The organism is Butyrivibrio sp. NC2002 (genome assembly GCF_000702265.1).
Lineage (GTDB): Bacteria > Bacillota > Clostridia > Lachnospirales > Lachnospiraceae > Butyrivibrio.
Map to the genome: position 1 here is coordinate 461099 of NZ_JNKZ01000004.1, position 57671 is coordinate 518769.

47 protein-coding genes and 2 pseudogenes (2 of these 49 running past the window's edge) are annotated in these 57671 nt (G+C 40.7%); 11 read left to right on the forward strand and 38 right to left on the reverse strand.

Annotated features, from left to right (window positions below; genetic code table 11):
* The 6 genes and pseudogenes from T543_RS02165 to T543_RS16640 form a co-directional block, all read right to left on the reverse strand.
* Positions 1–702: the 5' portion of a capsular polysaccharide synthesis protein gene (locus T543_RS02165; protein ID WP_035765235.1), read on the reverse strand. Its footprint begins 249 nt before the window's first position; the window shows 702 of its 951 coding nt (coding positions 1–702); it begins with the start codon at positions 700–702; its stop codon lies off the left edge, out of view.
* 132 nt (positions 703–834) lie between these two features.
* The gene (locus tag T543_RS14980; RefSeq protein ID WP_051638470.1) at positions 835–1281 is read right to left on the reverse strand and encodes an acyltransferase; all 447 of its coding nucleotides are present in this window, start codon (positions 1279–1281) and stop codon (positions 835–837) included.
* Positions 1282–1307: 26 nt separating this feature from the next.
* Positions 1308–1955, reverse strand: coding sequence for an IspD/TarI family cytidylyltransferase (locus tag T543_RS02175; protein ID WP_304412755.1), 648 nt, complete (start codon positions 1953–1955; stop codon positions 1308–1310).
* An 83-nt stretch (positions 1956–2038) separates the two neighbouring features.
* Positions 2039–2863: a LicD family protein gene (locus tag T543_RS02180; protein ID WP_035765237.1), complete on the reverse strand. Its 825-nt coding sequence runs from the start codon at positions 2861–2863 to the stop codon at positions 2039–2041.
* A gap of 47 nt (positions 2864–2910) precedes the next feature.
* A pseudogene (cps2T, locus tag T543_RS16635) lies at positions 2911–4406 on the reverse strand (beta 1-4 rhamnosyltransferase Cps2T).
* Between the two features lie 674 nt (positions 4407–5080).
* Positions 5081–5299 carry a DUF1972 domain-containing protein gene (locus tag T543_RS16640; RefSeq protein WP_035765240.1) on the reverse strand — a complete coding sequence of 73 codons (219 nt, stop codon included), beginning with the start codon at positions 5297–5299 and terminating at the stop codon, positions 5081–5083.
* Between the two features lie 325 nt (positions 5300–5624).
* On the opposite strand from T543_RS16640, the gene T543_RS02195 reads away from it, so the two are divergent.
* A complete protein-coding gene (locus T543_RS02195; RefSeq protein WP_035765243.1) occupies positions 5625–7136 on the forward strand; it encodes an O-antigen ligase family protein in 1512 nt (503 codons plus the stop codon).
* A gap of 119 nt (positions 7137–7255) precedes the next feature.
* Here T543_RS02195 and cps2T (T543_RS16435) read toward each other — a convergent pair whose 3' ends face one another.
* The 14 genes and pseudogenes from cps2T (T543_RS16435) to T543_RS02265 all read right to left on the reverse strand — a co-directional run bounded on the left by cps2T (T543_RS16435) (position 7256) and on the right by T543_RS02265 (position 24887).
* Positions 7256–9652: a beta 1-4 rhamnosyltransferase Cps2T gene (cps2T, locus tag T543_RS16435; protein ID WP_330369925.1), complete on the reverse strand. Its 2397-nt coding sequence runs from the start codon at positions 9650–9652 to the stop codon at positions 7256–7258.
* A gap of 60 nt (positions 9653–9712) precedes the next feature.
* Complete coding sequence (locus T543_RS02205; RefSeq protein ID WP_035765245.1) at positions 9713–11053, reverse strand: ABC transporter ATP-binding protein; 1341 nt, start codon at positions 11051–11053, stop codon at positions 9713–9715.
* The gene (locus T543_RS02210) at positions 11053–11829 is read right to left on the reverse strand and encodes an ABC transporter permease (protein WP_035765247.1); all 777 of its coding nucleotides are present in this window, start codon (positions 11827–11829) and stop codon (positions 11053–11055) included. The genes T543_RS02205 and T543_RS02210 overlap by 1 nt, the downstream gene beginning before the upstream one ends.
* 30 nt (positions 11830–11859) lie before the next feature.
* Positions 11860–14232 carry a glycosyltransferase gene (locus T543_RS02215; protein ID WP_051638471.1) on the reverse strand — a complete coding sequence of 791 codons (2373 nt, stop codon included), beginning with the start codon at positions 14230–14232 and terminating at the stop codon, positions 11860–11862.
* Between the two features lie 139 nt (positions 14233–14371).
* Positions 14372–15604 carry a glycosyltransferase gene (locus tag T543_RS02220; RefSeq protein ID WP_035765249.1) on the reverse strand — a complete coding sequence of 411 codons (1233 nt, stop codon included), beginning with the start codon at positions 15602–15604 and terminating at the stop codon, positions 14372–14374.
* Between the two features lie 6 nt (positions 15605–15610).
* Positions 15611–16729, reverse strand: coding sequence for a glycosyltransferase family 4 protein (locus tag T543_RS02225; protein WP_035765250.1), 1119 nt, complete (start codon positions 16727–16729; stop codon positions 15611–15613).
* A gap of 87 nt (positions 16730–16816) precedes the next feature.
* Complete coding sequence (locus tag T543_RS14985; protein WP_051638472.1) at positions 16817–17803, reverse strand: glycosyltransferase; 987 nt, start codon at positions 17801–17803, stop codon at positions 16817–16819.
* Positions 17800–18570 carry a glycosyltransferase gene (locus tag T543_RS02235; RefSeq protein ID WP_051638473.1) on the reverse strand — a complete coding sequence of 257 codons (771 nt, stop codon included), beginning with the start codon at positions 18568–18570 and terminating at the stop codon, positions 17800–17802. The genes T543_RS14985 and T543_RS02235 overlap by 4 nt, the downstream gene beginning before the upstream one ends.
* A gap of 76 nt (positions 18571–18646) precedes the next feature.
* On the reverse strand, positions 18647–19270 hold the full coding sequence (locus tag T543_RS16550) for a flavin reductase (RefSeq protein ID WP_081829914.1): 624 nt from the start codon (positions 19268–19270) through the stop codon (positions 18647–18649).
* 96 nt (positions 19271–19366) lie between these two features.
* Positions 19367–20302, reverse strand: a pseudogene (locus T543_RS16555) (Rieske 2Fe-2S domain-containing protein); the annotation flags it as partial.
* 195 nt (positions 20303–20497) lie between these two features.
* Positions 20498–22375, reverse strand: coding sequence for an AAA family ATPase (locus T543_RS02250; RefSeq protein ID WP_330369926.1), 1878 nt, complete (start codon positions 22373–22375; stop codon positions 20498–20500).
* 140 nt (positions 22376–22515) lie between these two features.
* On the reverse strand, positions 22516–23721 hold the full coding sequence (locus T543_RS02255; RefSeq protein ID WP_035765252.1) for a UDP-N-acetylglucosamine 4,6-dehydratase: 1206 nt from the start codon (positions 23719–23721) through the stop codon (positions 22516–22518).
* Between the two features lie 66 nt (positions 23722–23787).
* Complete coding sequence (locus T543_RS02260; RefSeq protein ID WP_035765253.1) at positions 23788–24162, reverse strand: DUF2304 domain-containing protein; 375 nt, start codon at positions 24160–24162, stop codon at positions 23788–23790.
* 2 nt (positions 24163–24164) lie between these two features.
* Complete coding sequence (locus tag T543_RS02265; RefSeq protein ID WP_035765254.1) at positions 24165–24887, reverse strand: glycosyltransferase family 2 protein; 723 nt, start codon at positions 24885–24887, stop codon at positions 24165–24167.
* A 327-nt stretch (positions 24888–25214) separates the two neighbouring features.
* On the opposite strand from T543_RS02265, the gene T543_RS02270 reads away from it, so the two are divergent.
* From T543_RS02270 to T543_RS02295, 6 genes are all read left to right on the forward strand, one after another.
* The gene (locus T543_RS02270) at positions 25215–26417 is read left to right on the forward strand and encodes an SPFH domain-containing protein (protein WP_035765256.1); all 1203 of its coding nucleotides are present in this window, start codon (positions 25215–25217) and stop codon (positions 26415–26417) included.
* A 116-nt stretch (positions 26418–26533) separates the two neighbouring features.
* Entirely contained in the window at positions 26534–27565 is a 1032-nt protein-coding gene (locus tag T543_RS02275; protein WP_051638474.1) for a TFIIB-type zinc ribbon-containing protein, read from the forward strand.
* A gap of 65 nt (positions 27566–27630) precedes the next feature.
* Entirely contained in the window at positions 27631–28470 is an 840-nt protein-coding gene (locus tag T543_RS02280) for a TPM domain-containing protein (protein WP_197023913.1), read from the forward strand.
* Entirely contained in the window at positions 28470–30245 is a 1776-nt protein-coding gene (locus T543_RS02285; protein WP_035765262.1) for a GGDEF domain-containing protein, read from the forward strand. Before T543_RS02280 ends, T543_RS02285 begins: the two co-directional genes overlap by 1 nt.
* On the forward strand, positions 30242–31933 hold the full coding sequence (locus tag T543_RS02290) for a GGDEF domain-containing protein (RefSeq protein ID WP_035765265.1): 1692 nt from the start codon (positions 30242–30244) through the stop codon (positions 31931–31933). Before T543_RS02285 ends, T543_RS02290 begins: the two co-directional genes overlap by 4 nt.
* 264 nt (positions 31934–32197) lie before the next feature.
* Positions 32198–32824 carry a leucine-rich repeat protein gene (locus T543_RS02295; RefSeq protein ID WP_035765268.1) on the forward strand — a complete coding sequence of 209 codons (627 nt, stop codon included), beginning with the start codon at positions 32198–32200 and terminating at the stop codon, positions 32822–32824.
* A 130-nt stretch (positions 32825–32954) separates the two neighbouring features.
* On the opposite strand, the gene T543_RS02300 is transcribed toward T543_RS02295, so the two are convergent.
* The 9 genes from T543_RS02300 to tig form a co-directional block, all read right to left on the reverse strand.
* Complete coding sequence (locus T543_RS02300; RefSeq protein WP_081829894.1) at positions 32955–33653, reverse strand: flavin reductase family protein; 699 nt, start codon at positions 33651–33653, stop codon at positions 32955–32957.
* A gap of 203 nt (positions 33654–33856) precedes the next feature.
* The gene (locus T543_RS02305) at positions 33857–34579 is read right to left on the reverse strand and encodes an HAD family hydrolase (protein ID WP_242839444.1); all 723 of its coding nucleotides are present in this window, start codon (positions 34577–34579) and stop codon (positions 33857–33859) included.
* Between the two features lie 452 nt (positions 34580–35031).
* The gene (locus T543_RS02310) at positions 35032–35826 is read right to left on the reverse strand and encodes a class I SAM-dependent methyltransferase (RefSeq protein ID WP_035765271.1); all 795 of its coding nucleotides are present in this window, start codon (positions 35824–35826) and stop codon (positions 35032–35034) included.
* A 3-nt stretch (positions 35827–35829) separates the two neighbouring features.
* Positions 35830–36288, reverse strand: a complete 459-nt coding sequence (locus T543_RS02315; protein WP_035765274.1) for a hypothetical protein — start codon at positions 36286–36288, stop codon at positions 35830–35832.
* A gap of 514 nt (positions 36289–36802) precedes the next feature.
* Positions 36803–38530, reverse strand: a complete 1728-nt coding sequence (guaA, locus tag T543_RS02320) for a glutamine-hydrolyzing GMP synthase (protein WP_035765277.1) — start codon at positions 38528–38530, stop codon at positions 36803–36805.
* A gap of 79 nt (positions 38531–38609) precedes the next feature.
* A complete protein-coding gene (locus T543_RS02325) occupies positions 38610–40064 on the reverse strand; it encodes a deoxyguanosinetriphosphate triphosphohydrolase (protein ID WP_035765280.1) in 1455 nt (484 codons plus the stop codon).
* A gap of 89 nt (positions 40065–40153) precedes the next feature.
* Positions 40154–41533, reverse strand: coding sequence for a C40 family peptidase (locus tag T543_RS02330; protein WP_035765283.1), 1380 nt, complete (start codon positions 41531–41533; stop codon positions 40154–40156).
* A 190-nt stretch (positions 41534–41723) separates the two neighbouring features.
* Entirely contained in the window at positions 41724–43115 is a 1392-nt protein-coding gene (gene asnS / locus T543_RS02335; RefSeq protein WP_035765285.1) for an asparagine--tRNA ligase, read from the reverse strand.
* 24 nt (positions 43116–43139) lie between these two features.
* On the reverse strand, positions 43140–44444 hold the full coding sequence (gene tig, locus T543_RS02340) for a trigger factor (RefSeq protein ID WP_035765287.1): 1305 nt from the start codon (positions 44442–44444) through the stop codon (positions 43140–43142).
* Between the two features lie 192 nt (positions 44445–44636).
* Between tig and T543_RS02345 the strand changes: the two genes are divergently transcribed.
* On the forward strand, positions 44637–45110 hold the full coding sequence (locus T543_RS02345) for a hypothetical protein (protein WP_035765290.1): 474 nt from the start codon (positions 44637–44639) through the stop codon (positions 45108–45110).
* Positions 45111–45209: 99 nt separating this feature from the next.
* On the opposite strand, the gene T543_RS02350 is transcribed toward T543_RS02345, so the two are convergent.
* Positions 45210–45833, reverse strand: a complete 624-nt coding sequence (locus T543_RS02350; RefSeq protein WP_035765292.1) for a hypothetical protein — start codon at positions 45831–45833, stop codon at positions 45210–45212.
* Positions 45834–46142: 309 nt separating this feature from the next.
* On the opposite strand from T543_RS02350, the gene ispE reads away from it, so the two are divergent.
* Complete coding sequence (gene ispE, locus T543_RS02355; protein ID WP_035765294.1) at positions 46143–47003, forward strand: 4-(cytidine 5'-diphospho)-2-C-methyl-D-erythritol kinase; 861 nt, start codon at positions 46143–46145, stop codon at positions 47001–47003.
* An 11-nt stretch (positions 47004–47014) separates the two neighbouring features.
* Positions 47015–47425 carry a YwiB family protein gene (locus tag T543_RS02360; protein WP_035765296.1) on the forward strand — a complete coding sequence of 137 codons (411 nt, stop codon included), beginning with the start codon at positions 47015–47017 and terminating at the stop codon, positions 47423–47425.
* Between the two features lie 15 nt (positions 47426–47440).
* On the opposite strand, the gene T543_RS02365 is transcribed toward T543_RS02360, so the two are convergent.
* Genes T543_RS02365 through T543_RS02375 form a run of 3 tightly spaced genes read right to left on the reverse strand, consistent with a single transcriptional unit; the run spans position 47441 to position 50603 of the window.
* On the reverse strand, positions 47441–48343 hold the full coding sequence (locus T543_RS02365) for a dihydroorotate dehydrogenase (protein ID WP_035765297.1): 903 nt from the start codon (positions 48341–48343) through the stop codon (positions 47441–47443).
* Positions 48344–48360: 17 nt separating this feature from the next.
* Complete coding sequence (locus tag T543_RS02370) at positions 48361–49146, reverse strand: dihydroorotate dehydrogenase electron transfer subunit (RefSeq protein ID WP_035765298.1); 786 nt, start codon at positions 49144–49146, stop codon at positions 48361–48363.
* 53 nt (positions 49147–49199) lie between these two features.
* Entirely contained in the window at positions 49200–50603 is a 1404-nt protein-coding gene (locus T543_RS02375; protein ID WP_242839445.1) for a dihydroorotase, read from the reverse strand.
* 84 nt (positions 50604–50687) lie between these two features.
* On the opposite strand from T543_RS02375, the gene T543_RS02380 reads away from it, so the two are divergent.
* Complete coding sequence (locus T543_RS02380; RefSeq protein WP_035765300.1) at positions 50688–51419, forward strand: lysophospholipid acyltransferase family protein; 732 nt, start codon at positions 50688–50690, stop codon at positions 51417–51419.
* A gap of 17 nt (positions 51420–51436) precedes the next feature.
* Here the strand turns inward: T543_RS02380 and T543_RS02385 are convergent, their stop codons facing one another.
* From T543_RS02385 to T543_RS02405, 5 genes are all read right to left on the reverse strand, one after another.
* The gene (locus T543_RS02385) at positions 51437–52639 is read right to left on the reverse strand and encodes a D-alanine--D-alanine ligase family protein (protein WP_035765302.1); all 1203 of its coding nucleotides are present in this window, start codon (positions 52637–52639) and stop codon (positions 51437–51439) included.
* A 78-nt stretch (positions 52640–52717) separates the two neighbouring features.
* On the reverse strand, positions 52718–54286 hold the full coding sequence (locus T543_RS02390) for a Mur ligase family protein (protein WP_035765304.1): 1569 nt from the start codon (positions 54284–54286) through the stop codon (positions 52718–52720).
* 13 nt (positions 54287–54299) lie between these two features.
* Positions 54300–55088, reverse strand: a complete 789-nt coding sequence (locus T543_RS02395) for an alpha/beta fold hydrolase (RefSeq protein ID WP_035765305.1) — start codon at positions 55086–55088, stop codon at positions 54300–54302.
* Between the two features lie 4 nt (positions 55089–55092).
* A complete protein-coding gene (locus tag T543_RS02400) occupies positions 55093–56652 on the reverse strand; it encodes a glycoside hydrolase family 9 protein (RefSeq protein WP_081829895.1) in 1560 nt (519 codons plus the stop codon).
* A gap of 6 nt (positions 56653–56658) precedes the next feature.
* Positions 56659–57671, reverse strand: the 3' portion of a protein-coding gene (locus T543_RS02405; RefSeq protein WP_035765310.1) for a hydratase. It continues 1285 nt past the right edge of the window; only the last 1013 of its 2298 coding nucleotides appear in the window; its start codon lies off the right edge, out of view; it ends in the stop codon at positions 56659–56661.

Here is a 57671-nt window from a genome sequence, read left to right on the forward strand (position 1 = left end):
CATGATGCGTTCTTTTTTCCAATAGTCGTAACACAAAGCTCTTGTTGCCATAAGTACCTTGTTATTTGTTTTTGCACTCATTAGCCATGAAGAGATATATGTTGCCTTACCATCTCTTCCGGGTTTGAGGCTTTGATAGAAAAACAAATCTGACTCAAAAAAGTAATCTGGTATATTATTTCTTTCCTCACTGCAAAAAACCGTAGCATCTAACCACATCCCTCCATAACGAATCAGCAATTCCAATCTAAGCAAATCAGTAAGATGAGTGTATGTGATTATTCCGGATTCCCATTTTTCTATAATATATTTCGGAAACTGCACATACTGTTCCATATTCTCAGATGTTATGAGTATAACGTTCATATCAGAAAGATTTTTTTTAACAGACTCATAACATTTTTTTACAAGTTCAGGGGCATTCTCCATTCCCTGAAACCAGCAGACCCAAACTTTATTAGAGCTCTCATGCGGAAGATCTGGATTATATTCATCTTCAAATTTATCTAATACATGACGGTACTTCTTGTATAAATTCTGTTTAGTCTTTAATTGAGTGGATAAGCGCAGAATTTCCAATGCTGTTCGACTTTTTCCCAGTAATAAAAACTCCCCTATCGCAGTTCCTAATACTCCCGCTTGCATGTATTGTTTTATTAGCTTCATTCCACCTTGCTTGCGGAAGGTTTCTTTAAGCCCCATTTACATTTCTCCTCTTCTTAAGTTCCATCTCCATATATACGACCTAATCTAATTTTCTAATCATTCTCGCTGGAACACCTGCATAAAGACAGTCCGGTTCTGTACTATGAGTTACAACTGCCCCAGCCGCTATTACCCCCCATGACCGATTTTTACTCCTTTTAATATAGTCACATTGGAGGCAATCCATACCCCATCTTCTACTATAATGCTTTCAGCAATTCCAGCACCTGCTCTTTGATACGTAAAGCCTATTTCATGTGAATTTGTAATAAACTTTGTCCCCATACTAACAGCAACATTATTCCCAATGGTAATGTGAGAATTTCCATACCGTCCCGTATAAAAACCAACATAATGATTTATCAAACATCCATTTCCAATATGAACTCCAGACGGATGCTCAAAGAAAACGTGTTTCTTAAGCCTTATCTTTCTATCCGTTGTAATTCCAGCCCAATAACATAGCAGCCCCCGAATCCTCTCGGGCGGATATAGTCCCTTAAAAAACGCCATGAAAAAATTCATCTTTATTATGCCCTTTCTGCGATTAGCTTTATCTTTTCGAATATGCTTCATTTTCACATATTCTCATATTAAACTTCTTACTTCAACCAGTTATCTTTATCTGATTTTAGATATGCCTTAAACATTTCAAAATCATCCTTGGTAGTTAGTTTTATATTTTTATCCGATCCGACAGCAAAGTATAAGCGCTCTCCTAGTTCGACCATAATAGTGTTAGTATATGAAGATCCATATATACCAATTTCTTTTTCAAATGCCTTATGATATGCCCAATCAAGTTTTCCAAATTTATACGCCTGCGGAGTCGATACTCGCATGAGGGTTTCTCTCGGTATATACTTGGTTGTACTAATATCATCATCAACTACGAATATCTGCTCATTATAAGGTAACGACGTTACCGCATTACCATATTTCTGTGCTTTGAGGATAACATCTGGAAGTACTGTTTCATCAACTAATGGTCTAATGCCATCATGGATTATAATTACATCTTCGCCAGAAACTTGTCCCTCTAAATTATAGACGCCATTTCTAATTGACTCTTGACCTATTTCTCCCCCGGATACAACCCATTTCAACTTGTCTATCCCGAATTGTTTTGAATATGCCCAAACAACATCATGCCATCCTTCAATACATACCACCTCTATCGCATCTATCTGTGGATGTTTTTGAAATCCCTCTAATATATATAAAAAAATAGTTTTATCATATACGTTAATAAACTACTTCGGAATATCCTGTCCCATTCTATGTCCGGAACCACCTGCGATAATAATTGCTGTTGTCATAATCTACTAGTCTCCTAAAAAATCCTACTCTTCAGAATTGTTACATTATGCGCCACTCTGTCTTTTTCAGGTGGAAGTTTCATATAATCGCCATATAAAGATTTTTGAATAGCATCGCTATTCTCCGGAATATTTACCTGTTGTCCTTCAAATATTCCTTTGACAGCCGTTCCAAACCATGCGCGTTTAACTACTTCCCTTTCTCTGTATCTACCTAACATATTGCCACACCACTCGCAGCTATCAAAATCAGATTTTCTAAGGATCTTCTCTAGTTTATCAATAGTTTTATTCGTATCTATCAACTTACCCACTGGTATTATTTTGCATAACGTCAATACAATACGTTCCGACAAAGGTCTGCTTCTGTTTGCATCTACCTGAGTGCTAATATTAGCAATTTGAACCATATATCTATGAACCATGATATTCTTTATTCTTAGCCACCTTGCAATTTTACTATTCGGTAAACCATCTAGTGGAAAAACATCGATCCATATATGTGCTTTACGTGGTTTTTCAGCTAAATGTATTTCTATTTCTGATTCGAGATCCACAAACTGACTCATCGCAAAATGCCAATCAGGATCTGTATAACGATTACATATCCCGAATCCTTCCGGCATATCAACCTTAAGCAACTCATGAAACTTGTCAAAATCTTTACGCGGCATTCCTACATCTATATCATCGTCCCACGGAATAAACCCCTTATGCCTTAGCACGCCTATTAATGCGCCGCCAGTAAAGTAATACCGCAAGTTATATTTTTCACAGTATTTTATAAAAGTATTTAGGGTAAACAGAGTTAGTTCTTGAACCTTCTTGTTATCATTCATCTTCATATCCTTGTTTTATTTGTTGTATATTTAAGCAATAATATGTTTTATACACTCATAATTTCATTTTCATATCTATTACAGATATACCCCCAGCTATATTCATCTACGATTCTCTGTTTAGCTTTCCTTCCCATATCTTCTCGTTGTTCCGATGACATAGCATCGCATTTGTCAATTGAGTCAGCTAAACTTCCTTCATCTTTGCTCCAATAAATTGCTGCATCTTCAGCTACTTCTCTATTGAACCCTACATCTAGCAGGAGATTTATCTTTGTACTTCCAAGTGACTCAAGAAGTGATGGATTCGTTCCACCAACCTCATGCCCATGGAAATAGCCATATGCATTTTCTCTAATCTTCTTCAGTAGTTCTACATTATATACTGTTCCAACAAACTTAATTCTCTTATCTTTTCGGTATTGATACTTCTGTTGCAGTTCAGCAGCATACTTCGGATTTTCAGTCATTATGATTACAAAATCTTTATCCGTTTTGCTGTTCATAAACTCCCTGATCATAATGTCAAAATTGTTCTCTGGAACAAATCTCCAAACACTGATATAATATTGACCATCACGAAGGTTGTGATTGTTAAGCCATCCGTTATATTCCGGATTGTCATCGCTTAACTTGCTTGGTGTTATATATGAGCCATAAGCAATAAATGTTGTTTTGGGATGATAATATGAATACTCATCCTGTATATAGCTTTCTGTATACTTGCTGTCACATACTACCAAATCGGCATTCTTAACCGCATATTTCTCACTGAATTTCCAATATCTTCGAACGCTTGTTTGCCATTTCGTCTGGCGTGCTCCCACCCATCTGGATTCTGCCATATTTTTCCGCCATAATTATGCACCCTCTTGACATACTTCTTTTCAAAAGGTCCCACTCTTGAAGCCAAAATATAAACGACTGGTTCTTCTATATGATTCCTCTCTATATGATCACAGCACCATCTAAGCGCTTTCAAGTCATAATAAATTGCCTTGGCTGATCCAATTTTCTCCGGGATATTTATTAGGAAACACTGTGCATTGCAGTAGGTAAATTCATCCTCATTTATTCTTTTCGCTCCAGGAAGGCTGTCTATGTTCATGCATCCCTGCCCGTTTGCTTTGCAGGCAACATGATATTTGATATTCTTGTTATCCTTATGGTGTTGCAATAAATTCATTACAAAGGACTCATATCCACCATACTGACCGATTGATTTTGATCCAACTATGTAGACGTGTCTGACCTTATTGCTTTTATTCTCACTTGCTCTATCATTGAAAACCTTCGCATTATTAACTACCTCAATGCTTTTCTTCTGGCAGTATTCGTGATAACAGATTCTTCCTATTCCACAGAATACAACGCAGGATATAAAGAAAAGGCCTACTACGATTCTTGATATCGCATCTGCCCTATGCAGGAGAAAGAAAACGGCAGTATATAAAGCTGACAGAATTATCTGCTGTATTTCAGTCTGCTCTAAAATTTCCCTCTTGGACATTCTGTCGATCCGAATCTCTGATCTTGCCAGCATGAGTACAACGTAAGCAATTAGTACTGCGATAAAAAACGGTATATACGTTGTGACTACCAAATTACTTCCAAGTGATGCCACCAGAATTCGGAACCTTATTACCAGTGCCAGAGCAAACGACAATACGATTGATACAACATCTATAGTCAGCAATACACTTTTTTGCTTCTAAAACTGCTAGTCTTTACTGATCAATCATTGTTAACAAAAATAACCCTCGCTAAACTTACAAATTAATTTGGTTGGATTGATTCATGAAGATAGTTCGGAGTCATTATTTTTCATCAATTTTTATATGTTTCTATTCGCTTCCTTTCTTGCAAAAGTACCCGTTTATTTCTCTTAAAAATCAATATGTGTGTCATTCAAACAGTGACATTCAAACAACCGTTTACCTGTAAGGGATCAGAACTAGACAAGCCATGTCACTCCTGCAGTGACATGTTTCATGTAAAACGTGAAATTCCAACGCAAAAAAACTGTGTGTACACCATAATGCTCCCGGCATAGCACAGAACCTTTTAAGAAAACCGGAGTATGATTTTTTGATTCGATACTCTGTGTTTGAGTTGGGGTAGAAAACAGAGTTCTCAGAAAGCCTTGATTTTACTGGCTTTTCTCCGGTTGTCCCAATTATTTCACATGCCCCATCAGGATTCTGCCATACTTGTCCGCTAAAAATTATGAATCCTTTTTACAAACTTCCTTTCAAAAAGATCAACTCTTGAAGCCAGTATATATACGATTGGCTCTTCTATATGATTTCTTTCAATATGCTCGCAACATAGCCTTAGTGCTCTTAACTCATAGTAAATCGCCTGCGCCGCGCCCAGATTCTCCGGGATATTGATTAGAAAAGCATTGTGCATTACAGTATGTAAATTCATTCTCATTTATTCTTTTTGCTCCATGGAGACTATCTATGTTCATGCATCCCTGGCCATTTGCTTTGCAGGCAACATGATACTTTATATTCTTATTGTCCTTATGATGTTGCAAGCGGAATTTAAAGATTAGGACATATTATACACCATAGAAAAAAGATTTAAAAGAAAAGCTATTTCGGCATTAAATAATATATTAAATAACGTTTATGTTTTCTCTTACATAGAGATTTTCCCATTAAAAATATATATGATATAATCTGTATATTGCATATACTACAAAAGTATAATACATCCGTTATTTCATCAATTATCATTTTTAAGGAGTGTTAAATTGAATTTATCAACCCACAACTTTAATAATATATGGAAGGATTACCTTACTTGGGGATTTGCTTTTTCAATTCTTCTTTCATTAGTAGACTATTCGCACGATTTTTATTCACAAATCATATTATTCGCAGTTTTTTTCATTATCACTGGCTTTACCACCAACATGGTCATACTTGGCGATTTCTTAAGAAAATACTATCTGCTATCTGTAGCGGCTTTTCTCTGGTTCATATTCTTCTTTTTACATCCGACAGAGCCCTTATCATACAGGATGCCTATTATTTCTTTCTTCATCATATTTGCCGGTTACAGATTGAGCATAGAAAGTACAGAAAGCGTTAGTGAGGCTTTTCGTAAACTCATTGTACTTATTGTTGCAAGTATAATAATAGCAATTTTTTGGCACAGAAACGGCGTCAATGGAATTACTAATTATTTTCCTACTGCTCAAAATTACTTTCAGTCATATTACAGCCGCTTAACCGGTGTCTATATGCAACCCATGCCGGCTGCTACAGTCATTCTATTTTTTACAATCATCTCTGTGTACCTAATTAATGATAAACTTCTGAAGTTTCTATCTTTATTGGTCGGATTTTATGCACTTTGGCTCACTTCAACAAGAAGCGCCATTCTGATATGCATAATAGGATTAGTTTTATATGTAATAAGAGAAAAACTTAATAACAAAACAAATAAAGCTATAGGTCTTTCTTCATCTGATAAACTAGTAGCAGTGGGCTTTTTTTTCTGTATTGCAGTAATTCTCTTTTTTATGAGAAATGCCATCATAAGCACATTATCCGGTACTATACAAAGGTTTGCTAATTTCAACACCACTACTGATATAGGAAATCAATACCGCAAGATAGCATGGGAAGAAACTATAACCGGTTTTTTACAAGCCCCTATCGTTAACAAGTTTCTGGGACACGGCGTACTCGGTGCATACTACAGACGTCCGGTGTTTGATTCAAGAATTGCGATTCTTAACGGCAATCCTTCTACTCCAGTTGAAAATACATTTTTATCAATTCTATTTGATTTTGGTCTTATAGGATTCTTGCTATATGTAGTAGCTGGCATATTTGCCATAATCTGTTTTATAAAATGCTCAGATTACATTAAGCGTGGCTACTCCCTAGCTCTGCTTGCAATCATGGCTGAGAGCTTCACTTATGACATGGAATACTGGAATAACGTATCATTTCTCCTATTCTTTATGATAGGCATTGTCCTTGGTATAAGAGAAGAATCCAAACCTATAAGTAAAGAAAAAAGTAAACAAATTCAAATCTCTGCTACTATAGGATTGTTGTTATGCTGGATTCCTAAAATGTGCGGCTTTAATATCACCTGCTCACCCGATGAATCAATTAAGCGATTGGAAGGCAAAGGAATTGCTGCCTCATATCTTTCATCTGTTATAAAAAATATAGTTATAGCACATGCAGATAAAGTAGAAACTTCGGATCCCAATCTTATTGCCAAACTGTCAGCTCGTGTTATCTAAAAAACTGCTTGATAATTGGATATTATTCAATTATCAAGCAGTTTTTATTCAAATATTATTCTGATTGTTTTATCACATATTCTTCAATGACAACAAAATACCGATTCATTTAGGCTAACTTACTGAAAATCACTTTGAACAAATACATGCTCATATCTATCTGCAATAAACTGCCAACTGTAAGCTTCTCTAATCCTATCCTTTGCCCTGTTTCCAAGTCTGTCAATTTCCTCAGGGGTTAGATTTTCAGCTTTCTCAATAAGAGCTGCCAAATTGCCATAATCCTTACTCCAATATAAAGCTCCGTCTTCTCCACATTCACGGTTGAATCCTACATCAAGGAGAAGATTTAGCTTTGTACTTCCAAGAGCCTCTAATAAGCTTGGATTAGTGCCTCCTACAGAATGACCATGGAAGTATCCATATGCATTCTCTCTAATCTTTTTAAGAAGTGCCTGATCATATACTGTTCCGACAAACTTTACTCTCCTGTCTCTTGTGAAGTGCAGTTTATCCTCCAGTTCATCCCAGAACTCCTTATTCACGTTAGTAATTATTATAAGGTTTTTCTTACTGTTACTCTTCATGAACTCGCGAATCATGGTTTCGAAGTTATTTTCCGGAACAAATCTTCCAACGATAAGCCATCCTATTTCGTTGATTCCATGCTCTTGTAAGAAGTTCTGATATCTACTGTCTGCATCTGACATATTGCTACTGTCTACTTCTGCGCCATATGCTATATATGTGGTATTAGGATTATACATATCATAGGTTGCATTTATATAAGTTTCGATATTTTTGCTATCGCATATAACAAGGTCAGCATGTTTTATCATTAGTTTTTCTGATAGCTTCCAATACTTTCTGACATATTTATTCCAAACAGAGCGCCTCCACTCATTCCCATCGGGGTTGACGTAATATAATCCGCCCATGTCATGAATCATACTTGAAATCAGTCCTATAAAAGGTCCTATACGACAAGTAAGCACATACAATATAGGCTTTTCTGTCTTATGTTTCCTAAAGTATCTGATACAGTACATTGCCGCCAGAAGGTCATACACTATAGCCTGAGCTGCACCTATTTGTGGAACATTCACTTTGAAGCAGTGAGCATTATGATAAGTAAACTCGCTATCACTTATCGGAACAGCACCTTTTAGTTTGGTCTCATCCATGGCTCCTTGTCCATTTGCCTTGCACGCTATAAGGTATTTTATATTAGCATTATTTACATGATACTCAGTAAGTTTGTCAACGAAAGTCTCATACCCACCATAGTTCCCAAGGCCTTTTGCACCTATTATTCCTACTACAACTTCGCCTGTCCTACTATTATCAAGCTCTATTCTGTCTTCTTTCCTGGCGAGTTCTTTATTTTTGAGGCACTGTGCCAATATAAGCCCATATACAATCCAATTAACAGGATCATCAAACCTGCCAGCTGTTACCTGATACAGTGTCACATACAGAAATAACGCCAGCGACAATATTCCACCGTAGAGAAGAACATACCCCAATAACACCCCTACTATAATAACTACAAGGGCTACTCCTAAGAATCCACCCTCAGACATTATATATAAAAATGAATTCTTAAATTCTGTTGTAAGCCCTATAGTAGCTGATATTTCCGTTCCTACAAGCTGTCCTATTCCTACGCCGTGCCAGTTGGTTAAATGCATAGCATTAGTGAATACAGTAAGCGGATGTTGAAATACATACGTAAGACCTACATCTGTTCCCTGCGCTACAGAAGCAAATCTGAATCCATATGCAGGTGACAAGATAATAATGGACAACATAACCACTATCATCATAGCTCCGGTTAGTATCCACTTATTCTTGGATGCAGGATCTTTTACTATCTTATCTCTGTTTTTTGCAACATGCGCCATTAGCATGACAGCAATGGCAAAAACCAGGCAGATCATTCCGCCCATACCATAAGATAGTAGCATGTTTATCAGGATTACCACTCCCGCCAGAATAAGCTGCCAGGATATCTTATACACCAGAATCTGATATATGCCTATTATCAACAGTAATCCGGATATAAACGACAGATATGCAGGTTCAGGACAAAGAAGCTCTAATCTGTGAAGTTTTGTTCCTGTCACATATTCATCAAGCTTCCATAAGATGGAATCCTGCATGATAAATGCACAAACTGTAGCAATTCCCTGCACTATCGCTGCACCATATACTACATTGCGGAGTTCATACTCCTGATAATTATTTACTACCCAAACGGTCAGCGTTATATTGAGCAGTGCCTTGATAAGAAATATCGAAGTAGCATAAATATCATTTGTCTGAGTAATTAGCTGCACTAATACAACATAGCCGGTCATTATAAAAAACATCTGTATTATGTTCTTTATTTGGGGCTTTCTTCTTATCAGATACCATACAAAAATTACTGCCGAAAACAAATGTAATAGTTCCGGCAGTCCAATCGATTCTGTAATAGTATTTAAAACTAACAATACACCTAAAATGTATTCCATCTATATTTTTCTCCAAGCTCTACAAATACATTTCATTACTTGCATTTATTACTCTCTAATTTATCTAACTTCCCACTCATGCTCCATGGGCATCATTCCATGGTCTTTTCCGGTATCTTCATCAACATACATAACTATGAGGTTATGTATGCAGTCTATCTCTGTTTCGAATTCATCCTGAATCCAAAAATCAAGGAAATACGCACCTTTAAGGAGTGCGAGGCTGTCAATTGTCATTACAACTTCGCCTGATTCCTTGCCACTTATGGTACTTCCGGTGCATTCTCTCATTTCACTGCCATAACAATATACCCAGTCACTTCTGGTTATACCCATAGTGAAATTGAGATTCTTGGATGTATCAAATGCCTTGAATTTGATCTTTATTACCACCTTATCTCCGGTACTAAAGTGTGTTGATGGCTTTCCATCTGCGTTCAGCATTACAACATCTGTAAATATCGCTTCTCCACTTCCTGATCTTCTGGCATCAGGGCCGCATTGAGCACAGATTTCCTCGCAGCTAAGGCGCTTAAGCTGTTTTTCTCTAAGAGCTTTTTTCTCCTCCTCAGAGATATCTCCGCTCTCAAGAGCTGCTTTTTCTTTATCTGCCCGTCTCTTAGCCTCTACTTCTATTCTCTCGAGACGCTTTTTCTCCATATCATCGAGATAATCATCGCAGATTTTTCTTGCTTCTCCATCATCTCTGATATGACCATCTTCGATCCAGATAACTCTGTCGCAAATTTGCTTAACCTGTCCAAGAGAATGAGATACCAAAACTATCGTCATACCATTTGCTTTAAGGCTCTTAAGTTTATTAAAGCACTTAGTCTGGAATGCCTGATCACCTACTGCCAGGATCTCATCTACCAGGAGAATATCTGCATCTACGTTTATTGCTACCGCAAAGGCAAGGCGCATATACATACCTGAAGAATATGTTCTTACAGGGCTGTCGATGTATGCTTCAAGCTCTGAGAATGCGATAATATCATCAAGTCTTCTGTCTACTTCTTTTCTCTTTATACCAAATATGGAAGCGTTGATATATATATTCTCCCTACCTGTAAGGTCAGGGTGAAATCCTGCTCCAAGCTCGATAAGACTCGACACTCTGCCCTGTTCAGCTATAGTTCCTCCGTTAGGTCTAAGGATCCTTGTGAGCATCTTAAGGGTTGTACTTTTGCCACATCCATTTCTTCCGATAAGTGCTACCGCTTCACCTTTTTTTACATCAAAGCTTATTCCCTTAAGGACTTCTTTTTTCTCATATTTATTACGGGTTATGTTTACTATGCGTTCACGGAGCATAGTTCCTTTATCTTCATATACTTTAAAGTATTTATGCACATCTCTTACTTCAATGGCATTTTCCGGATTATTCACATTTACATTCATCACATTTCCTCCGCAAAATCGCCTTCAAGATGAGCAAATACGAGCTCTCCGATAACAAGAACCAATATTGCACTAACCCATGTAATTATCGTGTACATGGAATCGGGCAATGTCTTGTAATACAAAACTGCATGATAGCTTTGAATTATGCTAGTCATAGGATTGCACAAAAGAATAGTTTTTATCACAGGACTAAGTCCATCCATGCTGTACATAATAGGTGTTCCCCATATCCAAGCCATCATAAGAATACCTACAATGTATTCCATATCTCTAACATAGACCGTAATTGCAGAAAAGAACAAAGTAAATCCTGTACACAGCAAAAACTCTGCTATCATTATTATCGGTAAAAACCATATCGCAGCAGGACTTACTCCTACTCCGCCAATAATGATAAAAAGAAATACTATTATGAAAGCAAGTAACATATTTATAAACTTAGCAAGAACTGCTGATATAGGCAGTACTTCTCTAGGGAAGTATATCTTGGTAGCAAGATTACTGTTACTTGTAATACATGCAGCACCCTGTCCCACAGCCTCGCTAAAGAAGGTCCAGGGCACGATTCCTGCGGTTAGGTATATATAATAGTTTTCAATTGAGCTAGGGAAGATTACCCCGAATACAAATGTATATATAGCTATCTGGAAGAGCGGATATAAAAGTGCCCATAGCATTCCAAGGGCAGACTTCTGGTATCTTCCGCGAAGCTCTCGCTTGACCATGCTATATATCATATCTTTGTATTGTATTATTTCTTTAATTCTATCCATCAAGTATCTCTTTCTATACTTTATAACAATTTATAACGTAATATCTTTAAGTAAGATATCCTGCGCAGACTTAACAGAGAAGTATTTCCTTATGAATTCTTTTCCGTTATCTGACATTTCTTTTAGCTTTTCTGTATCTTTATATAATGAGCAAACAGCATTTGCAAGTCCCTCAGCAGTTTCTTCTACAATCATAGTATTTTCTTCTGTAGACATGCCTTCAGCACCTATAGGTGTTGTGATCATAGGTATCTGATAATAAGCTGCTTCTACTATTTTGCCCTTTACACCTGCTCCGTATCTAAGCGGAACAACTGCCAGACGGCATTCCTTGTACATCTCTTCAAGTCTTTCATCCGATACAAATCCCTCTAAGATGATATTAGCTGATTGCATCTTTTTAATTTTTTCAGGGGGATTTCCACCTACTATATGCCATACCATGTCAGGGTACTTCGCTAGTATTCCAGGATATATCTCCTCGTTAAACCATTCAACCGCGTCGACATTTGGCGGATGTCCAAAGCCTCCCACAAACAATATGTCCTTACGTTTATCGAAATCTTTTGGAATGTCATCTCTTTCATCTTCATAGATATAAAGAGGAATATTCCTGATAGCTCTTTTGGGAAATATCTCCTGCAGGTATTTTTGCTCATAGCTTCCAACAACATGAACAACGTCAACGTTTTCAATAATCTTGAACTCTATTTCCTTCCATTTTTTGGAAGACTTAAGCAGTTTAGCATCTTTTGTTATCTCATACTCACGATATTCTCTTAGATGATGTAAGTCGTGAGCAAAGTATATCACTTTACCTTTGCAGTATTTCCTTATAAGGTCGAGATACTTTATTGTTATATGTGGTCTCTGAGTATATATATAATCAAAGTAATCTCCGTTTTCAGCAAGCCATGTTTCAAAATGAGACTGCATATAGCTGCCATACAGCACTTCTATTCCGTGGCTTTGAAGATCACTTTTATATGGCTCTTCCTCAGCAAAGTTATCACCGACAAATGTAACCTGCATTCCCATCTTTACAAACTGCAGGAGATACATATAGGTACATCTTCCGCCTGCATCCTTGTCAAATCGGGGAATGTAATGGTCGATCACAAGGATATGCTTTTTCCCCTTGCTTCTGTCTCTAGCCATAAATACATTCTGAGCATTCTCAAAGTGGTTTGTTTCCAGTTCGTCCTTCCACTTCTCGTAGAACTTCTTTGCATTCTCAACCTGGTATGCTTTTAGTCCTACGCTTGTGTCTGTTCCATTTGATTTTCCTTCAAAATGAACCACTTCAGACTTCGGTATATATATAACCTTATAACCATGGCGTCTTACTTCAAAAGCAAGATCAGTATCCTCATAGTATGCAGGAGCATATCTTTCGTCAAAACCGCCTATTTCACTCCACAATGAATGTCTTATCATTATGGCAGCACCAGATATATAGTCTGCTTCTTTAACATAGTTAAACTGAGGCGCGTGAGGATTTTGGCCATTGCCAAAATTCCAGGCACTTCCATCAGACCATAAGATTCCGCCTGCTTCCTGAAGCTTTCCATCAGGATATATGAGCTTAGATCCTGTCATTCCTATAGATGGATCATTCTCCATTGCATCCACCATAGGTTTTAGCCAGTTATCAAGCACCTGTGTGTCGTTATTAAGGAATAATATGTATTTGCCCTTAGCCTGCTTTGCTGCATTGTTGCAGTTTCTAAGGAACCTGAGGTTCTCTTTATTTCTTACAACCTTTACTCCGGGTAATACCTTTTCAATATCTACTGTGAAATCAGTTGAAACATCATCTGCAATAATGATCTCATACTTCACATCTCCGGTATTCCAGACAATACTCTTTATGCAGTTGTAGGTATAAGCAAACTGATTATAAACCGGAACAATTATTGATACATCCGGATCATTCCACGTAGGGACAGATATTATTTCATACTTGTTTATATCTGAGAATTCCTTTGTATCAAATAATGATGGCAATGCAACAGGCGCATCCATTCCGGCAAGCCTTAGCTTATACGCATTCATTTCACGCTTTACCTGCCCAAATCCGCCCTTTTTAAATGCATTCATCAAAAATTTGAAATTCGTAGGATTAATAGCTTTCAGAATTGTAAAACACTTACGAACACCTTGAACCACCATATATAACGGAGTTCCAACTGCCCTTATTGTTTTCCAGCTGATAGAATTAGTTACAGCTTCGTAGTCACTCTTATAGTGTGAAAGAGTATTTATTTCAGCTTCTGCCTGTCTGAGCTTTTCTTCCAGATGCTTTTGTTGCTCAGTCTTTGTTTCTATAGTCGTCTGCTGATCTTCTATAATCTTTTTTAAATCATCGCCTTGAGATGATATATCTTTTTCGTTATTATTCATCTTTATTCCTTGGTACTGAATCTTCTATCTTGAATAGTTATTAGAAGCTATTATATCAAAATAGATGTTTTGTAACAGCTAACATATGCACGTATGCACAAACACCTACATATTATAATTCATAACTGCAAGACATCAACTACCATATTGAAATTATATCAAGCAGTTCCCCAAGTTTCATGTCAAGATTATAGTTCTGTGCTATATAGTTCTTTGCTGCGTTTCCGATTTGGATTGTCTCTTGCATGTTATTAAGAAGATTCTTTGCCTCGTTAATATAATCCTCAGGTCTTTCACAGTGAATATATTCAAGACGGTTCCTAGCATAAATGCCTTCAATGCCAATATCATTAGTAAGAACAGTAACTCCGGCTGACATTGCTTCCAGAACCTTAACCTTTATTCCTGCTCCGAGTTTTAAGGGAGCTACCATGCACATGGCATCTGCAAGATAGGGTCTTATATCATCTACAAATCCGGTTATATTAATCGGCTTCTTACTTCCCTGAAAATCATTATTGAATTTATCTGCTGCCGCTATAAGACGCTGATGGGGATTGGCTCCGACAACATTTAGTGTGCATCCTGCCTTGGCAAAATCAGGCATTGCATTTTCTATGAAATCGATAACGCTTTCATAGTTTTCCGGTCTGCTCATTGCACCATAAAACAGCAAGTATCCGGGCTTCGGATTTCTTTGTACATCCGAGTAGTCTTCAAAATATAAAGTACTGGTATAAACTTTTTTGTGTTTTATGCCCTCATTTAATAGCAGGTCTGTATCTTTTTTATTAAGTGTAACCGTCAAGTCACTATCACTTATAACCCTAAGCTCATCCTTCTTAAGATGTTCGTAGCGATATTTTGTGAGCCATGTAGGATTTGCCTCATATTTTCTCTTATATCCAAGATATGTGACGTCTTCTTCTATTATGATGATTTTTGCCTTGGGGAAATATCTTCTCATCTCAGGAAGAAGAAGTCCCATGGCGGTCCAGTGAAGGATAACTATATCAGGATCTCCATTTTGTTCCTTGTATTTCTTAACTCTCCTTGTAATCTGCATGTGTTCGTATAAGAGGAGAAGGTTATAATACTTCGTCCATGGATTAAGGAGCGTAAAGCCGCCGACAACTCTTCTTACCAGCGAGTCGAGTTTGGAATGGTCGCGGTAATAGATATCTGTCTTTATGCCGCTTTTTTCAATGTCATCATATTTGCGCTCAGATTCGTAGGAGAGTCCGATGAAAGTAATGTCAAACTTTCCGGAATTATTTATGTAGTTTATGTAGTAGTACATGTTCTTGCCGCCGGCATGTCTTACCTTTTCATAGGGTTTATGCGGCGCAAGCCAGAGTATAGTTTTCTTCATTTGAATTTATTCTTCTATTACCTTTTGCAGATAGTGAAGGTATCTTTTTGCTATTTCTTCCTTCTTATAGATATTGAAAGCTTCCTTGTCTGGAGCCTTGGGAGCATCCTTTTTCATTGCGCTGATCCAGGCATCGGGATTCATGTAGTCTTCAACATACTCTGCCATACCCAGTGTAACTTCCGGTATACTGGCAGCTGTTGTTGTGATCACTCTTTGTCCCAGTATCATTGCTTCTACAGGAGGAATACCAAATCCCTCAAAGAAGCTGGGGAACAGGAATGCTTTTGCATTTTTAATAAGTGTGTTTTTTTCCGCATCACTTACAAAGCCTGTGTGGATAATGTTATCTTTAAGGTCCATCTCATCTACGATTTTTTGTACTTCATCTGAAGCATTCCCTGAAATTCCGCTGACAAGGAGCTTCTGAGGAAGGTCTCCTTCGCTCTTTATTTTAGCCATCACTTTTACAAGTGTCTTGAAATTCTTGTGCGGGATGTTTTGAGATAAGGTGTAGTAGTACTGACCTGCACTTATCCCGTATTTGCCTGCTATTTCTTCGAATGAAACTGTCTCATCCGGGTTAACTGTCACGGGATTGGGGATAACTGTTATCCTGTTTTCCTTAAAATGATAGTTCTTTACTATATCCCTCTTCACGAAATCAGATATTGCCACAATATCTCTTGAAAATACTGCATCTGCAAACCATGTTACGTATGAGTAAAAATTCTCGTGAAACGGGTGATACTGCGGATAATGATAGGCCTGAATATCATGGATGACGTTGATGTAGTGAATTCCTCCGTTAAAGAAAGGTCTTACATATACGGGTACAAAGCAGGTGCTTATACCATTTTTTCTAAGCAGAGCATTTTGATGAAAATACTGCCAGATTATCCTTCCTCCGATATTGGCTGAAACAGTATCAGCTATCAGGAAACTAAATCTTTTATCTTCTAAATATTTTCTGAAAGTTACTTCATTGTCTTTGGATACAAGAAGGACAAAATTAAAATCATCGGGAAGCTGACATAAACCGTCAAGAAGGTTCCTTATATATACTTCCGTTCCTCCCACTTTTCCGGGTCTTAGCCACAGGAGGTCTATTGCTGTCTTTTTCATAAATCGGTCCTTGTTTATTTCCTTTTTGCTTTTTCTTTTAAGGATTTATTGATTGTTAATTCCTTTTTGGAAAAATGGAAAGTCTTTTCATTTCTTGCCTAATAGGAAATTGATTCTGAGCGCAAGCTCTCCGCCTATACTGGGGCGAAGTCTCTTAGCATAAAAAAGGCGCCTGAAATAATTGCCTCGTGAGCTGTCTCCTGCAAGCATTCGGAGGTCATTATACTGCCCATCTGTCATATATTCCTTATTAAACTCTGTCAGATAAAGGATTCTCTTGCAAAGGGAATGAAACCATGTGCCGAATATCTCATTTTGTATCCAGCTCTTGATAAGAGATGTCCTGCCGCCACCTGTAATGGTCACGGTGTCCTCATGTCTTCTGTATTTTGCAAGGAGCCTTGAGTCATATACAATATTTCCTCTGAAAAATGCTGTCCAGATTGTCCATTGATCATGGGGAATAGTTCTCGAAAAATCATCCCCGCCAAGAAGAGCATCTCGCATGGGGTTATTTATCACCATCGAAAAACCCTCTGCAATATTGTAGAAAACTATATTGTTGTATTTTAATTCTCCAAAGCTGCTGAGCCTGTGCTCGCCTATGGCATTGCCGTCTTTGTCGCATATTGTGCTGTCATGAATATATAAGAGCGGTATGTTACCATTTTCACCGATTTTCTGCCGTTTCTTCTCACCCTCTATATCTATGCCTTTTTTATTAGTCATATTGCTTTCAAAATCTGTGAGTTTATCAACAGCATATTCTATTTTTCTCTCATCCCATATATCGTCCTGATCGCTAAATGCGTAGTAATCAGCAGGTGGGCACTTTGCTAAAATATCCCAGAAGCAGCCGGGGTATCCGAGGTGTTTCTCAGAATCTAGAAAATGTACTTTCTCAGGAAATCTATCTGTATACTCATGTATTATGCTAAGTGTATTATCGTTTGATCCGTCATCTCTGATGAAGAGGCTGATGTTCTCATAGGTCTGATCTATTATCGAGTCAATCTGCTCACGTAAGTACTTTTCGCCATTGTATGTACACATGAGTATGTTTACTTTTTTCATTTATGTTTCGCCTTTACAAACTGGATTAGGAGTTTTATCGTCCTCTTCATGCTGATAATCCAGGGGAATCTGTAGCCGTTTTCTCTGAGGGCTCTGTTTGCCTCCATTAGTGACTGCCAGTAGCTTGCTGCGGTGGCATTGCTTGTGCCGCCGTAGGACATGTCGACTATTGATTCCGGAAGGTATGCGATGTTATCCTCGTTGTCCTTGCAGATTCTTACCATGAATTCGTAGTCTGCGGCTATGCGGTAGTCGGTTTTATACAGACCGTACTTTTCATATATGCTGTGCTTTAGGTATAGTGTCGGATGTCCCGGCATCCAGCCGTTTCTTATGTGGCCTTTGCCCATTTTCCAAATGCGGACGGGTCTTCCGTTTTCAGAATATACGAGATCAGCATGAGCGCCGACGCATGATTCTCCTGCGTTTTGAATTGTGTCTACGATATGGCTTACTGCATCGGTCCTTGCAAGTTTATCGCTGCAAAATACTACGATGTCTCCTGTTGCCATGGCATATCCCTGATTCATGGCATCATAGATTCCGGTGTCTTTTTTCGATTCTGTATTTACGGAGAACTTGCTGGATTCCTTGTAGTTTCTAATGATTTCAAGGGTGTTGTCAGTTGAGCCTCCGTCCTTGATGTTGACCTCGATATTAGGATAGTCCTGAGATTCTATGGCATCAAGGATCTCCCCTAGTGTGCCTCCGCAGTTGTATGTAGTTAGTATGAATGAAACCGTTGGTTTCGCGTCTTTGTTAGTCATTGTTGTATATTATAGCATAGGAACTATCGCCTTCAATAACCAAATCACTGAATCGTAGTTCCTTTTACAAATACTTTTATCTCACAACCTTCTCAAAATCAGCCTTAGGGTGCTTGCATATAGGACATATAAAGTCATCGGGAAGTTCCTCGCCTACCCATTCGTATCCGCAGATTTTACAGCGCCATATTGTCTCGCCCTTTGGCGTCCTACCAACTGCTTCCGGCTTTGGCTTAATGTTATCCTGATAAAAACTGTAGGTTGCTGATGCGGCAGCATCCAGAACTTCCATCGCTGTAGGTATTCCTATAAAAAGTGTATGGGAACCCAGGTCAACTGTCTGCCTTATGTCTATAGAAAAATAGGCATTTGTTCCCCGGGTAATGTATGGTATTCCGTTTTCTGCATGCTTGCAGTCTGTAAAGTCCTTGAATTTGTCCACATCTCTGCCTGACTGAAATCCAAAGTGCTTAAACAGTTCAAAATCTGCTGCCTCACTTATAACCGATATGTTACATTTCTTTGTCTGCATCACCATATCATGTGTGTAATTTGCCTTATTTACCGCAAAAGAAATCTGATTTGGCTCTGATGCCACCTGAATGGCAGTGTTAGTGATACAGCCATTTTCTTTTTCACCATTTTTAGCTGTAAGAACAAATAATCCATATGACAGTTTGTACATAGCCTTGTTATCCATAGTGTTCCCTCCTGTGTTTGTGACAGATACCATCTCCGGTTCTTTTGGTTTCTTTGATTTGGTACCATCTTTAAGCTGAAGTGCATTTCTTTTGTTTCTGTATTCAATAATTGGAAGATCCGCTGCAACAAGGTTTTCTCCAATCTTCAAATCTGACCTCTTGGGAAGCTGCGTTTCAACTATTCGTTTATCCTGGCGCTCCACTATCTTATTTGCCCTGCTGCCGAGCCATGCTATAAGACTGTCAACGGGCTTAAAGCCGGTAATCTTGTTATAAAACCTCAAGGCGATTATGGAATTCTCATCATCAACGGGGATAAAAAATGCAAGAATCATAATCTTATCCGTAACATGATTCAGCCACATATTAGGGAATTTAAATGTCAGGTTTGTACTCTTTATGATACTTTCGTCAGAGCCCTTTGGAAGCTGTCCCTCGTCCACCTCATTATTGGCACTTGTCTGCAATGTATTTTCATCAAGCCAGATAACCTTGGGACCATTACAAAGAGTTTTATTCCCCCTGCCTATCGTATTATGATGAACAAAAGCAAGATGTGACACATCAAGCTGGTTCTCTATCACTCTGGAATACTGGACACTCCAGCAATCTTCTGTATGATCATAAACATAGGATTTATCTGTTATCACATCAAAATAATCCGGTTCGCAGTCCGGCTCACCGTCGCCATACCAGGCAAAAATTATTCCGCCAATTTCTCTGGTAGGATAGTGTTTTAATTTTAACCTTGAAAAATCCTGATGAGAAGCTTTTCCCTCAGACGGAATATAGACAGCCTTTCCGGAAGTATCATACTCAATTCCGTGAAACGGGCACTTTATGTTATCATCCTGAATCCATCCTTTGCACAAAGATGCCCCGCGGTGTGCGCACAGACTGGAAACCAGACTTACTTCACCGTCTTTTTTCCTGAAAAAAATCAGATTTTCACCAAAACGCCTTGCAGCAAGGAGCTTGCCGGGTTTTAGATAATGAGACGACAAAACCGCATACCACATATTTTTAATCATAAAAAATCCCCACTTTGAAAAATAAGGTACACAGCAAATGCCGCATACCTTATACCCACGCCTTTAGTTGAATTATAACATATATGTCATAAATAAATTGTTATAATTTCGTGAACTCCCGTTTGTTTTCATCTCCGTACCTCCATCTTTTGGCTGTTATAAGATACTTTTCCATACACAACCACGTTCATTATCTCACCCAATCAGCACATGTTTTCCTTCAAATGCAAATCCATAGTGATAGATATTTTCCTTTTTGACGCCTCTTGCTAGAAGATCCGCATCATAATTATTATCTTCTATCTGCTGTAGCGCATTTTTGACTGTTGCCTCCAGATCTTTTTCGTCGTCAGGATCATGAACCTTGAACTCGAGGATATATGCAGGATTGTTTTTATCGCAGGGTTCCAGGCATATATCATATCTACCAAATCCACTCTCGCGATTAGAAAAGACATGGTATTTATCCTTAAGTTCTACAATTAGTCCTAAAACAAAGCCGTGGTAGAACCTTTCTGGTTCATTTCGATGGGAAGGCTTATTTCCGGTATCAAAGAAGGAAAATGTACTAAGCGCAACCTCATTCATGAATCGGTTCATATATTTAACGTCATTAGCAAACAATGCCTTTATGAAATCGTTGTATCTGACATTATCATCTTCAAACCAACGTTTTATCATATCTTCAAAGGTATGCTTTACCTCCAGATTGGTCAGTGATACCTTATATTTTTTTCGCACACCCATCTCATCTACCGTGCTGTCGACTTTAAGATATCCCGCAGCCAAAAGAAGGCTTATTATTCCGGATTCATTCTTATCTATAAGATTAAAAACTATCTCATCATCTATGAGGGCTTCTATGGATTCACCATTAAGCAACCTCTCCATATTCTTCTTTACATCCGCACTGCCTTCCCTTATAAGCTTTTCAACAAGGGAATTCTCACTGGTGTTTGCCCAATAATTATTTAATACTCCGCTATCCAAAAACTGTGTAATTGACCACGGATTGTACATATCAGATGACTTTCCTATTTTAAAGCCGTCATACCATCTTTTTACATCATCCTTTTTTTGTGACAACTCATATTTATCAAGAGCCTTTGACACTTCTTCCGCTGTAAATCCAAAATCAGTATCATATCTTGCATTAGTCATTGTATCAACCTTCAGGTTATTCAAATCAGAAAAGATGGATTCTTTGCTAATTCTGGTAATACCCGTCATTATGGCTCTCTCAAGGTAGCTATTTGTTTTGAAGGTCGAGCTAAAGAGATTTCTTATAAATCCAGTCATATCATCCCAAAATCCATCCGTGTAGGCTTCATGAATCGGAGTATCATACTCATCAAGAAATATCAGAACCTTTTTGCCATAATACTTATATAGTATTTCACAAAGGAACCTCAGAGATTCTGCTGCCGTGGCATCCGTCATATCATAGCCCACCATATTCCAAAAGCTCTTGTCCATTTCTGTCATGAATGGTTCGCTTGTCAGGAAACTGTAATTTCTATATAAACTTACTATCTCCTGAATTATCTGCTGCCTCGCAGTATCGTAATCTCTTCCTTTTATGGATGCAAAGCTGATAAATAGAACAGGATATTGTCCCTGTATCTCATGATATTTGGCATCCTTCCATATATTCCATCCCTTGAATAAACTTTCACTACCTTCATGTCTGTTAGAAAAAAAGTAATCAAGCATGCTTAAGTTTAGCGTTTTTCCGAATCTTCTAGGCCTCGTGATAAGCGTTACTACATCAGCACTTTCCCACCATTTTCTGATAAATTCTGTTTTATCAACATAAAAATAACCATTCTCTATTATGGCTGCAAAGTCCTGGTTACCAATAGAAATCTCAGGCTGAGACTGATCACCTACATCATTCATTTCCAAGGCTTTTTCAAGAGCCTCGATCGTACTTTGTCTCGGAGACTCTATATTACCTCCAAGTACTTTTTGTACAGTACTTAATGGCAATCCTGCTTTTTCTGAAATATATTCGTAGGTAAGGTTTAATTCTTTTTTTCTATTCTGTAATTCCTCAATCTTTGAATTCGCCATATTTTCTCCATTCATATAACCACATGAACATGCATGCAATAAAAATAGCAATTAGTTGTTCTATTAATATAATATAACATCCAATTACTATTTTTAATATCCAAATTGCAATTTTCATTTGTGCTATTGCAATTTCTCCCTCACATCCTTCCATCGAGGAACTTGCCGGTTTCCTTATGGTTAAAATTGGGGATCATCTCGTTAAATAGTTCTATCAGCTCTGCTCTGTCCCAGGTTCCGGCTTGTCGCATTTTTGCAATTCTGTCTGAGAACATGTCGAGCTTGTCAGCGTCATAAACTGTGGGAGTCTTGATTATGCCGATCGATTCGAATCTGTCCATGTCGAGGACTTCGTTTTCTGTGTAGAATTCTTCGAAGTCTTTTTCGCCTGTTGTGTCGCTGCAAAAAAAGTACACGGGGTATTTGCGCTGGGATTTAAGTTCCGATACTCGCTCCCTTGCTTCCTGCTCCGTGGCGCATTGAACAGGCTCGTAGCCGAGGTTTTCAAGGTATTTCTCTGCTATGCTGCTAAAGGTCACGAGGTTTAGTTCTTCGTCGAGCTTGGGGAAATAGATGTCCCTGTTTTCTCCTGTGAGGCATGACATGAGGCAGAGCTCGCCCGATTCCTTGGGGGTTACGAAATAGCGCCTTACGTCGTTTGGCGCAGCGAGTGGCTGGTTTTTCTCAATTCTTCTGTTAAATCCATAGAGGAGGCTTCCGTCTGAAAAAGCGACGTTAGCAAATCTTGCGGTAGATACAGGCATCTCCTTGCTTCTTCTTGCAAGGAACATTTCCATTATTCGCTTTGAAGCGCCCATCATGTTTACGGGGTTTGCGGCCTTGTCGGTTGATACGCAGAAGTATTTTTGGGCGCCCATATCGCGGGCCATCTGCATGGTGATGTCTGTATTAAAGATGTTGGTGTCGATCATCCGCATCAGAGTGTAGGGGTCCTTTTCGGAGCGGACGTGCTTTAGTGCGGAGGTGTTGAAGATATAGTCGTAGCCGCCTATTCTTTTTTTCTCTTGTTCTATAAATGACCTGAATATGTCTGAGCCGCAGTCTATGGCAAAGGTTGCGAATTCGCCTGTGCCGTAGCCTTTTGATGATCTGATATCTCTTACGAGTTCGACCATGTTGTTTTCAGAGATGTCGACTACGTGGAGGACCTTGGGGTCTCTTGCAAAGAGCTCCCTGCAGATGGCAGAGCCTATTGTTCCTGCGCCGCCTATTACGAGGAATCTGGAACTGTGGATTATTTCCGCAAGCTCCTTCTCCCTTGTTCTGATGTCGTTTTCAAAAAGAGGCTTGGTCCTTCCAACCATTTCCAGTATGTTGTCTGTCATTTTGCTCCCCCATTATTTTTCGCTTGGTACATCGTTTCTGATTTGGCTTTCTCTTTTTACTTACTCTTATTCTTCATCCAGCTTCTGCTCGAGTTCCCTTACTCTTTTTTCAAGGAGTCCCTGCGTCTGTATGAGCTTGGTTATGCGGTTTGCCTGACGCGAGGCTATGCTTGTAAGCGAAAGGACCAGCATTATCAAAAATGCGATAAGTATCATGAACAGAAAATTCATGTTGTCGGTAACGCCGATAAGTGCTTTTAAATAGATGATTGTGTCCGGTTTTAGTACGAGCACGAGCATCGCAACACCGGTAAAAAGCCACAAGAGCGAATACTTCATGTTCATCTTCCTGTCCTTTAACAGGATCAGGATTATTGTGAAATATACGATTATTGCAAGTATGAGAACTATAGTTAGTCTCTGCGGAATTATAGTGTGCATAATTATCTCCTGATTCCGTAACTTATCCTGCATACTATGATGTCGAGGGTTACTTTTATCATGTAGTAAACTGATTTTTTGAAGTTAATAGAGCTCTTTCCTGTTTCGCGCTCCCTCATTACGACGGGGAGTTCGAGGATCCTTTTCCTGCGCATTACTGCATCCATGATGGCCTCGGGCTCGGGATAGTCTATTGGATAGTTGTCAGCAAATGCGTTTATGAAAAAGCTGTTGACTGCTCTGAATCCGCTTGTTACATCCTTTACTCTCTTAAAACACAGGAGTGTGATAAGGCCGCTTAAAAACCTGATTCCGACTCTTCTTGCAGCTGAGCTCTGGAAGCCTTCCTTTGTCACAAACCTAGAGCCTATTACATAGTCTGCTTCTCCATTTTGGATGGGAGTGATGATGTCCTGTATGTATGCGGGGTCGTGCTGTCCGTCTCCGTCTATCTGGACTGCAATCTTGTATTCCTTTTCCCTTGCATAGCGGTATCCTGTCTGGATTGCTCCGCCTATACCTAGGTTAATGGGGCAGTTTATGTGATTGTATCCGCGGTTTTTAAGTATTTTTGCTGTATTATCCGATGATCCGTCATTGACTACGACGTAGTCGTACTGCGGATAGCCTGTGATTATCTCATCTACGATGTTTTCGATGTTTTCCGATTCGTTGTATGCAGGAATTATGATGAGAACATCGGATTGTGTCTTATGTGAGTTCATTGTTATTCTCTCTTTTTTCCTTATCTTTATACCTATAATCTGTCGTGATTATAGCATATATTGGGGCAAAATGGGATGGCAGGGTTACTCTGTGATGCAGCACCGTTTTATTTACATTTCTTTAAGAGAAGTTTTAGAGGTTTTAATAGCTTTTAATAGTGTTTGAGCGCCCTTTCATCTGCCACCAATGGTTTAAATATGTTATAATTTTTTGTGAGACCTCTGCTTTGAGGGAATATGAAAAAACATCTTTCGTTTCCTGCAAAGCCAGCAGCGTCTTGTTACTAATGAAAAAAGTTTATTGCTAGTTTAAGGAGGAAAAGAATTATGGGTATTTTACAGGCCGGAATTGGTGCTGCAAGCAGCGCACTTGCTGATTCCTGGAGAGACTACTTCTATTGTGATGCACTTCCTGCAGACACACTTGCTGTTAAGGCAAAAAAGCGCGCAGGCAAGAACAGCTCTAACACTAAGGGCAACGACAACATCATCACAGACGGTTCTATCATCGCAGTTGCAGATGGTCAGTGCATGATCCTTGTTGATCAGGGCAAAGTAACCGAAGTGTGCGCAGAGCCCGGCGAATTTGTTTACGACATCAGCACAGAGCCTTCATTATTCTATGGAAGCCTGTCTGAGAACATCAAAGAGACATTTAAAAAGATTGGAAAGAGACTTAGCTTTGGCGGCGATGCTGCAAATGACCAAAGAGTCTACTTTATAAACACCAAGGATATCATCGGCAATAAGTACGGCACAGCTAATCCCGTACCTTTCCGCGTAGTTGATAAAAACATCGGTCTCGACGTTGACATCTCTATCCGTTGCCACGGCGAGTACAGCTACAAGATAATCGACCCCATCCTGTTCTATACAAACCTGTGCGGAAACTTCCAGGGTGAGTACAGAAGAGATAACATTGAGTCTCAGCTTAAGAGCGAGCTCCTTACAGCACTTCAGCCTGCATTTGCCAAGATTTCCGAGGCAGGTGTTCGCTACAGCGCTCTTCCAGGACACACAACCGAGATCGCTGATGCGCTCAACGAAGTCCTGTCATCAAAATGGGGCGAGACCTACGGTATCAAGATCTCTACATTTGGTATCAACTCTGTAAATGCTTCTGAAGAAGATGAGAAGATGATCAAGGATCTTCAGAAGAATGCAGTTTATGCTAATCCTAACATGGCAGCCGCTACGCTCGTTGGAGCACAGGCTCAGGCTATGCAGGATGCAGCAAAAAATACAGCTACCGGACCTATGATGGCATTTGCCGGAATGAACATGGCTCAGCAGGCAGGCGGTGCAAATGCAGCAGGTCTTTTTGCAATGGGTCAGCAATCTCAGAATCAGCAGCCTCAGATGCAGCCCCAGGGCCAGGCAGGATGGACATGCTCCTGCGGAACTGTTAATAACGGGAACTTTTGCACCAACTGCGGAAGCGCAAGACCTCAGCCCGCAAGCTGGACATGTTCTTGCGGCGCTGTAAACAGCGGCAACTTCTGCACTAACTGCGGAAAGCCCAGAGCCTGAGCATTCACACTTTAGGGATGCCAATGGCTGCGGAAAGCCGAAGCTAAAATAATCAACACAGAAAGAATACATATATGGGATTAACTGAATATGAATGCCCCTCGTGCGGGGGCATAATGGAATTCGATGCAAAAAGTCAGATGCTTTTCTGCCCATATTGCGATACGAAAATAAGGGTCGAAGACTACAAGCACAAAGAAAGTGAAAATAAGCCTTCCGACTCTTCCAAAGAAGCAGCAAAGCCCTCTTCCTCATGGGATGAGGGCGAGCTCGACGGAATGGTTGTCTATTCCTGTGCTTCCTGCGGCGGAGAAATTATCGCATCTGAAAAAGAGGGCTCACTTACATGCCCGTTTTGTAGCAACAATGTAGTAGTAAAGGAAAAATTCCAGGGAGATTTGAAGCCTGATTACGTCATCCCCTTTAAAAAAACAAAGGAAGATGCAATAAGCTCCTACAGAAAGTTCATAAGCCACAAGCTTCTGCTCCCCAAGGTATTTTCCGATGAAAACCACATAGATAAGATAAGGGGAATATATATTCCCTACTGGCTTTACAGCGGTAAACTTACTTCCGAGTACAGCTTCTCAGCAACCAAGATAAAAACCTGGTCTGACGGTAACTACAACTATACAGACACAAGTTTCTATGATGTTGAGAGAGCCGGAAGTGAAGCCTACGAAAACGTTCCTAGCGATGCGTCCAAGGAGATGCCCGATGACCTTATGGAGTCGATAGAGCCCTTCGATTTCAAGGAAGCTGTTCCTTTTAACGGCGGATATCTTGCAGGTTTTCTTGCAAACAGATACGACGTGAGGGCAGAGGATACCGAGGAGCGCATCAGGCAGCGAATGGAAAGCACCATCGAATACGACATAAAGAACACGCTCGGAAGCTATGAGACCATAAATGAGAAGAGCCATCACCACAATTTGACGAACTTTTCACACAAGTATGCGCTCTATCCCGTGTGGCTTCTTAACACTACTTTCAGAGGAAAAAGCAATCTGTTTGCAATGAATGGACAGACAGGAAAATTCGTGGGAAATCTCCCCGTGAGTGTTCCGAAGGCTGTAATTTTGTACCTTGCAAGTGCTGTGGGATTTACATTCCTGTCCATTATTGTAATTATTATGTTTTTCCTGTGATGTGCCAGGGCGCTTTTACCGGCCTGCACTTACTACTATCAAAACTAAATATAAGGAATATATATATGAAGTCATTACAAAATAAAACATCTTGCAGGGCAGTTGTGATGTCCCTGGTCCTGCAGATATGTTTATTACTGATGCTTATCTGCCTTGTCCCTTTGAAGGCTCTTGCAGGCGATGAAGGTCTTATTGACCAATGGTACTACGAAGACGGATCAAATTATCCTATCACCGACGATGCGGGACTTCTTACGGAGGATCAGCTCGTAGACCTTGACGGAAAGATACTGACTTTTGAGAGCAATTATCAGACGGCTATCGTCATCCTTACGGTAAATGATCTGGGGAATAGAACGGCCGAGGAATATGCAGATGATTTCTATGACTACAAGGGATTTGGCTACGGCGAAAACCACGAGGGTCTTATCTTTATCGTAGATATGGGATCTCGCGCATGGCAGATCGAGACGACAGGAAGTGCGACTATTGAGAAGTTTGACGACTACACGCTTGAAGAGATCGGCAATGATTGCCTTTCTTATTTAAAGGACGGTGACTATTACGGATGCTTTGATACCTTTATCACTGATTGCGATAAGGTGATGACCGGTGAGTTTTTCCAGATCGGTTTCAACGCAGGGCATTTTTTCATAGCTGTTGTAGCGGGACTGATTCTAGCACTTATTCCGCTTCTTTTCTTTGTAGGTCAGCTTAGAAGCGTTGCTCCTGCAAAGGGTGCAAGCGCCTATACGACGCAGGAACTTAAGCTTACAAATAGAAAAGATCAGTTCCTGCACCACCATGTAACAAGAACTAAAATAGAGCACGAAAGCTCCGGCGGTTCAACTACGCACACCAGCTCATCCGGAACATCACACGGAGGCACCGGAGGACATTTTTAATGAAACTTCGAGAGTACATGCGTATCAATGTATGGCTGCTGCCTATCGTGATCATTATCATCCCTATCATAATGATCCTGTTTGGCAGCTCCTACCTTACAACTCCACACGACTTTTATTTTGCCCAGCTAGATAGCAACTGGTCTGTTAAATGCGGTGATTTGGAGACGGAAGGGCCAAGACTTAGCGACATCAATCTTGGCCACCTGAAAAAAGGTGATACGCTTGTACTCTCGACTTATTTACCCAAAGAGCCCGTTCCGTCCGGCGCTCTTATGTTTAGAAGCCTCCTTTCTACAGTATCTGTTAAAATCGATGAAAAGCTTGTCTATGAATACGGGCAGGACTATTTTGAAAAAGGTCTGATGATCCCCAAGCACTACAACTTTGTTCCAATCTACAAAACAGCTGCATCCCATGGAAGAAAAGTAGAGATTACTTTTGTCATAGCAGAAGACAATGCCTTTTCAGGGATATCGCCTATTTATTACGGCAACAGGCATGAGATCGAGAGATTCTTTGTTCAGAAGAACAGGCTGACTATGTTTATCGGTGTTTTCCTTTGCATGTTTGCGCTTGTAATATTCACGCTTTCATCATATCTGTACATTTACCACGGAAGAGACTTATCTCTTTTATTCAGTTCGTTTATTTCAGTATTTTTTGGCGGATACTGCCTCTCATACGCTGATATCTACAATTTCTTTGCTAACAGAGACGGGTTTTTTACGGTTCTTGAATATGTCACCCTCTACTCCATCCCGCTCTCTATTATCGCATTCCTTGTAACATCTCACCCTGAGCTGAACTCAAGGGTTGAAAAGGTTATGCTTACGATAAATACAGCATTTCCAATAATTACTTTCGCACTTCATCTATTAAATATAGTTCATATAAATAAATTTGTTACTACGCTTCACGTGATCGCGATCACCGAGGCTATCATCACTATACCTAAGCTTGTAAAAAATATGATAAAAAAATACAAGCAGTTCCATGAGGAGCTGGGCTTTACCGGGATGACGTCCGACTCTATCCTGCTTCTTGGGCTGATTATCTTTATTACAACTGCGGTTGGCGACATACTTAAATACAACTTTTTCCGCCGCTTTGAAGCAGGAGGCGAAGTATACAGCGACATAAATTTTGTATGCATAGGTGCTTTGTGCTTTGTTATGTGTCTTTTTGTGTACTATTTCTTCCACGGAATTGAGCATATAAATGACGTGCGGACGAGAGAGCATCTAGAAGGCCTTGCCTATACGGATGCGCTGACAGGTCTTATGAACCGCGCAAAGTGCATGCAGTACATGGCGCAGATTTCCGGAAAATATGCCGTGATAAGCCTCGATCTCGACAATCTGAAAACCGTAAACGATACCCTTGGTCACATTGAGGGTGACCGCATGATCAAAGCTTTTGCTGAGATTTTAAAGCATGCTTTTGCAGGTGCTGCACTTATCGGGCGTACAGGCGGTGACGAGTTTATGGTTGTCGTTGAAAACCCGTCGGAGGATACGTGCGAAATAATGCTCCAAAATATGGAAGAGAAAATAGCCGCTTTTAACCAGAATGATAAGGTCATAAATATCTCGACTTCCTACGGCTATGCTTCAAGCGAAGAGACCAAGTCCCACAAGGCTGAGGACGTTTTTATGCTGGCCGACGAGCGCATGTATGTGGTAAAAGAAGAGCATCATAAGATCAAAATGAACAGGTTTATGAGCGATCTGTTTGAATCGGTAACAGGTAAAGGAGGCAAGAAGAAAGAATGAAAAAAGCAGCCGCCTTTTTGACAATAGCATTTATTACGTTCCTCATATTGATTGCAATATGTGATGATCTTTTTGCGCCTGTTAATCCTAAATCCATCCAGCGCCTTAATGATGGCTGGACTGTTGTATATAACGGGGAGACTTATGAAGACGTATCGCTCTCAGGTCTTAGAAAAAGGATAGGGCATCCCGCAGAAAAAGGTGACGTTATCGAGATGAGCACCAAGATATCGGGGATTAAAGATCTCACTTTCCCCTCCCTTTTGTTTTTATCCCGCTATAGTGCGTACGAAGTTTATTTTAACGATACCCGGATTTTGTCTGAATATATCGAGGATTATAAAGAAAACAGGTACATTGGCGTCAAGAACAATTTTATTACTCTGCCCTACGAGGCCAACGAGGGTATCATCACCATAAGGCTCTTTGTCAACGAGGACAAAGCCTATAACTATTTTGATGCTCCTGTTTTCGGAAGCTTTCATGACGTAAAAGCGCAATATATTTATTCAAATCTGTTCCCGCTCGGAGTATCTGTACTTCTCATTATTTTCGGCGCTGCTTTCCTTATCATAACGCTTTCGTTTTACAGAACTCTTCCGGATATTCTCTCGCAGTTATTTACGTCGCTTTTGTTTATCGACCTTGGAGTCTGGATCATGGCTTATTACAGGCTCTGGCAATTATTTATCTATGCAAAGGGACACTATACTGAGATCGAGTATTTCTCGCTATATCTTATGGTTCCTCTGATGTACATGATCATTGGCTGCATCAACAAGCATTACAGCGATTGGATTTTCCAGGTGGTTACGCTGACAAGCGTGATCATTTGCATTTTCATTGTGGCGCTCCATGTAACCGGTATTGCCCATGTTAACAGTACTCTGATATATTATCAGTGCCTTGCCCTGGTGTGTTTTTTCTTTTTACTTTTAGTAATAGGCAGGGACGTAGAGCAGAAAAAGTTATCACCCTCTGAAAAGATCCAGCTGCTTGGACTTTTATGTCTGGCTGTTTCTTTCCTGATTCATTTTGGGCTTTTCGTATTTTCTTCTGTCGGGATTGTTTCACAGTCGGATTACCTGAAAAAATCAGTGCCTATGGGCTCTCTCGTATTCTTGTTCGCAACGCTTATCAATTACTTTATTTATGTTTCGGAATCTTATGCAAGGCGAAGAGAGTTCGCTTCCCTGACAAGGCTCGCCTACGCGGATGGTCTTACGAATCTTCCGAACCGCTCGCGCTATGATAAGTATATGTCAGACCTTGAAAAAACAGGTGAGGACTACTGTATCATAAGTCTCGACCTGAACGGGCTTAAGCAGATAAATGACAATGACGGTCATGTTGCGGGAGATAATTATCTTAAGGATTTTTCCACCGTGCTGCTTCAATGTTTTGAAAATAAAGGCTTCATTGCGAGAATCGGCGGCGACGAGTTTGTAGCAGTTCTTATCAAGGAAAATATCGGAGATGCGGAGGCGATCCTTGCCCGTCTTAAGGATGCCCTCGAAGTAAAAAATGTCCTCTATCCTGTCTACAAAAGGAGCGTCGCAGCGGGATATGCCTTCCGCCACGAGGTTCCAAGCGGCGACTCTCATTCCGTATATCTTCTTGCGGATAACAGGATGTATGAGAATAAAAAGATCATGCACGAAAAACTGGGAATCCGGGTCAGGATTTAGGTAATCCTCGTTTATAGGCGCATCGGTTTTAAATGCTCTATGCCGGTGTTTTTGATAAAGTTTATGCCGTAAATCTCTCCTTAAATCTTATGAAAAATGCACAGATTAATTTTTGTATAACTTTTCATTGATGTAATATAATGTCTATATTTTCATCTATTTAGTGAAAAAAATTATTAATTACAACGAAATATCGCTTATTTACAGAAATCATGTTATACTGATTAAGTCTAAAATATTATTACTCAATGGAAAGGAGTTTTTATGAGGAACGGAAAGAAAATTGGATTATTAGTTACAGGTTTTGCAATCGCGTTTGCAATGGTACTTGGTGTAAAGACCAAAGCTCTTGCATTCAACAACGGTGAGACTTTCACCTATGAGAAGGTAAAATACCAGGTAACAAAGCTGGCTAAGGGTAAAAATCCTGCTATCTGCAAAGTTATCGGCGCTGAGAAGGATGCTGAGAAGATCACTATCTTCGCTAACCCTCAGTATGACGGTGAAACTCTTTCTTGCACATCTATAAATAACGGTGCATTCAGCGGCAATGATGATCTTACTTATGTAAAGATCAGCGAATCAAGCAAGATTTCAAACATCCCGCTTAACTGCTTCAAAGATTGTGAGGACTTAAAGACTGTTATCATCGGTACTCCTGCAGTAAAGGTTATCAATAAGAACGCATTCAAGGGCTGCGAGTCACTTAAGACTGTTGCTATCAAGAACAAGACTATTAAGAAGGCTTCATTCAAGACAAACTGCTTCAAGGGCACAACAGGCGTAACAGTTTATGCTCCTTCAAAGTCAGTTGCTAAGAAGTATGCTTCTTATGCTACAAAGCGCGGCGCTAAGGAAGTTAAGTACGGAAAGTATAAGGCTAATTTCTAATTAAGTCTTAAATTTTAACCGGAATACTTAACCGGGATTTCAGATTGAAATTACAACTAAAAAATGAAGCACAATGGTGCATTAAAAAGACTGCCACTTGTTACACATGGCAGTCTTTTTTCAGCTTATATTATTTTTTCTTGTTTCTTTTGGGCTTCTTGTCTTTTGTAGGTTTTGCGGTGTTTGTCTTGGCGGGGTTTGCTTTATTTTCCTTTATGGTTTTTGAGGCTTTTTTCTTGGCGGGTTTTCCCTTCTTTGAGGATGCGTTCTTCTTGGCTACGCTGTATCCGAATTTTCCAAGCTTCTTACCAAGCGCAAAATACTCTCCGTGAGAATATGCGACAAGATCTGCTTTCTTTAAGTCAAATCTTCCCTTTTCATCAAGGAATCTCTCGTCCACAGTCACGCATACGACTTCAGCTATAAACATATCGTGTGAGCCGAGTTCTACTATCTGCTTAACTTTGCACTCAATGTTTACAGGGCTCTCCTCAATTCCGGGCGCGTCTATTTTCTGGGACTTTTGAGGAGTGAGTCTCATCTCCTTAAATTTATCATAGTCTCTTCCCGACCTTACACCGCACCAGTCTGTTGCTCTTGCTAGGGCGTTGTTTGTAAGGTTTACTACAAACTCCCCGCTTTCCTTTATTATGTCGTATGAGTATCTCTCTTTTCTAACTGAAATCGAAAGCATCGCAGGAGAACTGCAAATATTTCCTGCCCACGCTACTGTTACTATGTTTGGCTTCTCCCCTTTTCTCTGACAGCTGACCATAACTGCAGGTATCGGGTAGAGCATATTTCCGGGCTGCCATACTTCTTTTGCCATTTTTCGGCTCCTTCCTGTATTGTGTTGATCGGATTGATGTCTTTATTTTGGTTGTCTGTTGCATCTGTCCGATGTTCATCCGTTTTACATTTTATTCTGTGGTATCTCTTAGGTTGTCTGTTGCTTTTTTATTCTGAGATATTCCTCAGATAGTATATTGCTTTTTCATTCTGTGATATTCCTCAGATAGTATATTGCTTTTTTCATTCCGTGATATCCCTCAGATAGTCTATAACATCAAGGAGGCTCTCGCAGACCGTGTCTGCAAGCTCTCGCATCTCATCATCTGCGGGTATCATATCAGGTACCATGATCGGCTTCATCCCCGCTGCATGAGCAGACCTGATACCGTTGTAGGAATCTTCGATTGCAAAAGCATATTTGGGATCTGTTTTTAGCTTATCGCAGGCAATCAGATATATCTCCGGGTCAGGCTTTGATACCTTGACCGAATCCCCGCCTACAATTTCTTCAAAATAATCTATTAGATCAGCATCGCGAAGTTCTGCCTCCACAACTGCTTTTCTTGTGGATGATGCAACGGCGCATCTTACATTTTCTGCCTTCAGGTACTCGAGGATCTCTTTCACGCCTTTTTTTACAGGGAGCCTGCCGCCATCATATTTTTCATGGAATAGTCTGCTGCTCTCAGAGAGAAGCTTATCTGCGATGCCCTCGCCATATTCTTTTGCGTAGGCATCTTCAACTATCTGTCTTGTCTGATTATTATTAGTCCCTATGCATCTGTCGAATACTTCGCGCACATTAGACAATCCATAGCCGGCAGCTGCCTCTGTCCATGTATCAAGGCATGCCCTCTCGGAGTCGAAGATAACGCCATCCATATCAAATATTACACTGTATCTGTTATTCATCAAATCGTCCTTTTCTATATATTCTCCGGCACCGACTTTTTCTGTATGCACTTTTTTAAATCCTAACTCCTATGTCTACTATGCCGGACTGACTTTTTTCATCCTAAACTCAACGTCAATTATAGCAGATACAGCAATTCTCTACATCAAGGCTCTATTTATGTTAAGAGGGATTTAGCAAATATCTATGTTAAGAGGGGGGCATTTAGCAATGGATATACGATTTTCTGACACGCCGGTCATGTTTGGAAGTTTGCATCTTTTCTATTCTGGCACTCTACGTGATATACCCCTGTTATCAGAGCTCTCCTCAGGTATTTTTTCCCAAAAATGCCTGTTTCTACGTGAACCACAATAGTTTAGAGCAATCTCTCACGTAGATGCCATTATTATCATACTTGTCACTACGCGAGTATCAGCTCAAAAAAGCCAATGGTCACGTAAGCCGTCTTTTCACCTATATTTTTAGGAATTATCAAGCTATCCCAGAAAGAACAGCCATTTCATGCGTCTTTTCGATATTCTTTTCTTATATACCAGCTGTACCCATAGAATACTAACTCTCTTTCTCGCCCGTCGAAAACCGCTGTCAAATATTCCATCATCCATTTCCTTATCTCATCAGCACAAGCCCTTCCGCTCTCTATCAGGGCATTAACATTGGATTGGATCAACATAAAATCCACGAACTTATCAAGGGTAAAATGGTACTCCATGTCATATTCTGTCTGCTTTTCCATGACAAAGCCTTCAATCAGGTCAGCCTGAGTCCACTTGTTTTCTTTTCTTGGCGGCTTAGGAAATCTGCTCAGATACTCATCCCGGTACCATTCGGTATAGACATCATTTTCCAGCATTCTGTCTGTAATCCCAAAATCATAGATTACAACAAGCCCATTATCATCCAGAATTTCAGCCATATTCTTCATAAACTTCTTTTCATCAACCCAGTTGATGCATCCTGCTGCCGTTACAATATCGTATTTTTCATCCGGGATCCTTGTTTCTTCCGCCTTAGCAGCATAAAAAGAGTATGACTTGTCTGTGCCATAAATCTCATCGCATACTTCAACCATCGATTCTGCTATATCTGTTCCTGTCACCTTATCGCATATGAGCCTCAGTGCCTTGGTTGAAAGCCCTGCTCCGCAACCCACGTCAAGACCATTTTTGAACATATAATCCTCAGGAAGTCTTAAATCTTTCTTGAGCTGCTCTATCACTGACTTATGGAGCCAGGGTCTCTTGGCATAGCCATGCGCTATTCTTTTTGAGTCAAATGCCTTATTATCCATCATGAATTATAACAAATACTCCTTTATCTTCTTTTCTATTTGCTTAATGTTCAGCGGTATTTCATCGGATTCCATAGAAATAACCAACTCTTTTCCCACTTCAATTCCCATCTTATCAAACAGATTAATCTTTAACAACGCGTGTCTGGCTTCGCTTAAGTCATCATAAACTCTTGCAATAGAACCAATATCATATATTTTTGTAAACCTTTCAATACGGCATCGCACTGTCAACAAATTATCCAATAGCGCAGCGTAGTAGTCTCTTTGAACAATACGCTTTACCTTATAAATATCCTTTTCTTTAACATATTCCAGCTTACCGTCATCTTTCTGTAAATAGTATTGATATCCATTCTTTCTCTTTGAGCTTCTGACCGGTCTGTCGTCACTAACTTTTATAGCATTTAGAGATTTCCTTGTTGCGGTTATAAGCTGATCAAGCCATTTGATCTGCTGCTTCAATTCATTTGAATAGTCTTGTATTGCCTTTTCCTCCTAATTACATTTATTATTGCTTTTTATTTAATTTCAGCCTTTCTTTGATAACACTCCAAATAACTTGTGATCTTGTCAGAAGTGTCTTTTGGGGCATCACACGCTTTCTTTCGACACTCGAATATTTCTCTAATACTTATACGAGTGTCTAAAATCACTTTTTCTCTTTATTTCTTGGGAAATTCAACACTCCATTCCACTCTATATCCTTCTGCAAGTGTCAAGACGCCTCAGAGCATCCCTCCAAACACGTAAAGCATCCTAAAAACGACACTCCCAGCCTCATGATTGCATTAATCGAGTGTCATATTATAATGGATTCTGAGTGGCCGGATAATACATGCCACAAAAAAGAAAAACTTAGAAGTTAGAAACCTAAAAGACTATAACTCAAAATAATCAAAAAAGCAAGAAACACCCCGGAAGCTGCAGTTTCATACAACTTCCGGGGTGTAGCATTCACTAAATATACTCGGAAATATTACTCCATCTCGATCGTTCCCGGGGGTTTGCTGGTGAGGTCGTACATTACTCTGTTTACGCCCTTTACTTCATTGATGATTCTTGTCATGACTGTCTGGAGAACCTCCCAGGGTAGGTTAGTTGCGTCTGCTGTCATGAAGTCAGAAGTGTTTACTGCGCGAAGTGCTACGGCATAGTCGTAGGTTCTAAAGTCACCCATAACGCCTACGGAGCGCATGTTTGTGAGTGCTGCGAAGTACTGGGCAGGAAGCCACGGGGGATTTACTCCATGCATCCTGGCTATTGCTGAATCAAAGCCTGTTGATGATTTCTTATCATCCTTGTGCTCCTGTCTCCATGCATCTGCTGCCTTTGCAATCTCCTCACGGTATATTGCGTCTGCATCCTGAACAATGCGAACCTTATCGGCAGTAACCTCTCCGATGATTCTGATTCCAAGTCCGGGACCGGGGAAAGGCTGTCTGAAAACAAGGTGCTCCGGGATTCCCAGTTCAAGTCCTGATGCTCTTACTTCGTCTTTAAACAGCATGCGAAGAGGCTCAATGATTTCTTTGAAATCAACATAGTCAGGGAGTCCTCCAACATTGTGGTGTGACTTGATCACTGCGCCTTCTCCAATGCCGCTTTCTACTACATCGGGATAGATTGTTCCCTGTACAAGGAAGTCAACTGCACCTATCTTCTTGGCCTCTTCCTCAAATACGCGGATGAACATCTCACCTATGATCTTTCTCTTCTTCTCAGGTTCTTCTACACCTTTAAGTGCTTCGTAAAATCTGTCCTGAGCATTTACTCTGATGAAGTTGAGGTCGTAGTCACCATTTGGACCAAATACTGCTTCAACCTCATCACCTTCGTTCTTTCTCAAAAGGCCATGGTCTACAAATACGCATGTGAGCTGCTTTCCGATAGCCTTGCTCATAAGTACTGCAGCAACTGATGAGTCAACACCGCCTGAAAGAGCACAGAGTGCACGGCCATTTCCTACCTTGGCGCGGATTTCTTCGATACTTCTTTCAACGAAATCCGACATCTTCCAGTCGCCTGCGCAGCCGCAGATATTCATGACAAAGTTCCTGAGCATCATTGTTCCGCACTCAGTATGCATAACCTCAGGATGGAACTGAACAGCATAAATCTTTCTGTCTGCATTTTCCATCGCTGCAACAGGACAGTTTGCTGTATTTGCTGTGATCTTAAAACCTTCCGGAACCTTTGCAATATAATCGGTATGGCTCATCCATGTAGTAACAACTGCCTCAGCGCCTGTTTCTGAACTTCCACCGTTTTCTGCGCCTTTGCTTCTTCCAAGATCAAAATTGCCATCCGTGTAGCGTACGGGAATACCCTCTTCATTTTCTTCAAAGCCTGCAAAAAGCCTGGAAGAAGTATCCAAGAATGTCTCGGTCTTTCCATACTCACTTACAGGAGCAGTCTTAACATCACCGCCGTTTAAAAATGCGGTAAGCTGTGCTCCGTAGCAAATTCCCATAACCGGTATACCCAGGTCATAAAGCGCCTTGTCGCAAACAACAGCCTTGTCGCCGTATACGCTGTTAGGGCCGCCGGTCAGGATGATTCCCTTGGGGTTCATCTCGCGAATCTTATCAAGGCCTATGTTATAGGGATGAATTTCGCAATAAACGTTGCATTCGCGAACTCTTCTGGCTATCAGCTGCTTATACTGCCCGCCGAAGTCCAGTACTACTACCATTTCTCTAGCCATACATTCCTCTTTCCTGAAACTTAAAATAAAACTATCAACATAATATAACAGATAAAAGTGGTTTTGCCACTACCTTTTTTCACATTAGTCCATTTAATTCCTGATAAAGCCTCTTGGCATAACTGTCAGTCATTCCGCAAATATAGTCTGTCACAAGAAGGAGCCTTAGATATAGCTTTTCTTCTTCGCTTTTTCCTTCAGAATAAATGTGATAAATGGTCTTATAGTTATCTGATATGAAAGAAATCATCCTCGAGTCTATAGGGCGAAGCTTCTCCCCGGTGTCATAATGGATCGCTGCAGGCACCATCCTGTCAAGCAAAAAAGTAAGGATCATATCTGCACTTACTTCGATCTTCAAAATAGGTTCCGCATTAAAAGCATATTTGATCGCGATATCTCCAAGAGCATCTACAATATGTTTTCCTTCTGTTCCTTCTAAAAGCTCACTTCCAAAGGATCCATCCATTATTTCTTTATAGTTATTAGCAAAGCTGTTTGTCGCAAGATAAATAAGTTTTCCCTGAACGGCAATTATCCAGTTCTGAACTGCGTATGCTCCGGGGTCGTGAACACCCTTTTCTATTCCTTTGCCGTATCTGTATTTCAAGGTGTCGATGAGCTGCCTGTAGACTACATCTGACTGATCCTCGTAAACTCTTTTTTCAAGCTCCCTGACAAGAGTATCGAAGCTAAGACAACCCTTCTTGTAGGCATCTTCTATGTCCGCTGTCCTGTATGCTATGTCATCAGCTGCTTCCAGAATATACGTAAGCGGGTGACGTCTTCCGTTTAGTCCGCAGGACTCTTCGATATCATTAAAAATGTCACGATCAGCATAGTAGTAGCCCATCTTGTGTCTGCAGATATCATCGCTCTTTTTGTCTATATCCATGGATGAAACAGGGTACTTGATTATGGTTGCAAGGAGAGCCTTGGTCAGGTTCATTCCATGCTCGTCCACAAGATAGTGGAGCTTTGTGACTACTCGAAGTGCCTGAGTGTTACCTTCAAAATTGTAAAAGTCATTCTGCATCTGAGGGCTAAGCACTTCATCAAGGCTTACTCCGTCTTCTGCATTATGACCATCTCTATTATTTCCGGAAAATCTAAGAACCTTAAGCTTAGGGAGATTTTCCCTGAACCACTCTCTTATCACCGTCTCTCCAAAGTGTCCAAAAGGCGGATTGCCGATATCGTGAAGAAGTCCGGCACACTGCAGGATGTCGCAGATATCCTGCTGATATGAAATGTCAAATGACTCGTCCCCAATCTCAGTTAAAATCTTCCTTGCTATGTTCTGACCAAGTGACTTACAAAAAGATGAAACCTCAAGCGAATGTGTAAGTCTTGTTCTCACAAAGTCCGACTGATCAAGCGGGAAAACCTGCGTTTTATCCTGAAGTCTTCTAAAAGAGGCGCTTCCTATGATCCTGTGGTAGTCCTTCTCAAACTCACTTCTTAGATCATTGGAGCCTTCTCTTTTTGCAATTGGTCTTATTCTGTCTCCGCAGAGGAGTTTATTCCATTCCAAAATCTTTCTCCTGTCTTCCTTGTAGTATCAAAATTCAACGATCCCTGTTTTCCCCATAAAAACAGGAAATCATTTCTCATCAAAAAAGATCATACAAATCTTCTGATCGTAAGTATTGTCCTGTAGGTTGCATTCTCATACTTTATTCCGGTCCTTGCAGTACTTGCATGAACTATTCTGCCGCCTCCAAGGTAAATGGCAACATGTCCGCCGTAGTAGATTACATCTCCGGGCTGGGCATTCGCATAGGAAACTTCCCTTCCATAGGTTGCCTGAGAATATGAGGACCTGGGAACGGATATTCCAAATGCTTTATAAACCGCATATACAAATCCTGAGCAGTCGGCTCCGTTTGTAAGGCTCGTTCCGCCGGCAACATAAGGATTCCCAACAAACTGACATGCATAATTAGCTATGTTCTGACCTGTGGCAGATCCTGTTGCTGCAGGAGCTGAGTTTCCTGAATTATTTGAAGACGAACTTGCTTCACTGCTTGCAGACTGAGAATCGTTTTTAGCAGTATCAGTACTGTCGCTGTTTCCGGCATCTGCAAGTTTCTTGGCATCTTCTTCTGCTTTCTTCTTGGCTGCTGCCTCCGCAGCCTCTTTTGATGCGGCCTCATCAGCTGCATCCTTGGCCTTCTTTACTTCTTTTTCCTTGGCATCTATCTTGGCCTGTAAATCTCTTATCTGCGACGTCTGTTTTTGCAGCTGCGCTGTATATACCGCTGCGTCCTGCTTTGCTTTTGCAAGCTGCACATCAAAATTGGCATATTGTTTTCTGTACTTGGCTATTACCTGCTCAACGTAGGCCTGCTCATCCTCAAGCTCATACTTTGAAGTCTCAAGCTCTGACTTTGCTTCCTCAAGCTCTTCTCCGTATTTCTGTGCAGCTTCCTTTGCCGCCACATATTCTGAGAGTTTCTGTCTGTCATACTCATACAGGGATTCAACATATCCTGCTTTATTCAATGCATCATTTATTCCCTGCGCCTGAATAAGGAGCTCCGCATAAGAGAGCTCGCCCTTTTCATACATGAACTTGATGCGCTTCTTCATCGCATCATACAAAGTCTCTTCCTGAGCCTTGGCTTCGTCATACTCAGCCTGAGTTTCCTCGATCTTGATCTGCGTATCTGCGATGTCTGCTTTTATCAGGTCGATACTTGTAAGAAGCCCCACAAGTTCTTCGTTTGCAGCATCAATTCCTTCCTGTATTTCCTGCTGCTCGCCCTGAATGTCGCTGATATTTTTATTGGCATTATTTAAGCCGCTTTGACTTTCCTTTTGCTGGGACTCGATAGCATCCTGCTCCTTCTCGAGGGCCTTCTGCTCCTTTTCCAGCTGCTTTTGCTGTTTCTTAAGTTCTTCACTTGTTGTCGCATAAGATGACATACTTGTGCCTAAGAAAATCGAAGCAGCAACCAATACCGATACATATTTTCTATATGATTTAAAAAATCGATTCATTTTTACCCCATTAAAAACCAACAAAACTTATATGTCTATTATACAAGATAGGATTTTGTTTGCAAAAAATTATCGCCCCTTTATAGTGCCAATCCTCGCAGAACTTCTTTATATCACTATGAAAGCATTTCCCTCATATGATATGAAAAGGCTGCTACACATATAAGTGTAACAGCCCATAAAAATCATATTAAAGCTCGCAGTTTCCGACTGTTCTGGGGAATGACTCAACGTCGCGGATGTTGCCCATACCTGTGAGGTACATAACACATCTCTCGAATCCAAGTCCAAATCCTGCGTGGCGAACTGAACCATAACGTCTAAGGTCAAGATAGAACTGATAGTCTTCTTTCTTAAGTCCAAGCTCATCCATTCTCTTTTCAAGAGTAGCAAGGTCGTCTTCTCTCTGGCTACCGCCGACAATCTCACCGATTCCAGGAACAAGGCAGTCAGCTGCAGCAACAGTCTTGCCATCGTCATTGAGCTTCATGTAGAATGCTTTGATTTCCTTCGGATAATCGGTTACGAAAACAGGCTTTTTAAAGATCTGCTCTGTAAGGAATCTCTCATGCTCTGTCTGAAGATCTGAGCCCCATTCTACCTTGTAATCAAACTGGTCATTGTGCTGCTTGAGGATCTCAACAGCTTCTGTATAAGTGATGCGTCCAAACTCGCTGTTTGCAACGTTCTTAAGTCTGTCGATAAGTCCCTTATCTACGAATGAGTTGAAGAATTCCATCTCTGCAGGTGCATTCTCAAGAACATAGTTGATAACGTATTTGAGCATTGCTTCTGCTGTGTCGCAGTCATCCTTAAGATCTGCAAAACACATCTCAGGCTCGATCATCCAGAACTCAGCCGCATGACGGGTTGTGTTGGAGTTCTCTGCTCTGAATGTAGGTCCGAATGTATATACGTTCTTAAATGCAAAAGCATAAGTTTCAACGTTAAGCTGACCTGAAACAGTAAGGTTTACGGGCTTACCAAAGAAGTCCTGTGAGTAATCTACCTGTCCGTCCTCCGTTTTGGGAACGTTGTTCAGATCCATGGTTGTAACCTGGAACATCTCACCTGCGCCCTCACAGTCACTGCCTGTGATAAGGGGTGTATGAACATATACAAAGCCTCTCTCCTGGAAGAATGAGTGGATTGCGTAAGCAGCAAGTGAACGAACACGGAATACTGCTTCAAATGTGTTAGTTCTTGCTCTGAGATGAGGGATTGTTCTCAAAAACTCAAGTGAGTGGCGCTTTTTCTGAAGCGGAAAATCAGGAGTTGAAGGTCCTTCAATCTCAACTGTCTCAGCCTGCATTTCAAAAGGCTGCTTTGCTCCGGGTGTCATTACGATCGTACCTGTTGCAACGATAGCGGAACCTACATTTAATTTGCTTACTTCAGCAAAGTTTGAAAGCTGATCTGAATAAACAATCTGGAGTGGTGTGAAATATGTACCGTCATTTAATACAATAAATCCAATTGCCTTGGAATCTCTGATACTTCTGATCCATCCACCTACTGTAACTTTTTGATCTGCAAATTTGTCGGGTGTTTCAAATAACTCCCTGATATCTGTTAACTCCATTTTGCGCCTCCGTATTTATACGTCTTAGTTATTTTCTTCTGCTTTAGAAGCTTCCTCTGAAGAATCAGCTGCCTCTTCTGTTGCTTCTTCAGTAGCTGTCTCCTCTGTTGCTTTCTCTGTTGTTTCCTCTGCAGTAGCTTCTTCTGCTGTTTCTTCTGTTGTCTCTTCAGCAGGTGCTTCCTCTGCTGAATCTTCTGTTATCTCTTCTTTAGCAGGCTCAACTACGTTTGCATTTGCTGTAAGGAACTCGATAACCTTCTTGGAGAGAAGTCTTTCTCTCTGATTCTCTACGTCAATAGTCTCTTTGTAAGCATCAAGGCTCTCGTATGTTGATCCGTCAGCTGCGGAAGAATTGATGTTTGCCATTGTCTCTTCAAGGTCTGCATCAAGGTCTTCATCTGTAACTGTGATGTTTTCCTTTTCAGCGATCGCTGCAAGCATTATGTACTGCTCTGCTGTCTCGATAGCCTTCTGATTCATGTACTCAGTAGCTTCACCTGTGTAGCCATCCTGTGACATGAGCATGCTGATAACTGAATCGGATGTCATTGATGTGCCGTAATTTGCTGAGTAGAATGAAGCAAGCTGATCTGCCTGGTTATTATAAACTTCTGTAAATCTGTCGATCATTGCCTGAGGAGGATTCTTGAACATGCAGTTATTCTTTACTGCCTCAACAACCTTGCTCTGAACCTCTGAATCATAAGATGACTGAGCCTCTTCCATGAGTCTATTCTTGATATACTCTTTGAGCTGATCGATATTTGATACGTTCTCGATTCCAAGTGTAGCAACATAAGCATCATCAAACGGAGGCTTAACTGAAATCTTGTTTACTGTAACTGTGAAAACAACATCTTTTCCTGCAAGATCAGATGAGCCATAGTTCTCGGGGAATTTGAGGTTCAGGTCTCTTGTCTCGCCAACCTGAGCACCGATAAGACCGTCTTCGAATCCATCAATGAACTGTCCTGAACCGATCACGAGGTCATAGCCCTGTGCAGTTCCACCATCAAAAGCTTCCATGGTGTCTGCCATTTTGCCTTCGTAGTCGATATTTACTGTATCTCCGCTCTCAACAGCTCTGTCTGTAACTTCTACTGAAGCTGCCATTGTTGACTGCATATATGTAAGATAGCTCTCAACCTCTGAATCTGTAACTTCGGGTGAAGCAACCTCTACAGTAACTCCGTTGTATTCACCAAGGGTTACAAGCTTGGATAAATTCACATCCTTGATGTAAGCTGCGTCTTTTGATGTGCCGGAACAACCTGCAAGTGAGGCTGTCACGCATGCTGCGGCGATGATAGCTGCCAATCTTTTTTTCATTTTAAATAACTCCTCGTATATATATTACTTTTTAAATTTTTATCTTCTTAACAAAAATAAACTATTTTATACTAGCACAGATTGAAGTTTGTTAAAAGTATTTTGTTGCCCTACATTTGAAAGAATGATAAAATACTCGCGTGGCGAATGCCAAATATCTATATAATCGTTTTGATAGTTTGGAGGAATATTTTGAGTCCGGTAGTAATTGTTTTATTAGTAATTTCAGCTATTCTCATTGTAGGAATCGTAGTTCTCACTATTTTAGGAAAGAGAGCACAGAAGCGCCAGGAAGAGCAGCAGGCTCAGATGGAAGCAGCCAAGCAGAGCGTAACAATGCTTATCATCGATAAAAAGCGCATGAAAATAAACGAAGCAGGTCTTCCCGCGGCAGTTTTGGAAAACACACCAAAGCTCCTTAGACGTTCCAAGCTTCCGATCCTTAAGGTTAAGGTTGGTCCTCAGATCATGAATCTTGTATGTGATGAAAAGATCTTCGATGAAGTTCCTGTAAAGAAGGAAGTTAAGGCAGATGTGAGCGGTATCTACGTAACATCAGTAAAGGGTCTTCGCGGAACCAAGACCGTAACTCCTGAAAAGAAGGGCTTCTGGAAAAACCTCATTTCAAAGGCTCAGGAAAAAGCAGGAGCAAAGCCCTTAAAGTAAATACATTAGGCGAATAAAAATAGCAGGCTGTAAGAATCAAATTTTCTTACAGCCTGTTTTTTAGTCCTTTTTCTTATAAGCGGAAATAAGTCCCTTAAGTTATGCCTCTACTTCGCCGGTCTCCTCGCTCTGCTTGTTTTTCATTTCTTCAAAGCCCTTCATGACTGCGTCATAAGTTTGCTTTGATATCTCGGGAAGCTCTTTGCCCCACGCTTTGGTGGCTTCCTTAAATCCCTTTTCAAAGGCATCCTTCATTTTATCGATGTACTGAGGATCGCCTCCTGTAAGTGCATTGGCAAAATCAAGAATTCTCTGGGATGTCTGTTTTACGCCCCAGTATCCGTCCTCTGAGATGTCTTCCTGTGCCTGTTTCCTGGTCGCTTCATCAACTGTGAAGTCGCCCTTTGCGAGGAACTTCCACATGTCATCAGCTTTTCCGATGGCATTGCCCTGTCCCTGCATCATCTTGGTAACTATGTCTCTTAGCTGATTCTGTCTGTTTTCAAGGTCAGCTTTGAGCATATTGACGACCTGTTCGTTCTTTTTGTAGATCTTACTTGTAGAACTCTCAGCCTTTACGTCCGACTTTTCATAAACTGCAGCCGCAGTGTTATCGTTTTTCTCAGGTTTTACATTCTCTGTCTTTGCAGTTTCTTCGCTTTTTACAGCCGTCGGCTCATAATAAGTGGACTGGTCTACACCTGTAATTCCATTTACGCCCATATAGAACTCCTTTTCTACGCCAAATAATCTGACGCCGATACGACATGTACGTGCAATCTGTAGTTTCTAAAACTTCACAACTTCCACATACAGACAATACTTCTCATCTTTTTTATCGTCATATTTCAATTTCACTTTAGGAAAATACTCTTCATTTTTCAATTAAAAAAGTATAAACTTTACCCATATTTTTTCACAAAAACAATGAAATATTATATATTTATAAAGTGACACGGGACGGATGATTATTTATGATGAAATCTGCCTTATTCATTCGCTTAAAAGTCCCGCTCAAAGAAAGGTATAAAAATGATTACATTAAAAGCTTACGCTAAAATCAATTTAGGTCTTGATGTTCTGGGAAGAGAAGACAATGGCTATCACATTGTTAAAATGATCATGCAGAGCATCGATTTGTACGATGAACTAAGCTTCTCTAAAAGAGATGATGAAGAAATAGTTATAAACTCAAGTAATGCAAGGATTCCCACAGATCACCATAATCTTATATGGAAGGTTGCAGATCAGCTAAGGACTAAATTCGGGATAAAAGAGGGCGTGACCATATCTCTTACTAAAAATATTCCCATGGCCGCAGGGATGGCAGGCGGAAGTACCGACGCCGCTGCTACCTATAAGGCTTTAAATGAGCTGTGGAATCTGGGCATGTCAAAAGATGATATGTGCGAGCTTGGCGTAAAGCTTGGCGCAGACATTCCCTACTGCATAAAGGGCGGCACCGCGCTCTCTGAAGGCATCGGAGAAAAGCTGACTCCCATCGCAGATATGCCGGGGTGCCATATTCTTATCGCAAAGCCAAAGCTTGATGTTTCAACTGCGTGGGCTTATCAGACACTTGATGCTTCTCCTATTAAGGAACATCCTGACATTGACGGTATGATAACAGCCCTTGAAAATAAGGACCTTAAGGGTATCTGTGACAGGCTCGGCAATGTACTTGAGCCCGTAACTGCAGGAAAATACGATGTCATAGAGGACATCCGGCAGATCATGCTCTCAAACGGTGCTCTCGGCGCACGCATGAGCGGAAGCGGCCCTACAGTTTTCGGAATATATGAAAACAAAAACCTCGCAGGCTGCGAGCATGCTGTTAATGAGCTTAGAAGCAGAGGCATCGCTCCCGACCTGTTTATCACAAAACCTATTTAACAAGGATCTATATGAACGGAACAATAAGAATCATGGGTTCCCACAACCACGGCGACGGAACCCCGGAAATCATAAAAGAAACAGCAAATGCTTTACTTGAAATAAATGAAGATAAATACGTCATTTCCTACGAGACAACAAATGAAGGAAATAAAATATCTCATATAATTGAGATCGATGGAACTAATTTCACCATGATACAGGAGGGTGCGGTTAATTCCACACTCGTATTTGGCCCGGGGAAAGTGTACAATACCGATTACCACACACCTTACGGCATCATGAAAATGTCAGTTATAACCAGAAACATCATGGCAGAACTTGGAAGTAAAAAAATAACAGCTCATGTTCAATATGAGCTGTTAATGGACGGATCAAAGGTTTCTGACTCAAAAGTCAGAATATCCTTTATTCCGGATTAAAGTTTATCATGCCATTTATACGCAGCCTATTATGTCGTTGATGTCTTCGATTCCCTGCTCTTTCATAAACTTCTCGATACCTTCGACGACTTCAACAGTAGCATAAGGGTTGTGGAAATTCATGGCTCCTACTGCTACTCCTGTAGCGCCAGCCATGATAAATTCTATCGCATCCTCTGCATTTGAGATTCCTCCCATTCCAATTACAGGAATCTTGACTGCATGTGATGCTTCGTAAACCATTCTCACCGCAACCGGCTTGATCGCAGGGCCGGACATACCGCCCGTCTTGTTTGCTATGGCGAATTTTCTTCTGTAGATATCGATCTTCATTCCTGTAATTGTATTTATAAGTGAAATCGCATCTGATCCTGCTGCCTCTGCTGCTTTCGCCATCTCAGCTATTGATGTGACATTGGGGCTCAGCTTCATTATGATAGGCTGTCTTGCATGCTTTTTTATCTCCTTTGTTATTTCAAAAAGAGCATCGGGATTTTGTCCAAAAGCAATACCGCCTTCTTTTACATTAGGGCATGAAACGTTGATTTCAAGCATGTGCACGCCCTTTTCATCAGCTAGTCTATCCACAACTTCCACGTAGTCACTGATACTTTTTCCGCAGACGTTAACTATTACCTTTGTATCAAAATCTGCAAGAAAAGGAAGGTCTCTTTTGCACATAACATCTATACCGGGGTTCTGAAGGCCTATAGCATTGAGCATTCCTCCGTAAACTTCGGCAACTCTGGGAGTCTCGTTTCCGGGCCATGGCACGTTTGATACTCCCTTAGTGACTACTGCTCCAAGTCTGTTAAGATCTACAAACTCAGAATATTCCATACCTGAACCGAATGTGCCGGACGCTGTCATCACCGGATTTTTAAATTCAACACCTGCTATGTTTATCTTTGTATTCATACTTATAAAAATCCTCCTTAAATATCCAGATCATCTGCGTCAAACACAGGTCCGTCCGTACATATCCTTGCATTTTTTACATGTGAATGCTCATCTGTATTTTTTGTCTTGCATATACATCCAAGGCAGGCTCCTACTCCGCAGGCCATCCTCTCTTCAAGGCTAAGATAAGCCTTTGCACCGATTTCTTTCGCATAGGAAGCTACTCCTCTAAGCATCGGCATAGGACCGCAGGCATAGATGACATCAGCTTTTACGCCGTTTTCTCTGCAGGCATCTATTACATTTCCCTTTGTTCCTACGCTTCCATCCTCTGTTGCAATAAGGAGCTTTCCGCAGTTTTCAAATTCGCTGCTAAGAAATGTATCAGCATTCCTGTAGCCCATAACCATGGTCACATCTGTGTTTTCCTTCTTAAGCTCCTTAGAAAGACCAAGGAGCGGAGGAACACCTATGCCGCCTCCGATAACAAGCACCTTTTTATCCTTAGCTTTATCAAGCGGGAATCCGTTTCCAAGGATTCCAAGGATATCAACGACTTCACCTGTTCCGTAAAGCGCAAACTCAGCTGTTCCCTTTCCTGCAATCCTGTAAACAAGGCGCAGTGTCTGATCATCCTTGTCAAACTCGCAGATACTAATAGGTCTAGGCAGTAAATTTGCCTTATCCTTGGTATATACTCCGACAAACTGACCGGGATTGGCATCCTCGGCAAGGCTTGTCTTTAGAAGCATATCCATAACCCCCTCTGAAATTACCCTCTGTGATACGACTTTTGCGCATATCTTCTTTTTCTTAGCCATACTATCTCCTTATTATTCAATACGTTTCCTGTTTTTTTGAGAAAAAACAGGCTTCACACAACCTTGCCAGCGCAGATTGTGTAATGGATCTTTCCCGGAAGCTCCCACCCGGTAAACGGGCTGTTTACTGCTTTTGATGCAAAGTCCTTAACTTCATAGGTCTCATTCTCACTAAAGATAACAAAATCTGCAGGTCCTCCCTCGTAGATCCTGCCAAGCGGAAATCCTACTATTTCCTCTTCGTTATTATCATTTATCATTGTCTTAGTTGTCATCAGGTTGTAAATATCAGCAGGATTACATGTCATAGCTGAAAGCATCGTCATAAGGCTCATGTATCCCGGCTTTACCAGTTCCCTTATTCCAAGTCCCAGAGATGTTTCAAGACCTGTTATTCCGCTGGGTGCTTTTTCAAATGTTACTGCCTTTTCTTCCCTGGTATGCGGTGCATGATCTGTAGCTATCGTCTCTATTGTTCCATCTGCAATGCCCTGTATTATAGCCTGTCTGTCCTCTTCTTTTCTAAGAGGCGGGTTCATCTTGGCATAAGTCCCGTATTTGGCTACAGCGCTGTCTGTCAGTGTAAAGTGATGCGGCGTTGCCTCAGCATGAATTCTCTTATTTGTCTTTCTTGCCTGTCTTATCATATCCACAGCTTCTTTTGTACTTATGTGCTGCACGGTGATATGAGCGCCTGTTTTTTCCGCTAGCTCTATATCTCTTTTTACCATGGATATCTCAGCTTCTCTTGGAGAGCCCGTAAGTCCAAGGGCCTTAGCTGCCTCGCCTGCATTAACTCCGTTTTGAGTGATAAACTCCGGATTTTCTTCATGTAGGCTTAAAACCATTCCCAGCTTTTCAGATATCCTGCAGGCTTCTTCCATATTTGCTGCATTTGTAATAGGTTTTCCGTCATCTGTAAAAAGGGCTACGCCCTGCCTTATGTATTTGTCTCCATCAGCAACGAAGCCAGCGGATAAGAGCTTTTCCATATCTGTTAGTTCTTTTCCAGCCATGCCTTTGGTGATATTGGCGCAGCAAAAAACTCTTATTCCTGTATTTAAGCCTTTTTTCAAAGCATACCTTATAGTCTCTTCGTTATCCATAGAAGGCTTCGTGTTGCCCATCATGACAACAGTTGTAAATCCGCCCTTTTTTGCGGCTGCTGCCCCTGTTTCTATGTCTTCTTTATCCGTAAAACCGGGATCTCTGAAGTGGACATGTGCATCTATAAGTCCGGGAGCAACTATCATTCCTGCTGCATCTATCTCAACAAGCTCCTCAGGCTCACTTGTTGTTAGTCCCATGGCTTTCATGGAGATGCTCTCTAAAGCCATATCGCATAAACTTCCGCACATTCCGATCTTTGCTATTGTGTCGCCGTCTACCAGAATGTCTCTGTATGCATCAGTTCCCGTAGCAGGATCCATCATTCTGCCGTTTTTTATCAGTAGCACTCTAAATTGCCTCCTTATATGAAAATCGAATATAATTAATGTTATACTAAAGCGTATAGCAAAATAGATATTGGAGAGTTAGTAATGATCAGATTAATTTTAGTTTTTTTATTTTTGCTGTGTTTCTTTATAATCAGCATTCCCATCCAGCTTATTCTCTGGATTGTCGGCAAGTTCAATGAAAATGCCAAAAAGCATATCTCTCTTGCCATCGTATCAAAAGCATTCAAAGTTGTCGCTTTTCTCTCAGGAGTTAAGCTCACAGTCATCGGAGAAGAGAATGTTCCAAAGGACACCTCCGTTCTCTACATCGGAAATCACAGAAGTTACTTCGATATCGTTATTTCCTATTCAAGAGTTCCGAGGCTCACAGGTTATATCGCCAAAAAGGAAATACTCAAGGTTCCGATCCTTTCAACCTGGATGCGTTATATGGACTGCCTGTTCCTCGACAGGAAGGATATCCGTCAGGGACTTGAAGTTATCCTCACAGCAATCGACAAGGTTAAGAACGGCATTTCCATTACAATCTATCCTGAAGGAACCCGTAACGGAAAAGATGAAATGCTTCCGTTCCACAAGGGAAGTTTCAAGATTGCCCAGAAGACAGGTTGTCCGATCGTTCCTATGACGATCTGCAATTCAAATGCCATATTTGAAGATCATCTGCCATTCTTTAAAAAAGCTCATGTAATCCTCGAGTACGGAAATCCAATATATCCCAACGAATTATCTGCAGAGGATAAGAAAAACATTGATACCTACTGCTATAACATTATCAAAGAAACTTATGAAAAAAACAAGGTGCAGATATAATGCACCTTGTTTTTTATTTACATCTTACTTCCCTTTGATCCGCCACCTAAATGTACACCTTCAAGTACATTGGTCTCAAAAGAGAACACAAGCTTATGTGCCTCTCTGTCCTGCTTAACAGCTATGTCGATCATATCATCAAGAAGCTGAGTATACCTTTTTCCGAGGGGTTCCCATAAATAGAATGAAAGAGAACCGGGAATTGTATTTATTTCATTAAGATATATGTTTCCGGTTTCTTCATCAAGCATGAAGTCTATTCTGGAAACACCGCTGCAGCCAAGGCATTTGAAAGCATCTACTGCCATCTTTCTTACCTGGTCTCTCTGCTCTTTGGTAATATCTGCAGGAATTTTTCTCTTAAGAGAAGCCATTCCCTTGGAGCCACCTGTCTTAGCGCCGCCCTTAGAACCATTTCCGCCGATATATTTATCCTCAAAGCTAAGGATCTCATCTGAGTTTATAGGCTCTTCGCACTCAGAAGCCTCTGCATTTTCATAATCACCAAGGACTGAGCAGTTAATCTCTTTAAGCTTTACGATAGCGGGCTCAACGAGAACTTTCTTTGAGAACTCAAATGCAAGCTCCATTGCCTCTTTGAGCTCGTCTCTGTTTGAAGCCTTTGAAATACCGATACTTGAACCGAGGTTGATAGGTTTAACGATCACAGGATACTTGAACTTCTCCTCGATGCTGTCATACATCTTCTCAGGTTCTTCATTGTCAGTCCATGTATAAACCTTGCAGTCAAGGACAGAAATGCCATTATCCTTAAGGACTGTCTTCATTACGTATTTGTTCATTCCAACTGCTGATGAAAGAACGTCGCATCCTACAACCGGAAGACCAAGTGTCTGTAAAAATCCTGTAAGTACGCCATCCTCAACATTTGTTCCATGAACGATAGGGAATGCGATATCAACGCTTGAAATAACATTGTTTCCAAAGAGCTTTTGAGGATAACGCACAAGATTTACCTTGTTGCCATCCTTAACCCAGATAACCTTGGTGCTCTTTTTGATGAGGTCATTCATGTGGGTGTATTCTTCGATCTTGTCTACATGCTCACCTACATAAAAATCATTGTTCTTGGAGATGTAAACGGGAATGACATCATATTTTTCTCTGTTTATATATCCTATTGCCTGAATAGCTGAGATAATTGAAATCTCATGCTCAGTACTGTTTCCGCCAAATAAAACTGCTAACTTAAGCTTCAAAAATAACACTTCCTTTCAAAATCCATATTCCATCTTTTGCTCACAGAATATTATAAGTATCCTGAAAAATATTGCAACTTATGTATAGTTATCGGGAAGGTCATTTTCAAGTAGTATGACTTTCTGTTTTCCTGCATCTATCTCATACATAAGAGAAACTGCGCTATCGAGAGTTTCTTTTACAAACAACTTATCTTCCGAAAAACCTGCTTCCAAAGCTCCTTCCCTTATAGGTCTTACGTGATCTCCACCTACAAGTATCATATAGTCGCAGGATGAAGCAGCCTGTTTTCCGAATTCCTTGTTGAACTCATCCTCTTTTTCGCCAAGCTCTACCATTCCGGGAGTAACAAGGATCCTTACGCTGTCTTTAAATTTGCAAAGTGTATCGAGTGCTCTCTTTGCGCCGTTTGGATTGGCATTATAAGCATCATCGATTATAGTTACGTTTCCGTGCTTTTTAAGCTCCTGTCTGTGAGGTGCCGGAACCAGTCTTCTTACCGCCATCTGCAGCTTCTTAAGCGGAATTCCAAGCTTGTTTGCCATCGCAATTGCACCGACTACATTGGTTACGTTGTGTTCGCCAAGAAGCTTCATAGTAAAGTCGCAGGTCTCACCCGAAGGAGTAGTAACCTTAAATGAAGCACCGTCTTTACTGAAGGTAATATCTGTTGCTCTGTAATCACATTTTTCACTTGTTCCGTATGTGATCGCATCCTTGTAGCGGAGATTATCCATTATGTTTACGTCATCTCCGTTTACAAACTTAAGTCCTGTGCTGCTCTTTTCATCTACTGCATCCAAAAGCTCAAACTTGGTATTTATGATATTCTCCATGGAATGGAAGGTCTCAAGATGCTGCGGTCCTATTGATGTCACTATTCCATCATCCGGATGAACAATATCTGTTATCTCTTTAATATCATGTACATGTCTTGCACCCATTTCACAGATGAAGATCTCATGCATAGGTGTAAGGTCACCTCTTATTGTTCTAATTATACCCATGGGTGTATTGAAGCTCTCAGGTGTCATAAGCACTCTGAAGCCTTCTGCAAGAAGTGTGCAAAGGTAATACTTTACGCTGGTTTTTCCGTAGCTTCCGGTAATACCTATTATCTTAAGATTAGGATGCTCATTAAGAATTCTCTGTGCATCTTTTATATACCAGTCATTTATTTTCTTCTCAACAGGCTTATTTATGAGGTTTGTAAGCGCGGCGACAAGAGGAAGAAATCCCATGTAGATTGCAAGGACGTATTGTGCGTTTGGCAGTGCAAAATACAAAGTGACAACTACTGCAAACAAGAGTACATAAGTTACAAAAAGTCTGCTAACTCTCTTTGTCACAACAAACTTCTTCTTTGCTTTCTTTGGCAGATACTGAATTACAAGGAAAACCAAAAATGCAAAGGAAATCCAGGTAAGTACCGTTATCATATGGGTATCAGCTATAAAGCCTGCTATTGCATATACGCACAAAAAACCTATATGAAGTCCGTATCTTTGAGGCTTAGATCTTAAGAATCTAAAATAGCCCTGAAACTGATATGATGACAGCTGCAGCATGTGTGTGTAATATCTAAGCCCTAAGGTTGTAGCTGCTGCAAATGCGATCCAAAATAATATCTTTGTCAAAATGCTCATATATAAAGCCCTCTTACATTTCTATATTTAAAAAGCTTCCAAGAATCTTATTATACATATATACGTTATCAAGGAAAGAGTAGTGTCCGGCACCCGGTATCACCGCAAGTCCGGCATTAGGCATTAATTTTTCCATCTGCTGTCCGTCTGATAAAGGTGTTGCGGTATCCTGATCTCCCCAAATTAGAAGTGCAGGCATCGATACCTTTGGCATATACGGGGCAAGGTCCTCGTTTACTACCTTTACAAGACTCTTTCTCATTATGGGAGATGCGGCTGCATAATCAGCAGATCCGAATTTTTTCTGAAGGCTCTCTATAGTCCCCGGAAAAGCCTTGGCAATTCCCGTCTTTGTCAGGATATTCTTGTAGAATTTGTATCTCTTTGTTCTTGATGACTGTTTTCCTGAAGGTACAGGCTTGATACCTGCACTGTCAGTAAGGATCACTCTCGGGATTTCAAAACCAAGTTCAGAAGCATCCTTCGTTCCTATCATTTTGATAATGACTCTGCCTCCCATAGAATGACCAAGGAACATTATTTCCTTCTCATCCGGATACAATTTTTTTATAAAATGCAAAACAAAGTCCACAAAGTCGCTTACTTCAAAAGCATCTTTTGGCTCATCGCTTTTTCCAAAGCCGGGCATATCCATTCCGACTACATGATATTTCTTTTTGGCAAATTTAAAAATGGTGTCAAAAAGGTCTACATTTGAGCCCCATCCGTGAAGAAGCACCAGTAAAGGGCCTTCTCCCTCATCTCTGTAATATATATTTAATCCGTCTATCTCTGCGTTCATCAGATTACTCCTTAATTACACTGAGCATGAAAATAAACTTGGCATTTAAAAGAGGCTCATTCATTATTCCCGTGCCTTCTCCTGTTTCAAGATAGGTGTGTTCTGTATTGTCTGTTACGTAATTGACCGCTTCCCTGTTCCTTCCCATCAGAAAGTGGGCGTGGTTTTCAATTATCGTTGTGTACTCATAATTATATATGATGTGGTCGGTTATGGTTATGACTCTCATATCATCAAGGATCCTTGAATGATCGGACGTGTCTGTAACCATGTAGGCTGAATTCCTTGCAGCCTGTGCTATTTTTGAAGCTTTCTTCATAAGCAGCTTCATTATTGTTGAGCAGATATCAACATTTACCTTCTGGCTTGTTGATATATATGTGATGCTTCCAAGGAAAATATCCTCATCTTCATTGAAAAGAGTGGAATAGTCCGCTTTTCCAAAGAATGCTGTAAGCACCTTCTCATAGTCTGTTGAGCCGGTAGCTCTGTACAGCTGCGCTGCCGCATGAAAACAGAGTGCACTCTTATTTACATCCTCAGTATTTACAAAAAGGTTATATGCTCTGTCCGCACATTTAAGGCACCTTGTTGCAAAGTCAGGATCAAAGCTCTGATAGTGGTAGCTAAAGTCGGCAAGCAGTGCAGCAAACCTTATTGTTGCCTCCATTGTAATGGGTGTTACCTCGACTTTACTTTGAGAGATATCTCCACCATCCCCGGTTGTTATCGCTGAGCCGTAAACACCACCGGTTCTCTCATCCTGCATCTTTATAAGCCAATCAATTTCATATTTTATTTCATCCAGAATATCGGGCACTCCGTTTCCGCTTTCCGGAATTCCCACATCATCGCCCATCTTCTCCGGATTCATCTCATAGGCTAGAAGAAGGTTCTGGGCAATCCTGCATCCCTGTGCAACATCTCTGTCCGCCTGAGCATCAAGGTGCCACCCTCCCGTTACATCAAGTGTGACGGATGGATCCTCCTGAAGATATGCATTCTCAGTATGGCAAGCCGCGTGAGAGTCCTCTCCTGCGAAGCTGTCAGATAGATTCATTCCGCATCTGTTTCTGTAATAGGTCTTGCTGGCCTCATTAAAAATCTCATCATATAGATCATTCTGTATCCTGAAGCTGTAAGAACTACCTATTGTGTCAGCATAGATATAGTAGCTTCCGTCAGTTGTAAGGTCGGTAAAATATCCCTGCCTTGTTACTTCTCCGGTCTCCTTATCTATGACTTCATCGCGCATCTGACCAGTGTATTCCAGTTCATCTGTATCAAGATTGTAAACATAGAAAACATCCGGAAGGTTTTCCCCCCTAAATATCACCGACTTCTCAGCCCCTGTCCTATAGCCGTTCTGATCTATAAGAGCACCGGGGACAACTGTAGGTACTTCATAAACGACACCAGGAGCAGGGTCTGCTTTTGGCGTCTCCTGCTCCGATGCTGAAGTCTCATTTGTAGCTGCGCTATTGCCTGCGCAGCCTGTTGTAAATGTCATGGCAACAGCAAGTGCCATGCTCAATCCATTTTTCAAAAACTTATTTCGTATCATAAAAAGTTATTTCTTTCCGGCACGGTTATAATTTATGAGACAACCATCAAGAATGATCTCTCTTTCATTATCCGTAAGGTCGCCAAGTGTCATTGTAAATTCCTTAACAGCACCGTTTGAAATAGCAACCGCCTTGATTTTTTCTGCCTTATCCTCAACTGCTTTTCTGATTCCCGGAAGGAAAATATAGTCTTCGTTCTTAAAAGGAAGATCTCCTTTTTCTATAACGAGCGGAAGCATTCCCCAGTTGATAAGGTTTGATCTGTATCTCTTTGTTGCATATTCATTCGCAACATTTGCCCAGCCGCCAAGAACCTTCTGGCAGGAAGCAGCCTGCTCTCTTGCAGAACCATCACCGGGTTTTACTGCAAAGATAGTAGATCCTATTCCTGTGTTAGCTGCTGTAACTTCAGGATACTGAGCCTTAATATTTTTAACTACATCCTGAATCTCTGAGCTTAAGTTGTCAAATGCCTCTTCCTTAAGTCTCTTTTCCTCTTCAGCATGAACAGCTTTTGCTCTGCCTACATACTCAGGATCCTTTCTTGAGAGAGTAAACTCTGCAAGACCTATAGGATTTGATCTGTATGATGATGTTTCGCCTGAAGGAATAAGCTCATCAGTTGTAGTAACAGGATCGTGAATCTCTGATACAACTTTAAGGAGCAGGTTATCTGTAAGCGCTGACATCTTCGGCCAGTCCTTGATGTTGGGACCAAACTGAAGCTCACAGTCAGGCTCTGCAACTCCGTGCGAATCAAATACGCGGTTTGCATAGATTTCCTTGTCGAAATAATATGTATATTTATTGAACTTGCCGTCAAAAGCAGTAGCAGGTGTGAGTACGCCCTGATTAGCTGCAGTTGCCGCAATAGATCTTGCATCCATAAGAGCAACTGATGCGATCTGTCCGTTCTGAACCTTTGAACCCTCTCTGTTGGGGAAGTTACGGGTTGAGTGACGGATACTGAACGCATTATTTGCAGGTGTGTCTCCTGCGCCAAAGCAGGGACCACAGA

Coding starts and splice junctions, on each gene's coding strand:
- T543_RS02400 (WP_081829895.1), bottom strand. CDS start 56,652: ATGATACGAAATAAGTTTTTGAAAAATGGATTGAGCATGGCACTTGCT.
- T543_RS02225 (WP_035765250.1), bottom strand. CDS start 16,729: ATGAAAAAGACAGCAATAGACCTCCTGTGGCTAAGACCCGGAAAAGTG.
- T543_RS02290 (WP_035765265.1), top strand. CDS start 30,242: ATGAAAAAAGCAGCCGCCTTTTTGACAATAGCATTTATTACGTTCCTC.
- T543_RS02310 (WP_035765271.1), bottom strand. CDS start 35,826: ATGATGGATAATAAGGCATTTGACTCAAAAAGAATAGCGCATGGCTAT.
- T543_RS14980 (WP_051638470.1), bottom strand. CDS start 1,281: ATGAAGCATATTCGAAAAGATAAAGCTAATCGCAGAAAGGGCATAATA.
- T543_RS14985 (WP_051638472.1), bottom strand. CDS start 17,803: ATGAAAAAAGTAAACATACTCATGTGTACATACAATGGCGAAAAGTAC.
- tig (WP_035765287.1), bottom strand. CDS start 44,444: ATGAAAAAAAGATTGGCAGCTATCATCGCCGCAGCATGCGTGACAGCC.
- T543_RS02285 (WP_035765262.1), top strand. CDS start 28,470: ATGAAACTTCGAGAGTACATGCGTATCAATGTATGGCTGCTGCCTATC.
- T543_RS02275 (WP_051638474.1), top strand. CDS start 26,534: ATGGAATTCGATGCAAAAAGTCAGATGCTTTTCTGCCCATATTGCGAT.
- T543_RS02260 (WP_035765253.1), bottom strand. CDS start 24,162: ATGCACACTATAATTCCGCAGAGACTAACTATAGTTCTCATACTTGCA.
- T543_RS16640 (WP_035765240.1), bottom strand. CDS start 5,299: ATGAGAATGAATTTACATACTGTAATGCACAATGCTTTTCTAATCAAT.
- T543_RS02215 (WP_051638471.1), bottom strand. CDS start 14,232: ATGAATAATAACGAAAAAGATATATCATCTCAAGGCGATGATTTAAAA.
- T543_RS02370 (WP_035765298.1), bottom strand. CDS start 49,146: ATGGCTAAGAAAAAGAAGATATGCGCAAAAGTCGTATCACAGAGGGTA.
- T543_RS02350 (WP_035765292.1), bottom strand. CDS start 45,833: ATGGGCGTAAATGGAATTACAGGTGTAGACCAGTCCACTTATTATGAG.
- T543_RS02205 (WP_035765245.1), bottom strand. CDS start 11,053: ATGAATGTAAATGTGAATAATCCGGAAAATGCCATTGAAGTAAGAGAT.
- T543_RS02280 (WP_197023913.1), top strand. CDS start 27,631: ATGAAGTCATTACAAAATAAAACATCTTGCAGGGCAGTTGTGATGTCC.
- cps2T (WP_330369925.1), bottom strand. CDS start 9,652: ATGGAATACATTTTAGGTGTATTGTTAGTTTTAAATACTATTACAGAA.
- T543_RS02180 (WP_035765237.1), bottom strand. CDS start 2,863: ATGAATGATAACAAGAAGGTTCAAGAACTAACTCTGTTTACCCTAAAT.
- T543_RS02360 (WP_035765296.1), top strand. CDS start 47,015: ATGAACGGAACAATAAGAATCATGGGTTCCCACAACCACGGCGACGGA.
- T543_RS02380 (WP_035765300.1), top strand. CDS start 50,688: ATGATCAGATTAATTTTAGTTTTTTTATTTTTGCTGTGTTTCTTTATA.
- T543_RS02235 (WP_051638473.1), bottom strand. CDS start 18,570: ATGACTAACAAAGACGCGAAACCAACGGTTTCATTCATACTAACTACA.
- T543_RS16550 (WP_081829914.1), bottom strand. CDS start 19,270: ATGGATAACAAGGCTATGTACAAACTGTCATATGGATTATTTGTTCTT.
- T543_RS02265 (WP_035765254.1), bottom strand. CDS start 24,887: ATGAACTCACATAAGACACAATCCGATGTTCTCATCATAATTCCTGCA.
- T543_RS02295 (WP_035765268.1), top strand. CDS start 32,198: ATGAGGAACGGAAAGAAAATTGGATTATTAGTTACAGGTTTTGCAATC.
- T543_RS02270 (WP_035765256.1), top strand. CDS start 25,215: ATGGGTATTTTACAGGCCGGAATTGGTGCTGCAAGCAGCGCACTTGCT.
- T543_RS02365 (WP_035765297.1), bottom strand. CDS start 48,343: ATGAATACAAAGATAAACATAGCAGGTGTTGAATTTAAAAATCCGGTG.
- asnS (WP_035765285.1), bottom strand. CDS start 43,115: ATGGAGTTAACAGATATCAGGGAGTTATTTGAAACACCCGACAAATTT.
- T543_RS02395 (WP_035765305.1), bottom strand. CDS start 55,088: ATGAACGCAGAGATAGACGGATTAAATATATATTACAGAGATGAGGGA.
- T543_RS02210 (WP_035765247.1), bottom strand. CDS start 11,829: ATGGATAGAATTAAAGAAATAATACAATACAAAGATATGATATATAGC.
- T543_RS02255 (WP_035765252.1), bottom strand. CDS start 23,721: ATGACAGACAACATACTGGAAATGGTTGGAAGGACCAAGCCTCTTTTT.
- T543_RS02300 (WP_081829894.1), bottom strand. CDS start 33,653: ATGGCAAAAGAAGTATGGCAGCCCGGAAATATGCTCTACCCGATACCT.
- guaA (WP_035765277.1), bottom strand. CDS start 38,530: ATGGCTAGAGAAATGGTAGTAGTACTGGACTTCGGCGGGCAGTATAAG.
- T543_RS02390 (WP_035765304.1), bottom strand. CDS start 54,286: ATGAGCATTTTGACAAAGATATTATTTTGGATCGCATTTGCAGCAGCT.
- T543_RS02250 (WP_330369926.1), bottom strand. CDS start 22,375: ATGGCGAATTCAAAGATTGAGGAATTACAGAATAGAAAAAAAGAATTA.
- T543_RS02220 (WP_035765249.1), bottom strand. CDS start 15,604: ATGAAGAAAACTATACTCTGGCTTGCGCCGCATAAACCCTATGAAAAG.
- T543_RS02330 (WP_035765283.1), bottom strand. CDS start 41,533: ATGAATCGATTTTTTAAATCATATAGAAAATATGTATCGGTATTGGTT.
- ispE (WP_035765294.1), top strand. CDS start 46,143: ATGATTACATTAAAAGCTTACGCTAAAATCAATTTAGGTCTTGATGTT.